The sequence below is a fragment of the Stenotrophomonas mori genome, assembly GCF_023556335.1.
In the GTDB taxonomy this organism is placed as follows: domain Bacteria; phylum Pseudomonadota; class Gammaproteobacteria; order Xanthomonadales; family Xanthomonadaceae; genus Stenotrophomonas; species Stenotrophomonas mori.
Genome location: NZ_JAIKTS010000001.1, coordinates 1 through 54,978, shown reverse-complemented (window position 1 = coordinate 54,978; position 54,978 = coordinate 1). Strand labels below are relative to the sequence as shown.

The following is a 54,978-nucleotide window of genomic DNA, read 5'->3' as shown; positions in this document are numbered from 1 at the left end:
TGGTGTACACGCCCGGCCGCCGGCCGCAGCTGGTCTACCACCAGCCGCACGACTACTGGCATGCGGTGCCGGCCGCGCCCAGCGGCTGGTGGGCCGGGCATTTCGACATCCAGATCATCCGCACACCGGAGGAAGCGCTGGTGCTGCTGCCGAAGGACCCGGCGCGCTGCGCGATCCTCGGCGAACCGCAGAGCGCGCTGGGCGGCTTCGTCCCCAACAATCCGCAGCCGGTCATCGATTACCTGGAGTACCAGCGCGCCTTCAAGACGCCCTACGAGATCGCGCTGATGCGCCAGGCGCAGGTGCACGCGGTGCGCGGCCACCGCGCCGCCGAGGCCGCGTTCCGCGCCGGCGCCAGCGAATTCGGCATCCACATGGCGTATTGCAGCGCGGTGGGCCAGGACAGCAACGACCTGCCCTACGGCAACATCGTCGCCCTCAACGAGCACGCGGCGGTGCTGCACTACACCGACCTGGAGCGGGTTGCGCCGCCGTCGCCGCGCAGCTTCCTGATCGATGCCGGCGCCTCGGCGCACGGCTATGCCAGCGACATCACCCGCACCTACGCCGCCGCCGGCCACGACGAGTTCCAGGCGCTGATCGACGCGGTGGACGCCGCGCAGCGGACGCTGTGCGCGGCGGTGCGCGGCGGCGTCGACTACCCCCAGCTGCACATCGATGCACACCTGGCGCTGATGGCCATCCTGAAGGACTTCGGGGTCATCACCGTGTCCCCGGAAGCGGCGCTGGCCACCGGCGTCAGCGCCGCGTTCTTCCCGCATGGCCTCGGCCACCTGATCGGCCTGCAGGTGCACGACGTGGCCGGTTTCGCCGCCAGCGACCAGGGCGGCCGCATCGAGCGCCCGGCCGGCCACCCCTACCTGCGCATGACCCGCGTGCTGGAGCCGGGCATGGTGGTCACCATCGAACCGGGCGTGTACTTCATCGACATGCTGCTGGACGAGGTGAAGCAGGCCGGCAATGCCGCCAGCGTGGACTGGGCGCGCGTGGACTTCTTCCGTCCCTACGGCGGCATCCGCATCGAGGACGAGGTGCTGTGCACCGACGGCGAGGCCGACAACCTCACCCGCCCGGTGTTCGCGGCGCAAGGCTGAGGGCCTCCAACCCCGCCCGCGCGGGCCTCCAGGCCCGGCCATGCGACACGGCCGGGCGTTCCCGTTGCGCGATGCCCGCCAGCCCGCTGGCCGAGTACGGCAATGCCGTCACGCGTGAGGGGGCCGTTGCCTTCGGCGGTTGACGTGCCCGGCGTCTTCCGCATCGGCACCGCGCGTGGATGCGTGCGGTGTCCGGCACGCCCGGGAGGTCGTCCCGGAAAATCCCGAGACCGGAGTGGCTCCCGCGCGCTCCGCGCGCAGGGGGCGTGCCTGCCGGTCCCGTCACTGCGGACGGGAAGCGTGCGACCGGAAACCCGGGAGCAGCCGCCGGACCAACCGCGCCCCCCCTCCGGACGCCACGGCGCGCCTCAGCGCGCGGCCATGAACGCCTCGATCTCCTCCGCGCTGCGCTCCAGCGCGCCGGTCAACACCCGGTGCCCGTCCGCGGTGATCAGCACATCGTCCTCGATGCGGATGCCGATGCCGCGCCAGCGCGGCTCCACGTCGCGCTCGTCCGCGGCGATGTACAGCCCCGGCTCGACGGTGAACACCATGCCCGGCTCCAGCAGCCGCGATTCGCCGGCGAGCTTGTAGTCGCCGACGTCATGCACGTCCAGGCCCAGCCAGTGCCCGGTCTTGTGCCGGTAGAAGCGCCTGTAGTGGCCTTCGATCAGGTTCTCCTCCAGGTCGCCCTGGAGTAGCCCCAGCCGCAGCAGGCCCTCGGTGAGCACCTCCACCGCGGCCAGGTGGCCTTCTTCATAGGCGATGCCCGGCTGCGCCTGCTCCAGCGCCGCCGCCTGCGCGGCCAGCACCAGGTCGTGCAGGGCCCGCTGCTCGGCGCTGAAGCGGCCGTCCACCGGGAACGTGCGGGTGATGTCGCTGGCATAGCCGCGGTATTCGGCGCCGGCATCGATCAGCACCAGATCGCCGGCGCGGCTGCCGCAGCTGTTGGCGCGGTAGTGCAGCACGCAGGCATTGGCGCCGGCACCGACGATGCTGTTGTAGGCCGGCCAGGCGTCGTGGCGGCGGAACTCGCACTCCAGCTCGGCCTGCAGGGCGTACTCGTGGATGCCGGGGCGCGCCGCACGCATCGCCGCACGGTGCGCGCGCACGCTGATGTCGGCGGCCTGCTGCATCAGCGCGATCTCCGCCGGCGACTTGAACAGCCGCTGCTCGTGCAGCAGGTGCCCCAGCTCCAGGAACTCGTGCGGCGGCTGCGCCCCATGGCGTGCCTGGTCGCGCACCCGGTTGACCCAGCCGATCAGCTTGAGGTCGAAGTCGGCGTCGCGGCCGAAGTGGTAGTAGACCCGGCGGCGGCCCTCGAGCAGCCCGGGCAGGATCTCGTCCAGGTCCTCGATCGGATAGGCGTCGTCCATGCCGTAGCGGGCCACCGCGCCCTCCTGGCCTTCGCGCGGGCCGTCCCAGGCCTCGCGCTCGGGGTCGCGCTCGCGGCAGAACAGGATCGCCTCGCCATGGCGGCGACCGGGAATCAGCACCAGCACCGCTTCCGGCTCCGGGAAGCCGCACAGGTACCAGAAGTCCGAATCCTGCCGGTAGGGATGGAAGGTGTCGTGGCTGCGCACCCGCTCCGGTGCCGCGGGCAGCACCAGGATCGCGTCCTCGCCGGCCATCTCCATCAACTGGCGGCGGCGGTGCGCGTATTCGGCCACGGCGATGCCGGTCAACGCCTGCATGGCCGGCTCAGTTCAGGCGCTGGCGGTGGCGCGCGCCCAGCACGCAGTCGCCATGCAGCAGCAGCACCGCCACGCGCACGAATTCCTCGATCTCGGCCAGCGCGTCCTCGTCCTCGTCGGCACTGTCGAACTGGTCGCTGGACGCCTGCGCCAGCCGCGCCAGGTCCTGCAGCGCCTCCTCGCCCTCCTCACTCAGCGACGGACGCGTGTCCGCGGCCAGGCCGAAACCGCCCAGGAACGCACGGCACCAGTCGAACAGCGCATCGGTACGCGCCTGCAGCGACGCGCCCGGCGCGGCCAGCACCAGCTCGAAGGCGAAGTCGCGGTCCTCCAGCTGCGCCACCACCGCCTGGCGCAGGCGGTCCAGGGCATCGCCGGGCGCCGGCGTGGGCAGGCTGTCGTCGGCCAGCACCCGCGCCGGCCAGGCCGCCACGTCGGCGCCGCCGGCGGCCAGCCAGCCACACAGGCCTCCATGGAGTTCGTTCGCGCTGGCGCCCAGCGCCAGCGTCCGGCTGGCCTGGAGGATGTCGTCGACGGCGGGGAGTTCGGTCATGGCACCAAGGGGTCTGCAAAGCGGGAAAGGCCCGCGCCGCGCGGCGCGCGGTGGCGGCTGCACAGTGTAGCAACGCCGCGGTGTGCACCATCTTGACCACCCCCGACGCCCATGCCTATCGTGCCGCTCATGGATTCCTTCGATCCCGTCGCCCAACTGCAGGCCCTGGCCTCCCGCATCGATGCGCTGCTCGAGCGCAACCGGCGCCTGGCCGAGGAGAACCGCAGCCTGCGCCAGCAGCAGGAACAGTTGATGGCCGAACGCGCGCAGCTGCTGAGCAAGAACGAACAGGCGCGCTCGCGGGTGGAAGCCATGATCACCCGCCTCAAGTCGCTGGAGCAGCACACGTGAGCCAGAACCAGCCGGTCAGCGTCCGCATCCTCGACCGCGAGTACACCGTCGGCGTGGAGCCGGACGAGCGCGAGAGCCTGGCCGCCGCCGCGCGCATGCTCGACACCCGCATGCGCGAGATCCGCGGCAGCAACCGCATGGCCGCGGTGGACCGGGTGGCGGTGCTGGCCGCGCTGAACCTGGCCCACGAGCTGCACCTGATGCGCGACGAGCTGGCGCGGCAGCAGCAGCAGTTCCAGAGCGCGATGAACGCGCTCAACCGGCGCCTGGACAGCGCGATCGACGACAGCCCCTGACCGGGCCGCATTCAGCGGCTGAACGGTCCGGTTTCCGGTGGACGCGGTGGCTGCCATGCGTGCGCAACAGGGCTATACTGGCGCCGCGTTCTCTGCCGTGGTCGACGGCGTGTGCAAACATTCGCCTTGTCCCTTAATGACGACCACGGGGGCGCGACGGTACCGGGTGTGCAGGTCCGCCTAGCAGCGGGAAGCCCGATGGTTCCCCAGCGTTCCCACTTGAACCCCGGGTTCAAGGTCGTTTCGCACGCATCGTCATGGCGGAGAATGCAGTTATTCCGGAACGGCGCCGCAAGGCGCCGTTCCTCCTTTCCCTTTTCCCATCGGGGTGAAGGCGTGTTGCTTGCGAACCATTGGTTCGCACACGCCTGAACGCCCGGCGCGCTGCGCCGGGCCGGGGCGCGGAGCGGGGTGGCGCGAAGCGCCGGATGTGGGTACGGGCAAAGCCTCGTGCAGGCTGACATCAAGAGGGCTTCGCCCCCGTCCCCTCTCCCAGCCCCTCTCCCGACGGGAGAGGGGCTGGCCTCCCGCATACTCACGCCCATGACTTACGACGACCGCCAGGACCTCCGCCAGCAACTGCGCCAGCGCCGCCGCGACATCGCCCCGGCCGCGCGCATCGCCGCCGCCGAGACCCTGGCCGCGCGCCTGCTCGCCCTGCCGTTCGCCGGGGTCGCCGGCCATGTCGCCGGTTACTGGGCGATGGACGGCGAGATCGCGCTGCACCGCTGGCAGATGCAGCTGCCGCCACGCCAGACCTACTGCCTGCCGGTGCTGCACGGCCGGCTGCTGCGCTTCGCGCCGTGGCAACCCGGGCAGCCGCTGGCCAACAACCGCTACGGCATCCCGGAACCGGACGTGGACCCGGCACAGGCGCTGCGCCCGGAGGAGATGGCGCTGGTGGTCGCCCCGCTGGTGGGCTTCGACGCACAGGGGCGGCGGCTGGGCATGGGAGGCGGCTGGTATGATCGCAGCTTCGCTTTCCGGCAGCGCCAGGCCGCGCCGCCGTGGCTGGTCGGGGTCGGTTTTTCCGTCCAGCAGGTCCCGTCGCTGCCCGCCCGCGACTGGGACGTGGCGGTCGACGCCCTCTGTACCGAGCTGGCCACTCTCCATCCGGAACCGTTGAATCCATGACCGCCCGCAAGCGCTACTGGCTGATGAAGTCCGAACCGGACGCCTTTTCCATCGACGACCTGCAGCGCGTCGGCACCGAACCCTGGAACGGCGTGCGCAACTACCAGGCGCGCAACTTCATGCGCGACGGCATGAAGGTCGGCGACGGCATCCTGTTCTACCACTCCAACACCAAGGTGCCGGGCATCGTCGGCACCGCCACGGTCGCCAGCGGCGCCTATCCGGACGATACCCAGTTCGACCCGGAATCGGACTACCACGACCCCAGGAGCACGCGCGAGGAACCGCGCTGGATGCTGGTGGACGTGGCCTTCGAGCGCAAGCTGGCGCAGGTGATCCCGCTGGAGGAGATCAAGCGCCATGCCGACGCGCTGGGTGAAGGCTTTCCGCTGACCGCCAAGGGCAACCGCCTGTCGGTGTTCCCGGTCACCGCCGCGCAGTGGAAGCAGTTGCTGGCGCTGGAAAAGAAGCCGCCGGCCTGACCTCCCGCTCCTCCGCAGGCGTGCCTGCGACCGCGAAGGGCGCGCTCCCGGGCAAGCCCGTTCGCGGCTGGAACCGCTCCCGCAGACAAACACATTCCTCCACCGTCACCGAGTCCACCATGTCCGAAGCCAAGCGCCTGGCCGCCGAAAAAGCCATCGAATACGTCCAGAAGGGAATGATCGTCGGGGTCGGCACCGGCTCCACCGTCGCCTACTTCATCGAGGCGCTGGCGCGCATCAAGGACCAGATCGAAGGCGCGGTCTCCAGCTCCGAGCAGAGCACCGCCCTGCTCAAGGGCCACGGCATCGAGGTGCTGGACCTGAACCACACCGGCGGGCTGTCGCTGTATGTGGACGGCGCCGACGAGTGCGACGGCAACAGGAACCTGATCAAGGGCGGCGGCGCCGCGCTGACCCGCGAGAAGATCATCGCCGAGGCCAGCAAGCAGTTCGTCTGCATCGTCGACCCGAGCAAGCAGGTCAAGGTGCTGGGCAGATTCCCGCTGCCGGTGGAGGTGATCCCGATGGCGCGCAGCCTGGTGGCGCGCGAGATCCTGGCCCTGACCGGCGGCCAGCCGGTATGGCGCGACGGCGTGGTCACCGACAACGGCAACCTGATCCTGGACGTGCACAACCTGTCCATCACCGATCCGGTGAAACTGGAGCAGCAGCTCAACCAGATCCCGGGCGTGGTCACTGTCGGCCTGTTCGCGCGCCGCCCGGCCGACGTGGTCATCGTCGGTGGCGAGCCGCCGCAGGTGCTGTAGGCCGCCGGCGCCAGGCCCCACGCGAAGCAGCAGGCCGCCCACGGGCGGCCGTTGCGTTTCCGGGCCGGCCGCTCAGCCCTGCAGCGACCACGCCGCGGCGGCGTCGGCATGCAGCGCGGTGGTGTCGAACAACGGCACAGGCGCATCCTCCGGCCCCACCAGCAAGGCAATCTCGGTGCAGCCCAGGATCACCGCCTGGGCGCCCCGCGCCACCAGCCCCGCGATCACCTCCCGGTAGACCTGGCGCGACGGCTCGCGGACCACGCCCCGGCACAGCTCTTCGTAGATGATCGCGTGCACCCGGGCGCGCTCCGCCTCCTCCGGCACCTGCACCGCCAGGCCATGGCGCGCCTGCAGCCGGGCGCGGTAGAACGCCTGTTCCATGGTGAAGCGCGTCCCCAGCAGCCCGACGTTCGAAAGGCCGGCGGCCTTGACCGCGGCCGCGGTGGGGTCGGCGATGTGCAGCAGCGGAATGGACACCGCCGCCTGCACCTGCTCGGCGACCTTGTGCATCGTGTTGGTGCAGATCACCAGGCCCTCGGCACCCGCGCCCTGCAGCGCCACCGCGGCCTGCGCCAGGAGCGCACCGGCCGCGTCCCAGTGGCCGGCCCGCTGCAGGCGCTCGACCGCGTCGAAGTCCACGCTGAACAGGATCAGCCGGGCCGAATGCAGCCCGCCCAGGCGTTCGCGGACCGCCTCGTTGATCCGGCGGTAGTAGGGCACGGTGGATTCCCAGCTCATCCCGCCGATCAGGCCCAGCGTCCTCATCGTCCGCACCCGCCGGCGCGGGCGGCCCGCGGCGCGCTCATCTGTCGGTCCGCGTCTGGGCCAGCGCCTTCACCAGTTCCCCGACCAGCTCGCGCTTGCGTGCCGGCAGGGCAAGGAAGGCATCGATCACCGCACGTTCGCGCGTGCCCACCGCATGCCACTCGGCCCGGGCCTCGGCCATGCGCCGGGTATCGCCATAGCGCAGCCCCTGCGGCTCGACCCCGAACAGTTCGGCCAGCACCCGCAGCTTGTCCTGCTCCGGGATCGAACGCCCGCCCAGCCACCGCGACGCGCTCTGGAAACTCACCGAGCGCCCGCTGTAGCGCGCGTTGAACAGGCGGAACAGCACCGCCGGCCGCGGCTCGTAGCCGGCCGCCATCATGGCCTGCGCCAGGCGTCGGGAGAATTCGAAGCGCTCGTCGCTCATGACAGCCAACGTTACGGACCGCGTTCATCGCGAAATCACCATTTACTTTCATTTACATCAACGAATTGCTTTCATTGCCCCCTGGACCCACGCGCTGCGCGGGCGCCGGCACGCGCGCCCCGCCAAGGAGGAGCCGTCATGGAGAGCGTTCCCGCCGCGACCGCGGCAACCGAGGAATCCGTCCGCAGCTACCTGGGCGTGGACTACCGCCGCCACTATGCGGCCCTGCTGCGGCAGCATCCGGCGCCACCGGACGCGATCGCCGAACTGTGCCTGTTCCGCTTCTGGCTCGCCTGCCGCGCCCACCTGCACGCGCACGGTGCGGAAACCGCCCGCCTGTCGCCGCGCCGGCTACCGGCGGACTGGCCCCTGCCGCGGCAGGTGGCCGGTTTCGATATCGCCTACCGCCTCGGCGCATGGTTCGAGCACCTGCTGGAAAGCCGCCTGGACCTGTACGACCGCTTCTTCCTGCATGGCCGCCAGGCCGACGACCCGCTCGGGCTGGACGCCGCCGCCCTGGCGCTCACCTGCCAGCTGTTCGTGCAGCCACCGGCACCGCTGCGGGCCGCGCTGCAGGCCGAGGCCCGCACGCTGTTCGCGCGGCTCGCCGCTGCCGGCAGGGCGGTGCCCGGCGCTTGACGGCGTGGCGCGCATCCGGGAAGGTTCGCAACGCCCTTCCCGCCTCCACGGAATCCCGCCATGTCCGCATTCCGCCGCGCCGCCGGCCTGCTCCTGCTGCTGTTGCTCAGCGGCTGCGCCAGCGCCGACGCCCGCCACTGGGTGGAACTGGCCGGCACCCGGTTCCAAGTGGAGCTGGCGCTGGACGACGCCACGCGCGCGCGCGGGCTGATGTTCCGCGACCACATGGACGCCGACCACGGCATGCTGTTCGTCCATGACACCGAAGCGCCGCAGGCGTACTGGATGAAGAACTGCAAGATCCCGCTGGACATCCTCTACTTCGACGACCAGCGGCGCCTGGTCGCCCAGCGCCGCGACACGCCGCCATGCTCGGCCGGCGATGCCTGCCCGCCCTACCCGAGCGGCCGCCCGGCGCGCTATGTGCTGGAACTCAATGCCGGGCAGGCCGCACGCATGGACCTGCGCGACGGTGCCGAACTGCGCTTCGGCCCGGGAATCCCCGACGGCAGGTAAAGCGCCGCGCGCCGGCGCCGGCCGCGCGGCTTGAACCGGCCGCTCCCCGCCACCAAGCTGAAGGCATGCCCCACACCTCTCTCACCCTGCCGCACTGGGACGACCTGGCCGGACTGGCCGACGAAGCCCTGCCGCTGCTGTCCACGGCGCTGCTGATCGCACGCGACGAGTACCCGGAGCTGGAGCCGGCCCGCTACGACCGCCTCCTGCAGGCCCATGCCGACCACCTGCGGGTGGAGGTGGAGGCGATCGCCGAGTGGCCGCTGAAGGTCGCCGCGATCAACCACCACCTGTTCAACGAGCTGGGCTACAGCGGCAACCACGACGCCTACTACGACCCGCGCAACAGCTACCTCAACGAAGTGGTCACGCGCCGGCTCGGCAACCCGATCTCGCTGGCGCTGGTGCAGATGGAGGTCTCGCGCCGGCTCGACCTGCCGCTGGAGGGGATTTCCTTCCCCGGCCATTTCCTGGTCCGGCTGCCGGTGGATGAAGGGGTGCTGGTCATGGACCCGTTCAACGGCGGCCGCCCGCTGGGCGTGGACGAACTGCGCGAACGCGCGCGCAGCAACCTCGGCGGCGAAACTCCCGACGACCAGGTGCTGGCGCAGATCCTCGACCCGGCGCCGCCGCGCGCGATCCTGATGCGCATCCTGCGCAACCTGCACGGGGTCTATGCCGAGCGCGAAGAATGGGACCGCGCCGCACGCAGCGCCGACCGCATCCTCAAGCTCGCGCCCGACCAGAACGACGCCCTGCGCGACCGCGGCCTGGCCTACCTGCACCTGGACCACCTGGCCGGCGCCCGCGCCGACCTGTCGCGCTACCTGCAGCGCGAACCGGACGCCAGCGACGCCGCCGAGGTCCGCGGGCAGCTGGTGGACATCGGCAGCGCGCGCGCGCCGCTGCACTGATCCACGCCGGCGCCAGGCGCCGGCGCTCACCCCGCCACGGCCGCCGGGCTCCTACAATGGCGGCATGGACACGCTGACCTTCCGCACCGCCACCGACGCCGACATTCCGGCCCTGATCGACCTGGTCACCCGCGCCTACCGCGGCGACGCCTCGCGCGCCGGCTGGACCACCGAGGCCGACATCCTCGACGGCGAGCGCATCGACGCGCAGAGCCTGCGCGTCCAGCTGGAACGCCCGCGCAGCGTGGTCCTGCTGGCCGAGCGCGCCGGCCGGCTGCTGGCCTGCTGCCATATCGCCGACGAGGACGGGCACGGCTACTTCGGCATGTTCGCGGTCAGCCCCACCGCGCAGGGCAGCGGCGTCGGCAAGCAGGTCATGCAGTACGCCGAGCGCCATGCCAGCGCCCAGTGGCGGCTGCCGAGCATGCGGATGACGGTGATCGACTGCCGCGACGAACTGATCGCCTTCTACGAGCGGCGCGGCTATGCCCGCACCGGGATCAAGAAACCGTTCCCCTACGGGGACGAGCGCTTCGGCATCCCCAAGCGCGACGACCTGCGCTTCGAAGTCCTGGAGAAGCCGCTGGAGGCCGTGGCATGAGCGCGGTCTGGACCTTCATCTGCAGCAGCGAGGAGCTGCTGCCCGGGGAAATGAAGACCGGGTTCGACGAGGTCACCGGTGCGCCGATCGTGGTGTTCAACCTCGACGGCGACCTGTATGCACTGGAGGACCAGTGCACGCACGAGGAGTTCGAGCTGTCCTCGGGCACCTTCGACCCGGCCGAGGGCAGCATCGAATGCGTCCTGCACGGCGCCCGCTTCGACGTCCGCGACGGCCGCGCCCTGTGCGCCCCGGCCTACACCGCGGTGCCGCGGTTCCCGATCAAGCGCGAGCACGGCGGCATCTGGTCGCGCGACGACCGCGACTGACACGCACGCCTCGCACGGCCGCGCGTGCCCGGCGCGCGGCGCAGCGGCATCCCCGGACACTGGCGCGCACGCCACCGCGGTTCCTGCCCGTCCACGGCAACGCCTGAGCGCCGGCCGCCCCTGCGGGACCGCACGCCCGCGGTTTCTGTCCCCCGCGTGCGGCCATCGCGCAGGCAGCACCGTCCTGGCCCGGCCGCTGGAGGCCGTGCACGGCCGGCCCTGCATTCCAGCATCGACCTCCCGCAACCGGCCGCAGGTCTCCCACCGCGCATGCCCGGCCGCCGCTGCCGCCCCCGTTCCCTCGCCTGCGCCCAGCGTCACCGGAACCGCGGCGGCCATCGCGACAATCAATATCGATTCTCGTTTGCAAGGGCTAATGAATCCCAACTACAATCCCGCGCCGTCGTCCACGCCCTGGGCGTCCATCGAGGAAATCCGTGCAGCGTCCGCCGCGCCCCGTGTCCCTGGTCTGCTCCGTGCACGGCACCACCGTGCGCCTGGCAGCCCTGTGGGTGCTGCTCCTGGTGTCGCTGCTGGCCACCTCCTGGCAGGTCGCGGGGATCGCCTCCGCCACCCAGGCCGTTGCGGCCGGCGGTGCCGCGCTGCTCGCGGAAGACCGCACCGGCAGCGGCGGCATGGTCGAGCGTGAGGACGTCACCTCGCCTTCCCGCTCCGAACGCACCCGCACCGCCCGCCGGGCCGCCGGCCCACGGCCGCCACGGCCGTCATTCCAGGCCGTCGTGCGCTCACCGGCCCTGCCCCGGCCGCTCCCGGCACCGCGCCGCCTGAGCGGACTCCGCCTGCAGCACGGTCAGGCGCCACCGGCGGCGTAACGCGCCCGCGTCGTGACCGGCTGCACCGCCGGCACGCCCTTTCCCTCCGTTTTCCACCGCACCGCCGCCGGCCCGCCAACGGCCGGCCGGGTGCCTGTCTGTCGTCATTTTTCCCGAGGTCTGCCATGGCCAAGCGCCACCATCGTCGTGCCCCCGTTTCCCGCCACCTGCTCGCCACCGCGGTGTTCGCCGCGTTGCCCGTCACCGCCCTCGCCAACGGCGGTGGCAACCCGACCACGCTGGACAAGGTGGTGGTCACCGCCAGCGGTTTCGAACAGAAGGTCACCGATGCGCCGGCCAGCATCTCGGTCATCACCCGCGAGGAGCTGGCCAAGCGTCCGTACATGACCCTGCTCGATGCGGTGCGTGAACTGGAAGGCGTGGACGTCGGCGAGACCCGCGACAAGACCGGCCAGGGCAGCATCTCCATGCGCGGCATGGGCTCGGACTACACCCTGATCCTGGTCAACGGCCGGCGCCAGAACAACCACGGCGACATCTACCCGAACAACTTCGGCGGCAACCAGTTCAACCACATCCCGCCGCTGGACGCGATCGAGCGCATCGAGGTGATCCGCGGCCCGGCGTCCACCCTGTACGGTGCCGACGCGATGGGCGGGGTGATCAACATCATCACCAAGCGCACGCTCGACCGCTGGCACGGCTCGGCCACGCTGGCACGCACCGTCGAGAGCAACAGCGAGTTCGGCGACGACACCACCGCCGACCTGTTCGTCACCGGCCCGCTGCTGCCGGGCGTGCTGAACCTCAGCGCGCGCGCCAGCTGGTACGACCGCAAGGCCTCCAATCCGACGTACTCGCCGGTCACCGATCCGGCCGGCGTCGAGCACAACCGCGCGCTGGGCTTCGGCGGCGGCGGCAAGACCGTGGACAACACCAACAAGGCCGGCGGCCTCAGCCTGGCCTGGACGCCGACCGATGCGCAGACCCTCACCCTGGACTACGACACCTCGCGCCAGGAGTACGACAACGCGATCAAGATCAACGACCAGGGCGTGGAGGAGTACCCGGTCGGCACCGTGGACAACATCAACAGCATCTGGCGCGGCAATGCCGGCCCCTGCATCAGCCTCGGCACCTGCACCCGCGCCGATCCGCGGGTGGGCTACGGCCCGCGCCAGGCGTTCACCCGCGATGCGTGGTCGCTGACCCACGAGGGCAACTGGGCATTCGGCAACAGCGCCGTCTCGCTGTCGCACGTGGCCACCAACAACGACGGCCGCACCATGCCGTTCACCGTCGCCGAGCGCCGCGAACTGCTGCAGATGCTCAACGGCACCGGTGCCTACGCCGGGCTGGACGAGGCCCAGCGCCGCGCCGCGGCCGAGCAGGCATTCCTGCCCCGCGCCAAGCGCACGCTGGAAAGCGCGCAGTACACCCTGGACGCGAAGATCGACCTCCCGTTCCAGGCCGCCGGCGAGCACGTCGCGGTGTTCGGCACCCAGGTGATCCGCGGCGAACTGACCGACGGCGTGTTCGGCATGGAGGCCGGCACGCCCGGGCGCAGGCAGGAGCACAACATGTACTCGCTGTTCGCCGAGGACACCTGGACCGTGCTCGCGCCGCTGGCCATCACCTACGGCCTGCGCTACGACAACCACGACGTGTTCGGGGACCACCTGAGCCCGCGCCTGTACGGCGTGTACACCGTCAACGCGCGCTGGACGGTCAAGGGCGGCGTCAGCACCGGTTTCAAGACCCCCAAGACCACCCAGCTGTACGACGGCGTCACCGGCTTCGGCGGCCAGGGCACCTCGCCGATGTTCGGCAATCCCGACCTGAAGCCGGAGACCAGCACCAGCACCGAGCTGGCGGTCTACTGGCAGCATCCGGACGGGCACGCCTTCAACGCCACCCTGTTCCACAACGCCTTCGACGACAAGATCTCCTCCCAGCCGTGCGGCGCCGGGCTGGCCCTGGACTGCACCAGCACCGGCGAGTACGCGGAGCTGGGCTATGCCACCAGCAGCAAGACGGTGAACATCGACGAGGTGGTGATCCAGGGGGCCGAGGTGGCCGGCCGCTGGGCGATCAGCGACGCGTTCGACCTGCGCGCCAACTACACCTACACCGACAGCGAGCAGAAGAGCGGCGCCCGCAAGGGCCTGCCGCTGGGCAACAGCGCCAAGCACATGGCCAACGCCACCTTCAACTGGCGTGCCAGCGAACGCTTCAACCTGTTCCTCAGCGGCGAAGCGCGCTCCAAGCGCTTCAACGATGTCAGCACGGTCACCGGCCAGCCGCTGTACTACCGCAACTACACCGTGTTCCACCTGGGCGCGTCCTTCGAGGCCACCGAGTGGCTGACCGTGCACGCGCGCATCAACAACCTGTTCGACCGCGACTTCACCACCTACCGCACCGTGTTCACCGACCTGGACGGTGACGGCGCCTATGCCGACGGCGGCAACGAAGTGCTGTATTTCGACGACTACAACAACAAGGACAAGGCACGCAGTTTCTGGTTGAGCTTCAACGCCCGCTTCTGAGCGGATGGCGGAGCCGGTGCCCGCACCGCCGGGCACCGGCGTCACCGCGCGCGACGCCCCCCGGGGCGTCGCCGGCGGTCGGCATGCCGGCAGGCCTCCATACAAATTGCGAATCATTCTCATCAATGATCTAATCCCGGCTCTTCCCGGCCCCCCTTCCCCATCGCCCACTCTCCGTGTCCGCCGAACGTTCCTCCACCGATCTCGTCCAGCAGCAGGCCAGCCGCGGCTTCTGGCTGCGCACGCTGCACCAGTGGCACTGGATCAGTTCGGCGCTGTGCCTGGTCGGCATGCTGCTGTTCGCCGCCAGCGGCATCACCCTCAACCACGCCGCGAAGATCGAGGCCACGCCGGACGTCACCAACCACCAGCTGGAGCTGCCGGCGCCGCTGCGCCAGGCCCTGGCCGCGCAGCCGCAGGACGGCAACGCACCGCTGCCGGCCAAGGTCGCCGACTGGTTGTCGCGCGAGCTGGACGTGGCCATCGGCCGGCGCGTGGCCGAGTGGTCGCCCGAGGAGGTCTACCTGTCCATGCCCGGCCCCGGCAACGATGCCTGGCTGAGCATCGACCGCGCGACCGGCGCGGTCGAGTTCGAGAAGACCCGGCGGGGCTGGGTCTCCTATTTCAACGACCTGCACAAGGGCCGCAACGCCGGCCCCGGCTGGGGCTGGTTCATCGACCTGTTCGCGGTGGCCTGCCTGGTGTTCTGCATCACCGGCCTGTTCCTGCTGCACCTGCATGCCCGCCAGCGGCGCATGACCTGGCCGCTGGTCGGCCTGGGCCTGCTGATCCCGCTGCTGATCGTCCTGCTCCTCATCCACTGAACCTGCTTCCGCACGGAGTCGCACCATGCGCGTCACCCTGACCATCGCCCTGAGCGGCCTGCTCGCCACCGCACCCGCGGCCTATGCCGCCAGCCTGGACGTCCAGGTCGAGATTCCCAAGCTCAACGTCGCCGAGTACCACCGCCCCTACGTGGCCGTGTGGATCGAGGACGCCACCCAGAAGTCGGCCGCCAACCTGTCGGTGTGGTACCAGCAGACCGCCAATGCCGAAGGCCACGGCACCAAGTGGCTGCCGGACCTGCGCCAGTGGTGGCGCAAGAGCGGGCGCGAACTGCAGATGCCGGTGGATGGCGTGACCGGCCCGACCCGCCCGGTCGGCCGCCACACGCTGAGCTTCGCCGACAACCAGGCGCCGCTGCGCGACCTGCCGCCCGGCCAGTACGCGCTGGTGGTGGAAGCGGTACGCGAAGTCGGCGGCCGCGAACTGCTGAAGATCCCCTTCACCTGGCCGGCCCGCGCCGCACAGGACGGGCGCGCCGAAGGCGCGTCCGAACTAGGCAGCGTCGCCCTGTCGATCAAACCCTGACCCCACGCCACGTCACCAGCCGGAGTCCATCGATGAAACATCGCCTGATCCTCGCCGCCGCGCTCGCCGCCGCATTGCCGTTCACCGCCGCCGCGCACAAGGCCTGGCTGCAACCGTCGCAGACCGTGATCGCCGGCAATGCTCCGTGGATCACCGTGGACGCCGCGGTGTCCAACGACCTGTTCTATTTCAATCATGTGCCGCTGCGCGTGGACAACCTGGTCATCACCGCACCGGACGGCAGCCACGTGCAGCCGCAGAACGTGGCCACCGGCAAGTACCGCAGCGTGTTCGACGTCGAACTGGCGCAGCAAGGCACCTACCGCCTGGCCAACGTCAACGCCGGGCTCTCGGCCAGCTGGCAGGAACAGGGCAAGCCGCGCCGCTGGCGCGGTGACGCCGCGGCCTTCGCCAGGGAGGTCCCGAAGGACGCGCCGGGCCTGAAGGTGTCCGAGTCGCTCGGCCGGGTGGAGACCTTCGTCACCAACGGCAGCCCCAGCGACACCGCGCTGCGCCCGACCGGCAAGGGCATCGAGCTGGTGGCCCTGGGCCATCCGAACGACCTGTTCGCCGGCGAGCAGGCCCGTTTCCGCCTGCTCGTCGACGGCAAGCCGCAGGCCGGGCTGGAGGTGGAGATCGTGCGCGGCGGCACCCGTTACCGCAACGCCCAGGACGAGATCAAGACCACCACCGATGCCCAGGGCGAGTTCGCCGTGACCTGGCCGGAAGCGGGCATGTACTGGCTGGAAACCGGCAGCGAGGACCAGCAGCTTTCGCTGCCGCAGGCCGACGTGCGCCGCCTCAGCTACGTCGCCACCCTGGAAGTCCTGCCGCAGTAAACCCGCGGGCGCGGGCGGCACCGCTGCCGCCCCGCCCCGTCCACGGGCCGGCCCGCCCCGGTGCCGGCCCGCTGTTCCCGATTCTTCCGCCTCCGTTCAATGTCCCTCTCTTCCGACATCGCCACGCTCGGTGGCCACAGCATGGGCACGCGCTGGAGCGTGCGTCTGGTGGCCGCGCCCGACCGCGACCTGCACCGCCTGCACGCCGGCATCCAGGGCGAGCTGGACCGGGTGGTCGCGCAGATGAGCACCTGGGAGGCGGACAGCGACATCAGCCGCTACAACCGTGCCGGCGCCGGCCACTGGCAGCCGCTGCCCGATGATTTCTGGCAGGTGCTGGCCGCCGCCTGCAGCATCGCCCGGCAGAGCGGCGGCGCCTTCGATCCCAGCCTCGGCCCGCTGGTCGCCCTGTGGGGATTCGGCGCCCATGCCGGGGTGCAACAGGTGCCCGACACCGCCCAGCGCGACCAGGCCGGCGGCCACTGCGGCTGGCACCGCCTGCAGCTGGACCCGGAAGCCCGCGCGGTGCTGCAGCCCGGCGGCCTGCAGCTGGACCTGTCCGCCATCGCCAAAGGCTACGGCGTGGACGTGGTCAGCCGCTGGCTGCGCGATGCCGGCGTGAGCGCGGCGCTGGTGGAGGTCGGCGGCGAGCTGCACGGCTACGGCCGCAAGCCCGACGGCCAGCCCTGGCGGGTGCTGGTCGAATCGGCCCCGGAGGACACCGCCGACGCCGCGCATCCGCCCCGGGTGCTGGCGCTGGACGATCTGGCCGTGGCCACCTCCGGCGACCGCTGGCACCGCTACGAACGCGACGGGCGGCGCTACAGCCATACCCTGGATCCGCGCACGCTGGCGCCGGTCGCCCAGGCGGCCGCCGCGGTGACGGTGATCGCCCGCGAGGCGATGCAGGCCGATGCCTGGGCCACCGCACTGACGGTGATGGGAGCCGTCGAAGGCCTCGCCTTCGCCGGTCACCACGGCCTGGCCGCGCGCTTCCTGGCACGCCGCGGCGAAGCCCTGGAGGAAACCATGACCCCCGCTTTCCAGCAGTACCTGGACGCCGCCGGCCAATGACCCTGTCACGCCCGTCGCCCGCCCTGCTCGGCAACCTCGGCGTGCTGGCCCTGCTGGCGCTTGCCGCCGCCGCACTGCTGCGCCTGCACCTGGGCGAGGACTGGTGGCTGGCGGCGCCGCGCCCGGACCGCGGCTGGGGTGCGCTGGCCGCACTGGCGCTGTATGCCGGCGCCTGCCTGGCGCTGTGGTGGCGCGTGCGCCCGGCGCGCGAAGACAGTGCCGCCGGCGATACGCCTCCGGTGCTGGTGGTCTGGGCCAGCCAGACCGGCTTTGCCCAGCAGTTGGCCGAACGCAGCGCACAGGCCCTGCGCGCGGCCGGCCACCGCACCCGCCTGCGCGCCCTCGACCAGCTCGACGCCCCGCTGCTCGACGGCAGCCAGCGGGCGCTGTTCATCGCCAGCACCACCGGCGAAGGCGACCCGCCGGACCACGCCCTGGCCTTCCTGGCACGGGTGATGCACTCAGCGCGGGCCTTGCCGCACCTGCGCTATGCCGTCCTGGCCCTGGGCGACAGCGGCTATGCGCGCTACTGCGCCTTCGGCAGGCAGTTGGACGACTGGCTGCGCGCCTGCCAGGCGCAGCCGCTGTTCGACCGTGTGGAGGTCGACAATGCCGACCCCGCGGCCCTGCGTCATTGGCAGCAGCTGCTGGGCCAGTTCGCCGGCGAAGGCGCCGCGGCCACCGACTGGAGCCTGCCCGACTACCAGCCCTGGCGACTGCATGCACGGCAGCGGCTCAACCCCGGCAGCGCCGGCGGCCCGGTGTTCCACCTGGCGCTGCAACCGCCCGCAGACGGCGCCTGCAACTGGCAGGCCGGCGACATCGCCGAGATCGGCCCGCGCCAGTCCGCTGCCGCGGTCGGCGCCTGGATGCAGGCCCACCGCCTGCCCGAATCCACCCGGCTCGCCGACGGCCGCGCGCTGAGCGAGCTGCTCGCACGTTCCCACCTGCCCGAGCGCTTCGACGGCGGCGACCCGGCACAGCTGGCGCAGAGCCTCGCGCCACTGCCGCACCGCGAATACTCCATCGCCTCGATGCCCGGCGAAGGCAGCCTGCAGCTGATGCTGCGCCGCCAGCAACACCCGGACGGCAGCCCCGGCCTGGCCAGCGGCTGGCTGTGCGACCACGCCGACATCGGCGCGAGCATCGACCTGCGCCTGCGCAGCAACCCCAACTTCCACCCGCCGGCCACCACCGCCCCCTTGCTGCTGATCGGCAACGGCACCGGCATCGCCGGGCTGCGCGCGCACCTGCGCGCCCGCATCGACGCCGGAGCGCGGCGCAACTGGCTGCTGTTCGGCGAACGCAACGCCGCCCATGACTTCCACTTCGGCGACGAACTGGAGCAGTGGCGGCACGACGGGTGGATCACCCACCTCGACACGGTCTTCAGCCGCGATGGCGGCGCCCACCGCTATGTGCAGGACGCCCTGGCCGCACACGGTGCCCGCCTGCGCGACTGGGTGGCCCAGGGCGCGACGATCCTGGTCTGCGGCAGCCTGCAGGGCATGGCCCCGGCGGTGGACGCGGTGATCATCGACGCCCTCGGCAAGGACGCCCACGACGCCCTGCGGATCGCCGGCCGCTACCGCCGCGACGTCTACTGACGCCCCCACCGTCGATGCCCCCCTGGCCTTCCGCCCATGGTGCGAGGCCCCGCCGGGCGTAACCGCACCGACCTGCCCGGCCCACGCGCCGGCCAGCTTCGACGGCGGCACCCTCGGGACGGCCACAGCGGAGCGCGGCTCCGCTCTACACCACAGTGCCGGCAACCGGCCACGGTTCCCGGCAACCGGCGGCACCGACCCGCCCCTGTCGCGCTGGCCCGCCCGGCGGGCCGTACCGACCTGCCCGGCCCACGCGCCGGCCAGCTTCGATGGCGGCATCCTCGGGACGGCCACAGCGGAGCGCGGCTCCGCGCTACACGACAGTGCCGGCAACCGGCCACGGTTCCCGGCACCCCGCGGCACCGACCCGCCCCTGTAGCGCCGGGCCCCGCCCGGCGGGCCGTACCGACCTGCCCGGTCCACGTGCCGGCCGGCTTCGACGGCGGCATCCGCGGGACGGCCGCAGCGGAGCGCGGCTCCGCGCTACACGACAGTGCCGGCAACCGGCCACGGTTCCCGGCACCCCGCGGCACCGACCCGCCCCTGTAGCGCCGGGCCCCGCCCGGCGGGCCGTACCGACCTGCCCGGCCGGCTCTTGCATGCGGTGCTCCGCGCTCCGATGAGCCGGGGTCCGCGGGCATGGCAGGTCCGTGGCGGGGGAAAGGTACCGCTACCGCACGTCGGCCGGGGTCACCCGGATCGCCAGCAGTTCGCCGCCGCCCTGCAGCAGGAACCGTCGGCGCGCACCGGCCCCCAGCCAGGCGGTGTCGCCGGCCGCCAGCGGGGGCAGTACGTCGTCCTCGAACGCCGCCTGCCCGGCAAGCAGGTGGATCGCCCAGGCGGCCTGCGGCTCGCTGAAGAACAGCAGGCTGCCGACCAGCGGCCGATGCAGCAGCTCGGCGGCCAGGCGGTCGCGCCGCCACATCAGGTTGAAGTCCTGGGTGGCGCCATCCACCAGTTCGCCGTCGACCGCCTCTTCGCCCGCGAAACGCAACCGCTGGTAGGGCGGCACCAGGGTGGTGCAGCGGCCATCGGCAAAGCGCAGCCGCAGGCCCTCGCCCTGGAGCAGCACCAGCTCGCGCTCGACGCCCGGGAAGGCGGAAAACGCGGCGTCCTGTTCGATCTCGGCGATGGACAGGCGCAGCTGCCATTCGCCCTGCGCGGGCAGGCGCAGGATTTCACGGGTCCAGCCCAGGCCGTTGCGCCAGCGCTCGCGCTGGTACCGGGCCGAGGGAATGACGTGGGAAGGGGTACTCAGGGCATCCATGCGCGCATGATGCCATCGCCGTGCGCAGCCGGCGGCTTCCGGCGACCGCGACGGCCACCGCCGCGCTGCCTGCGCCGGCGGCCGTGGCAGCGCTCAGCGCGGCAGTGCCAGGTGCCCGGCGCTCAGCGGTGCGCCGGCACGCGGCCGCGTCTGCAGCACGGCATCGTCGGGCAGCGGCGTGCCCTCGTCCAGGCGCGCCTGCACGCGGTCCAGCGCGGCATACACGTAGGGCAGCAGGGGCAGGTAACGCGCGGCGTAGTCGGGCAGGCCGAGGAAACCGTCGAAGTGCTGCACGTTGCGCACCTGCCAGTAGCGCACCTCGCGCCCGGCCGCCTGGGCCGCGGTCACGTAGGGCGTACTGCTGAACGCCGGCGGGATCAGGCCGTCGTCGCTGCCATGCACCACCATCACCGGCAGGCCCGCGCGCGGCAGGCCGGTGCGGGTGGCCTGGATGCCGGCCTGCACGCGGCGGGCCGCCGCGTCCTGTCCCTCCCACAGCCCGCGCAGGCACTTCAGGCCGGCGTAGGTCAGGTCGGGCAGCTGCAGCCTGCTGTCGAGCAGGCCGACGCCGGCGCCCGGCGGGATGCCGCCGCCGTCGGCGATCCACGCCGCGCGCTCGGCGGCGGTGGCCGGACGGGGCGAGAAGTCCGGGTTCTGCGCGGCGAAACCGTAGCCGCAGGGGTGCTCACCCACCCCGTAGCGCCCATAGGCCGAGGCATAGGCCACGGCGACCGCGCGCCACAGGTCGAACCCGGTGGACAGCGCGCCGGCACGCAGCGCGGCGTCGGTCCAGCCCTTGTCCAGCATCCGTTCGTAGGCGGCCCTGGCCTGCGCCGCCGGCGTGGCGCCGCCGATGACCCCTTCCGTCGCCAGGCTCGCGCAGCGCACGAGTGCACCGGCCTGCAGCGCCGCGGTCAGCGGCGGTTGCGGCAGGTCGGTCATGTGCAGCTGCGCGCAGGGCATCAGCAGCGCGGCCTCGGTGGCGTAGTCGTACAGCGCGCGCGCACCGGGGCCATCGGACAGCACGCTGGGCTCGCCGGCGACCACCGCGTCCAGCCAGTCGCCCTCCAGCGCGGCCGCCTGCAGGACCGCGCCACCGCCATTGGAGATGCCCACGGCGATGATCCGGGTGTTGTCGAAGGTGAACGGCGCCGCCTGCGGGAATGCCTGGTCCAGCGCCAGCAGCGCGTACTCGGCGGCCTGCTTCACATGCCGGCCCCAGTCGGCTTCGGGGTTGTCCTTGGAATGGGCGTGCTTGAACGCGACCCCGCTGGCGTTGACCGGCGCATCGGGCACGAAGGCCAGGTCGTCGACCTCGCCCAGCGCGCCGACCATGCCGTTGGCCCGCACCCCGCTCAGGGTGTCCAGGTCGAAATAGTCGCTGCCGGCGCCCTTGTCGGTATAGACCACCGCGCAGCCCTTCGGCAGGCCCCAGGCGGCGGCCACCGACACCGCGCCGTAGACGCCGCGCGAACCGGAGGCCGGCGCCACCAGCACGCAGCGCTTGCCGGTATCGAAAGCATCCGGCACCTGCGCCAGCACGCGGTGCGGCTGGTGGGCGCCCGGCAGGCGCGCGTAGGCCGCGTACTCGCGCCCCGGCACGGGCGCGAGCGTGCCGAACAGCTCGCCGTAGCCGCCGCCCGGGGCAAGGTCGGCGATCCCGCGCCAGCTGCCCCACAGTGCACGCCGGCGCAGCTCCTCCAGGGTCGGCGCGGACGGATCGGCGAAGCCCGGCGGCACCGGGCTGCGCAGCCCCGCCTGGCCGAGGCCCGCGGTCAGCAGGTCGTCGGTGCCGCGGTGTTCGCTGCGCAGTTCGTGGCTGAACATGGAAGGCTCCGTGGACGTGGATGCCGGTCCGCCGGCACACGCAGCCAGGCCGAGTCCGACGATGAGGCCGCAGGCGGCGCGCAGGAGGCAAGCATTCATGCGGCCACCCTAGCAGAGCCCGGCGGGCGGCCCATCGTACTTTCGTACCACGCCGCGCTTGCATCCGGACTGCTACGTTCGGCAGCCTTTCCCCACCTGTCCCACGGAGTTCCCCATGGAGCGCTTCCTGCACGGCCGCACCGCACTGGTGACCGGCAGTACATCCGGCATCGGCCTGGCCATCGCCCGGGCACTGGCCGCGGCCGGCGCGCGGGTGGCGATCAACGGCCTGGGCACCGCCGCGCAGATCGACGCCGCGCTCGCCAGCGTCGCCGCGGCCGGTGGCGAGGCCCGCCACGTCGACGCCGACCTGCGCGACCCCGGTGCGATCGCCGCGATGATGGCCACGGTCCAGGACGCGGGCGCGCTCGACGTGCTGGTCAACTGCGCCGGCATCCAGCACGCCGCGCCGCTGGCCGAACAGCCGGCCTCGCGCTGGGACGACATCCTCGCCATCAACCTCAGCGCCGCTTTCCACACCATGCAGCAGGCCCTGCCGGGCATGGCCGCGCGCGGCTACGGGCGGGTGGTGAACATCGCCTCGGTGCATGGGCTGGTGGCGTCCAGGGACAAGGCTCCCTACGTGGCCAGCAAGTTCGGCCTCGTCGGCCTGAGCAAGGTCGCGGCGCTCGAATACGCGGCCGCCGGCAGCCGCGACACGGGGGGCGTCACCGTCAACTGCGTGTGCCCGGGCTGGGTGGAGACGCCGCTGATCGAGCCGCAGATCCAGGCCCACCGCAACGGTGGCGACCGCGACAAGGGCGTGCGCGCCCTGCTGGAGGAGAAGCAGCCCAGCCTGCGCATGTCGCTGCCGGAGGACATCGCCGCGATGGTGGTGTGGCTGTGCCGGCCGGAGGCCCACAACCTCACCGGGACGGCGCTGCCGATGGACGGCGGCTGGACCGCGCAGTAGCCGCCGCGGCGGCCACGCGGTTGCTTTTGCGGCCACGGCTGCCTTTACTCGGCCTTGCCGTTCCTCCACCCGCCCGGGGCCCCTCGCCATGCCCAGCCTGCTGATCGCCGACGACCACCCGCTGTTCCGCGCCGCACTGCGCCAGGCCGCGGGCGATGCCGTGGCCGGCCTGCAGGTACAGGAGGCCGAGTCGCTGGAGGGCGTGCTCGCCGCCCTGGACGCGGCACCGGACACCGACCTGATCCTGCTCGACCTGCACATGCCCGGCAACCACGGCCTGGCCGGGCTGGCGGCGATCCGCGCCCAGCACCCGGGAGTGGCGGTGATCGTGGTCTCGGCCAACGACGACCCGCGCGTGGTGCGGCGCGCGCTCGACCACGGCGCCGCCGGCTACCTGCCCAAGAGCTCGGGCCTGGACGAACTGCGCGACGCGATCCGCAGCGTGATGGCCTGCGAGCAATGGCTGCCGGCGTCGCTGCGTGCGGCGGTGGCCCGTGCACAGTCCTCGCGCCACGACAGCGAACTGGCCGCGCGTCTGGCCAGCCTGTCACCGCAGCAGTTCCGGGTGCTGGCGCTGGTCGCCGAAGGCCTGCTCAACAAGCAGATCGCCGACCGCCTGGAGGTGCAGGAACGCACGGTCAAGGCGCACCTGTCGGCGATCTTCGAGCGTCTGGGCGTGCGCAACCGCACCCAGGCCAGCGTGGTGCTGCGCGAGCTGGAGCTCAGTGATCCCGCCCGCCAGGCGCTGTAGGCGCGCCGCGGGCCACGAGAGCATCCTGCGCCCCGGTTCCTCGCCCGGCTCCGGGGCGTGGAACCACCCTCCACCGCGCTGCTCACTCCCCGGGCCGCGCCGCACCGCGCATCGGGCGTTTCCTGTCGATGCGCCCGTACAGCAGCATGCCGGCCAGCATCGCCGGCACGAACAGCCCGGCCTCGGTTGCGCGGACTCCCAGGCCCACCAGTGCCGGCCCCGGGCAGTAGCCGGCCAGCCCCCAGCCGATGCCGAACAGTGCCGCTCCCCCCAGCAGCCGCGCATCGAGACGGCGCACCTCCGACAGCTGGAAGCCCGGCGCCAGCAGCGGCGCGGGCCGGCGCAGCACGACGCGGAACGCCAGCAGGGTGGTGCCCACCGCACCGCCCAGCACGAACAGCAGGCTGGGGTCGAAGTCGCCGGCCACATCCAGGAACCCGAGGATGCGCTGCGGGTCGGTCATGCCGGACACCGCCAGCCCGAGCCCGAACAGGGCGCCGGCCAGCAGCGCCGCCAGGGAGACGCGCCAGGAGGTCATGCCGCATGCCTCACGACATAGGTGGTCGCGATCGCGGTGGCCATGAACACCACCACCGCCACCAGGGACCGCAGCGACAACCGCCCCAGGCCACAGACACCATGGCCGCTGGTGCAGCCGTTGCCCATGCGCGTGCCGATCCCGACCAGCAGCCCGGCGATCACCAGCAGCACCGGCGGGAACCCCTGCCGCGGCGGCGGCGCGCCCGGCATCCACGCCAGCCATGCCGCCCCGGCCGCCACCAGCCCCAGCAGGAACGCCAGCCGCCAGGCGAGTTCGCCCCGCTGCGGCCGCAACACCCCGCCGAGGATGCCGCTGATGCCGGCGATGCGTCCGGTCAGCGCCAGCAGCAGCGTCGCGGCCACGCCGATCAGCACGCCCCCGGCCAGGGCGCTGCCGGCGGCGCCCGTCACGGGGCCTCCATCCGGTCCAGCGGCAGCCGCAGGTAGCGGACGCCGTTGGCATCGGGATCCGGCAGGCGGCCCCCGCGGATGTTGACCTGCAGCGCCGGCAGGATCAGCCGTGGCACCGGCAGGGTCGCGTCGCGCTCCTGGCGCATCCGCACGAAGGCCGCCTCGTCGGCGCCGTCCTGCAGGTGCGGGTTGTCGGCGACCTGCTCGTCGATGCGGGTCTGCGGCCGTGCCTCGCGCCGGTCGCCCGGGTAGTCGTGGCACAGGTACAGGCGGGTGTCCTGCGGCAGCGCCAGGATCGCCTGGATCGAGGCGAACAGCCGGTGCGCGTCGCCGCCGGGGAAATCGGTGCGCGCGGTCCCGGTGTCGGTCGCGAACAGGGTGTCGCCGATGAACGCGGCGTCACCGACCAGGTAGGTCAGGCTGTCGTCGGTATGCCCCGGGGTGGCGATCACCCGCGCTTCCAGCGTGCCGATGCGGAAGCGGTCGCCGTCGACGAACAGGCGGTCGAACTGGCGGCCGTCGGCCACGAACTCGTCGCCGAGCCCGAACAGCGCCTTGAAGCGCGCCTGCACCTGGACGATGCCGCGCCCGATCGCCACCGGTGCCCGCAGGATGTCGGCCAGGTAGCCGGCCGCACTGAGGTGGTCGGCGTGCGCGTGGGTCTCCAGGATCCATTCCACCGCCAGCTGCCGTTCGCGCACGAAGGCCAGCAGCGCGTCGGCCGACGCGGTGCCGATGCGGGCCGCGGCCGGCGCGTAGTCCAGCACCGGGTCGATGATCGCCGCGGCACCGCCGACCTCGTCGTACACGACGTAGCTGAAGGTCCCGGTGTCCTTGTCGTGGAAGGCTTCGACCCGGGGGGAAGGCAGGGAAGTCGGGGGCATGGGGAGGACCGTTTTGTAATTTAGGTTTTTCTAAACTAAACTCTCCGCTCCGCGACCACAAGCCCCCGCCCCCGTCCGCCATGAACGCGTCCGACCTGGATACCGAGCAGATGCAGGCCCATGCCGAGCAGGCCGCGCAGCTGCTGAAATCGCTCGCCCACCCGGCGCGCCTGCGGGTGCTCTGCCGGCTGGTGGAGGGCGAGGCGTCGGTCGGCGAACTGCAGGCCGGCGTCGGCCTGTCGATGTCGGCGCTGTCCCAGCACCTGGCGCTGATGCGCGAGGCCGGGCTGGTCGCGACCCGGCGCGAAGCGCAGAGCATCTTCTACACGCTCGCCGACAGCCCCGCGCTGGGGGTGATGCGGGCGCTGCACGACGCCTACTGCGGCACCCACCGGCACTGACCCGGCACTGCCGGAACAGACACGTTCAGGGCGCTGGCGCCAGCGTGCGCGCGGCCAGCAGCCGGTCCAGCACCGATTTCAGCGCCAGTGGCCGCACCGGCTTGTGCAGCAGGGTCAGCCCCCGCTCCAGCACCTGGCGGCGCGTGGCCAGGCTGTCGTCGGCACTGAGGATCAGCGTCGGCCGCGCGCCGAAGCGCGCCCCCAGCCGCGCGTGCAGGGCGCTCCCGGTATCGCCGTCGTCCAGGTTGTAGTCGAACAGCCACAGGGCCGCCGGCGCGGCCTGCATCGCCGCCGCCGCCGCGGTGCCGTCGGCCGCTTCCGCCACCTCGTAGCCCCAGCCGCGCAGCAGCGCCGCGAGCCCGGCCAGGGCCGCCGGATCGTTGTCCACCACCAGCACCCGCAGGACCGCCGGCGGCGGCTCCACGCCCTGTGCCACCGGTCCGGCCGCCGGCGGCGGTGCCGTGGCACCGGCCAGCGCCACCGAGAACACCGTGCCGCACCCCGGCTGGCTGCGCAGCCGCAGCGGCGCGTCCAGCAGCCCGGCGATGCGGTCGGCGATCGCCAGCCCCAGGCCCAGGCCCTGTCCACCGCTGTCCGCACCGCGGCGGAACTCCTCGAAGATGCGCTGCTGGTCCTCCCGCGCGATGCCCGGGCCGGTGTCGTGCACCTCGATGCGCAACCGCCCGCCGGCCCGGCGCACCCCCAGCAGCACACCGCCGCGCGCGGTATAGCGCACCGCATTGGCCAGGAAGTTCTGCAGCACCCGGCGCAGCAGCTGCGGATCGCTGTGCGCCCACGCCCGGGTCGGCACGTAGTGGAACGCCAGCCCGCGCGCCGCCGCCAGCGCGCGGAATTCCGAGGCCAGCGGGTCCAGCACCTCGGCCAGCGGCATGGCCCGCGGCTGCGGCACCAGTCCGCCGGCCTCCAGCCGCGACATGTCGAACAGCCCGGTCAACAGCTGCGCGGTCGAATCCAGCGCGCCGCGGATCTGCGCCACCGCCTGCTGCTGCGGGGGCGCCTGCACCTGCTGCGCCAGGCTGTCGGTGAACAGGTGCGCGGCGTGCAGCGGCTGCAGCAGGTCATGGCCGATGGCGGCCAGGAAGCGGCTCTTGGCGTCGTTGGCGCGCTCGGCCTCGCGCTTGGCCGCTTCCAGCAGCGCGGTGCGCTCGCACACGCGCTGCTCCAGGGTCTCGTTGCTGCGCATCAGCGCCTGTTCGGTACGGCGGAACGCGGTGACGTCGGTGAAGGTGGCGACGAAGCCGCCGCCGGGCATCGGGTTGCCGCGGATCTCGACGATCCGCCCGTCGGGGAACACCCGTTCGGTGAGATGCCCGGTGCCCGCGCGCATGAACGCCAGCCGCCGGTCGACCGCACGCTCGTCGCTGCCGCGCTGCGGCAGCGCCTGCAGCGCCCAGCGGGTCAGGTCGACGATCGGCCGCCCCACCTGCAGCAGCGCATCGGGGAAGCCGAACAGCTGGGCATAGGGGCGGTTCCAGGCGACCAGCCGCTGGTCGCGATCGATCACGCTGATGCCCTGGCTCATGTTCTGCAGCGCCGCCTGCAGCACCTGCTGGTTGAAGCGCAGGTCCTGCGAGGCCTCGCTGACGATCGCCGCGACGGTGGCCAGGTCGCCGCGCTCACGGCGCGCCGCGTCCAGCAGCAGCCGCGAGGAGGCCGTGCCCAGCACCGCCGACAGCTCGCGCTCGACGCCGGCCTCGATCGCCGCCGGCACCGGCCCCTGGCGCGGCGCTCCGGCAAGCAGGCGCTGCACCTTCTCCCAGGGCAGGAAGCGGCGCCCGGCATCGCGCAGGGCCTGCGCATCGAGCCGGCGACGGGCATGGTCGGGCGCATCGCGGCGTCCGGCCATGGCCAGCAGCGTCGCCAGCGTGCCGACGAACAGGCTGGCCCCGACCGCACGTCCCAGCGGGCTCCAGCCGGTCAGGCCGAACAGCGCCTCTGGTGCCAGCCAGCGCCAGCCGAACGGCCCGGCCAGCACCCATCCCGGTACCCGTCCGCCCTCCTCCAGCAGCGTCGGCAGCAGCAGCACCCAGGCCCAGGTGAGGAAACCGGCCAGCACACCGACGATCGCCGCGCGCGGCGGTGTCTGCGGGCGCCAGATCGCGAAGCCGAGCACCGGCACCAGCGTGGCCATCGCCGAGAACGAGATCGCACCGATGTCGGCCAGCACGTTGCCACCGCCGATCAGCCGGCTGTAGGCCCAGGCCAGCAGCATGATCACGCAGATGCCGGCCCGCCGCAGCCACACCAGTTCGCGGCGGTGGTCGCCGCCGGCACGCGCCCAGGTGCTGCGCAGCAGGCCCGGCGCGAACCAGTGGTTGCCGATCATCAGGCTCAGCGTCAGGGTGCTGACCACCACCATGCCGGTCGCCGCACTGAGTCCGCCAAGGAAGGCGAACAGCGCGACCCCGGTGTGCCCGGCCGAGAACGGCAGCGCCAGCGTGTACAGATCGCTGGGCACGCTGTCGCCGAGCAGCACGCCGCCGGCGCGGGCCAGCGGCAGGATCGGCAGCGCGATCAGCAGCAGGTACAGCGGGAACAGCCAGCGCGAGGTGCGGATGTCGGCCGGATCGCGGCATTCGACCACCCCGACATGGAACTGGTGCGGCAGCAGGAACATCGCCAGCGCGCCGAGCAGCACCAGCGGCATGAAGCCCCCGGGCGGAGCCGCCGGCAGCGAAGCCGGCGGCGTGGACGCCACCGGCTCCAGGCCGAACCAGACGAACACCCCCAGCGCCAGCATCGCCCCCAGCTTGAACAGGGACTCGGCGGCCATCGCCAGCACCAGGCCCCGGTTGTGCTCGGAGACGTCGGCGCGGCGCGCGCCGAACAGCACCGCGAACAACGCCATCGCCAGCGCCACGTACAGCGCGCTGTCGCGCCAGGGCGCCGCATCCTGCACGGCCCCGGACGCCCCCCGGGTCAGCATGCCGAAGCTCATCGCCACCGCCTTGAGCTGCAGCGCGATGTACGGAATCAGGCCGAGCGCGGCGACCAGGGTCACCGTCGCCGCCAGCCACGCATCACGACCCAGGCGCGCGGCGATCAGGTCGGCCAGCGAGGTGGCGTTGGTCTCGCGCGCCAGCCGCACCAGGCGCACCATCACGCCGATGCCCAGCACGTAGAACAGGATCGCGCCGACGAAGGTCGGCGGCAGCGGCCAGCCGTAGCGCGCCGCCTGGGTCACCGTGCCGTAGAACGTCCACGAAGTGCAGTGCACCGCCAACGACAGCGCATAGACATGCCGCCAGTGCCGGGCGAGCACCGCCGGCCGGCGCTCGCCGTACAGCGCCACGCCGAACATCAGCACCAGCCAGGCGACCCCGGCCAGCACCACGGTCACCAAGCTCAACATGCGGACGCGTTCCCCGTGTGCATGGCGCGCAGGATACGGCGCGCCACCGGCGAAAAGGAGCCGTAGCCGCCACCGGCCCTGGAAACCACACCCCGCCGCCTGGACACCCCATCCGCCTCCGTTGCACCCGTGCCGCAGCCCGCAGGCCCCTGTAGCGCCGGGCCCTGCCCGGCGGGGGCCCGGCCGACCTGCCCGGTCCGCGCACCGGCCAGCGTCGACGGCGGCATCCGCGGAACGGCCACAGCGGAGCGCGGCTCCGCTCTACACGGCATTTCCCGCAGCTGGCCACGGCGCCATTGGAATCCCGCAACCCTCACCTCCCCTGTAGCGCCGGGCCGTGCCCGGCGGGGCCTTGCCGACCTGCCTGGTGCGCGCACCGGCCAGCGTCGACGGCGGCATCCGCGGGAAGGCCACAGCGGAGCGGGGCTCCGCTCTACAGGGCATTTCCCGCAACCGGCCACGGCGCCATTGGAATCCCGCAACCCCCACCTCCCCTGTAGCGCCGGGCCCCGCCCGGCGGGGCCTTGCCGACCTGCCTGGTGCGCGCACCTGCCAGCGTCGACGGCGGCATCCGTGGGACGGCCACAGCGGAGCAGGGCTCCGCTCTACAGGACATTTCCCGCAGCCGGCCACGGCGCCATTGGAATCCCGCAACCCTCACCTCCCCTGTAGCGCCGGGCCCCGCCCGGCGGGGCCTTGCCGACGCGTCCGCCGTTTTGGGTAGCGGCCTCACCGGGAAAGCCACCGCGGAGCGGGGCTCCGCTCTACACGCTCTCTCTGACGGCCGGCCATGGCGTGTCGGAAGCCTGTACGCGCGACGCTGCGCCGGGCCTTTCCCGGTGGCGCCGGGCACCGCCCGGCACCACCGCGCCGACGATCGCTGCCGCCGGCGGCGTGGGCGGGATATCCCGCCCGGCCCCGCAGGCACTTCAGAAGTTGTAGCGCAGCGATACGTAGCCGTTGCGCGGCAGGCCGTAGTAGGCGGTCTGGATGTTGCCGACGCTGGCGAACTCCTGGCCTTCGGTCTTGTACTGCTTGTCGGTCAGGTTGCGCACGCCGGCGCGTACCTGCCAGACCAGCTGCGGCGAGTCCCACACGCCATAGAGTCCGACCAGGGTATAGGCGTCCTGGCTCAGCACCGCGCGGTTGTCCACGCTCAACCAGGTCTTGCCGCGGTAGGAAACGTCGCCGCCGAAGGTCAGGCTGCCGTGGTCGCCCAGCGCGACCACGTGCTGCAGGGCCACGCGCGCGGTCCAGTCCGGCGAGAACGGCACATGGTCGTGGCTCACATCCGGGTCGAAGCCCGGATAGGAAGGATCCAGCCGGAAATCCTCGAACCGGTCGTACTTGGCGTCCATCCAGCCGAGCTGGGCGCTCAGCGTGGTGGCCTCGCCCAGCAGCGCACTGCCTTCCAGTTCGATGCCCTTGATGTTGAGCTTGGCCGCGTTCAACACCGGGAACGTGCCCACGTCCTGGGAGACCCGCGCCTGGAAATCGCTGTAGTTGCTGTAGAACGCCGCGGCGCTGCCGCGGAAGCGGTGGTCGGCGGAGCTGCCCTTCAGGCCCAGCTCGTAGGTCCATACGTATTCCGGATCGAACTTGGCGTGCTGGGTGTCGTACACGCTGTTGGCGCGGCCGTTGAAACCGCCGGACTTGAAGCCGCGGTTGGCCGACAGGTAGCCCATCAGGTTGTCACCGAAGGCCTTCTGCAGGCTGAGCGAGGGCGTCACCGCGGTCCACGAGGCCTTGGCGGCGAAGGCGACAGTCTCGTCCAGCGCGGTCATCGGCGCGCCCCAGAAGGTACTGGTGGAGCGTTCGTAGTCCTTCTTGTCCTTGGTCCAGCGCACCCCGGCGGCCACCGTCCAGCTCGGCGCGAACTCCCAGTTGAGGTGGGCGAAGGCGGCGGTGGAGGTGGTCCGCAGGTCGTCGTCGATGGTGCGCAGGAAGGGAATGGGCGTGCCCAGCAGCGCGAACAGGTCGTCGGCGTAGGCCTCCTGGTAGGACGGCACGTTCTCCTGCATGTAGTACGCGCCGAAGGTGGCATGCAGGCTGGAGCCGTTGTCGTAGTGCAGCTGGAACTCCTGGCTCTTCTGGTTCTGGTCCAGCGCGACCAGCACATCGCCCAGTTCGTACTCGGAGGCGTCGATGTCGATGAAGGAGCGGGTCTTGAGCTTGCGGTAGGCGCTGATGCTCTTCAGCGTCCACTGCCCGTCGATGTCCCAGTCCATCGCCAGCGCCGCGCCGGAGTGCCGCAGGTACTGGCCCTGGCCGTCCTTGAACGAGGTGCGGACGCGGCGGTCCCACTTGCCGGTCTCGGCCGGCTTGAGCACCACCGTGCCCAGCGCCAGGTCGGTCTGGCGCAGGTCGGCCATCGGCCGGCCCATGGTCAGCGCCGCATCCTGCCGGGTGGTATCCAGCGACAGGGTGGCGCGGAAATTGTCGGCCGGGTTGAAGGCCAGCTTGACGCGCAGCGCCCCGGTGTCGTCGTCGTTGTAGCGCTTGCCGGTGCCGGCGTCCCTGACATGGCCGTCGTTGGTGATCTTGGCGCCGGCGATGCTTCCGGCCACGGTATCGCTGAGCTGGCCCGAGGCGTAGACGCGGCCTTCCAAGCGGCCGTAGTCGCCGGCGGTGAGCTCCACCGCGCCGCCCTGGTTGTCGAACGGATCCTTGGTGGTCAGCTTGATCGCACCGCCCGTGGAGTTCTTGCCGTACAGCGTGCCCTGCGGGCCGCGCAGCACTTCCAGCTGCTGGATGTCGAACAGCGAGAACAGCGCGCCGTTGATGCGCGAGTAGTAGACGTCGTCCACGTACATGCCCACGCCGGGGTCGAAGGTCTGCAGGGCGTCGGGCTGGCCGATGCCGCGGATGGCGACGTTGACGCTGTTGGCCGAGCCGCGGCCCTGGGCGATGTTCATGTTCGGCACCGCGCCCTGCAGGCCTTCCACGGTCGCGGCCTGCAGGTCCTTGAGCTGCTCCTCGCCGAAGGCCGACACCGCCACCGGCACGTCCTGGATGGACTCGGCGCGGCGGCGTGCGGTCACGGTGACCTCGTCCAGCTGCGTGGCCTGCGGCGTGGCGGTCGGAGCCGCCGGCTGCCGGGCCTGGGCGAACACGGCCGGGGCCAGCAACGCACAGCCCACGGCCATGCACAGATACTTGCGCTTCATTGGTCTCCCTCCTCCCGGGCATGACACGACGGCACACGGATGCCGCCCATGCTGCGCACGGTAGCGGCCGGCCGGGCCGCGGCGCATCGTCCGTTCGTACAGTGGGCCGCGCCGGGACCGCTGCGGATACTGCCCGGCATCGTGTCTGCCCCGGGGAGCCGTGGATGTCGTTTCTGATCGTGTTGGCGGCACTGTGCTTCCTGATGTTCGTGGCCTACCGCGGCTACAGCGTGATCCTGTTCGCCCCGGTGGCGGCGCTCGGTGCGGTGCTGTTGACCGACCCGTCCCTGGTGCAGCCGATGTTCACCGGCCTGTTCATGGACAAGATGGTCGGCTTCCTGAAGCTGTATTTCCCGGTGTTCCTGCTGGGCGCGGTGTTCGGCAAGCTGATCGAGATCTCCGGCTTTTCCCGGTCGATCGTGAGCGCGACCATCCGGCTGGTCGGTGCGCAGCGGGCGATGCTGTCCATCGTGCTGGTCTGCGCCCTGCTGACCTATGGCGGGGTGTCGCTGTTCGTGGTGGTGTTCGCGGTCTACCCGTTCGCCGCCGAGCTGTTCCGCCAGAGCGACATCCCCAAGCGCTTGATTCCCGGCACCATCGCGCTGGGCGCCTTCACCTTCACCATGGACGCGCTGCCGGGCACGCCGCAGATCCAGAACATCATCCCGACCGCGTTCTTCGGCACCACCGGCTGGGCCGCACCGTGGCTGGGCGTGATCGGCACCGCGGTGATCCTGATCCTGGGCATGAGCTACCTGGAGTGGCGTCGCCGGGTCGCCATCGCCAAGGGCGAGGGCTATTCCGGCACCCACGAGGAACTGCGCAACGAACCCGAACCGTTCCAGGGCGAGCGCCTCGCGCATCCGCTGGTGGCGGTGCTGCCGCTGCTGCTGGTGGGTGTGGCCAATTTCCTGTTCACCCGCTGGATTCCGGGGTTCTACGGCGAAAGCCAGGCGTTCGTGCCGGCGGTGATCGGTAACCCGGCGCCGGTGGTGCAGGAAGTCTCCAAGGTCGCCGCCATCTGGGCGGTACAGGGCGCGCTGCTGCTGGGCATCCTCAGCGTGATCGCCTTCGCCTGGAAGCCGGTGGTGGCCGCGTTCGCCGAGGGCACCAGATCGGCCATCGGCGGCGCCATGCTGGCCTCGATGAACACCGCCTCGGAATACGGCTTCGGTGCGGTGATCGCCGCCCTGCCCGGCTTCCTGGTGGTGGCCAACGCCCTGGGGTCGATTCCCAACCCGCTGGTCAACGAAGCCATCTCGGTCACCGCCATGGCCGGCATCACCGGTTCGGCCTCGGGCGGCATGAGCATCGCGCTGGCGGCGATGGCCGACAGCTTCATCGCCAACGCGCAGGCCGCCGGCATCCCGATGGACGTGCTGCACCGCGTGGCGGCGATGGCGTCCGGCGGCATGGACACGCTGCCGCACAACGGCGCGGTCATCACCGTGCTGGCGGTCACCGGCCTCACCCATCGCCAGTCCTACAAGGACATCTTCGCGATCACCCTGATCAAGACCCTGGCGGTGTTCGCGATCATCGCCGTGTACTACGCCACCGGCCTGGTCTGAGACCGGCGCAGGCCTCCGTCGGCGATGCCGGCCGGCGGCCGGCCCCGCCGACGGCGCAGAGGCCCCGGACCGCCCCCGGCACGCGGGTCGTCCGGAGGCGCGGAGCGCCGGGAGCGGACAGAGGGTCCACGGACCAGGCCGGCCCCGGCCCACCGGCAGGTGCGTCAGGCATGCCGGCGAGCGCGCCTGCCCGGACCGGGGCAGGGCCTGCGCCGCACAGGCTCAAGGCACAGGGCAGGGAACAACCCGCACCGACCGCGCGGGCCACCGCCAGGCAGGCGCGGCAATGCCGGGCCGCCGCTCAGCGCGCGGCCAGTTGCCCGCAGTGGCCTTCCAGCAGCCGCGAGTGCTGCAGCCAGTCCGGATCGGGGAAGTAGGCGAACACCAGGGTGCCGTCGCGCAGGCTGTCGATCAGCGGCCGGGCCACCGCCGGCCGCACCGCCGGGCAGCCCAGGCTGCGTCCCAGACGCCCCTGCAGGCGGGCGGCGACCGGGTTCACGTAGGGCGCGCCATGGATCACGATGGCGCGCTCGCGGGCCTGGTCGTTGTAGCCGGGCTCGAGCCCGCGCAGGCGCAGCGAGTAGCCGTTGCCGCCGCGGTAGGTCTCCTGGGCGACGAACGCGCCCAGACTGGACATGTAGCTGCCCTCGCGGTTGGAGAAGGTGCGGGTGAGGTTCTCGCCGCTGTTGCGGCCATGCGCCACCCATTCCTCGAACAGCAGCGTGTGCCGCGCCAGGTCGAACACCCACAGGCGCGGCTCGGTCGAGGGCCGCGAATAGTCGATCACGCCCAGCCGCAGCGGGTCCACGCCGGGTTCGCGGCGCTGCAGGGCGCAGGACATCGCGCGCGCCGCCAGCGCCAGCACCTTGCGGTCGGCCGCCGGTGCCGCCGCTGCCAGCCGCTCGACCAGCGGCGCTGCCTCCTCGGCCACCGGCGCGGCCCGCGGGGTGAGCGGCAGGAGCAGCAAACAGGGCAACAGCAGGCAGGCGCGGAACGGGAACTTCATGGCGGGCGGACTCAGGGGACGGCGGCGGGCGGCTCGGACTCCAGCAGCGGCTGCAGGTCCGCCCCGGCCTCGGCCGGGCGGACCGCCGGCAGGCGGGTGACCAGCAGGGTGGTGCCCGGCACCAGCACATCGTACAGGCGGCGGGCGAAATCGGCCGGCAGCTGCACCGGCAGCGTCGGCTGCTCCAGCAGGTCCGGCATCCCGACACCGGACTCGCCGAGCAGCGGATAGGCGGTCCAGCGGTGGCGGCGGCGCTGCGGATCCAGCGGACTGGGCCGGTCATCCATTTCCTGCCCCATCACGAACAGCGTGGTGCCGTCCAGCGCCGGCAGGCCGTCCAGGCCGATCGGCGATTCGGCGATCGGCACACCGTCGCGCAGCACGTAGATACGGCGGTCATGCAGGCTGACCAGGATGCCCACCTGCCCCTGCGGCGACAGGCTGTCGTCCCAGTACGGCTCCGGTGCCTCCGGCAGCGGCGCCAGCGGCGCGCCGCGCGCACTGACCGGGGCCAGCACCGCCGGGTACACCAGGGTCATGGGCGAGCTCTTGGCATCGGCGACCACCACGGTGTCGCCACGGCGGGTCTCGGCGAACAGCTTCTGCGCGAAGGCCTGGGGCAGGCGCACGCAGCCGTGCGAGGCCGGATAACCGGGCAGGGACCCGCCATGCAGGGCGATGCCGTCCCAGGTCAGCCGCTGCATGTAGGGCATCGGCGCGTTGTTGTAGAGGTTCGAGCGGTGATCCTTGTTCTTCTGCAGGATCGTGAAGACACCCGTCGGCGTCTCATGCCTGGGCTTGCCCGAGCTGATGGTGGTCATGCCGATGGCGATGCCGTTGCGGTAGGCGTAGGCGCGCTGCTCGTCCAGGCTGACCACCAGCACGATCGGGCCGGCCGGCGATATTTCCGGGTGCCAGAGGTACTGCCCCGGCCTCAGCGCCAGCGGATCGCCGTCCGCCGATGCCGGTTGCGCCGCGAGCGGCACCGCCATCGCCAGCGCCAGGCCGCCCAGCATCGCCAGGACACGCCCTCTCCAGCCCTTCCTGTTTCCAGCCATCGCCACGTCCACGCGGGGGGAGCCCCAGCGTAGCGCACGTCCGCGCCGGCCCGCAGCCGGGCGCCACCGTCCCCGGGGCGTCGGCGGTCACCGGCCGGCCTGCGTCCGGCCCGGTTGCGGCCGCCCCCGCAGCGCCGGGACCCGGGGAATGCGGCAGCGGCGCCTGTCGCGGACCTGCCCGCCGGGGCCTGGAGCCTGGGCCACGGGCACCGCCACGGTGCCGGGAGGCACGGGATGCGCCCCCGCACAGACCCTATCCACGGCGGGGGAAGCGCCCCAAAAAAGTTCGCCCGGCTGCACGTCACTGTGCAACACCGGGCGAGTTCACATCCCTGTAGGCATCCTGCCTCTCCCCAGCCTCCTGGCCCTTCCGGGGTACTCCGCGTGACCGTCATCCAGACAGTGCACGTATTGCCATGTCCTGCCGTCAGCGCCGCTCGATCGCGGGCTCCGCGGCCGTCCCGGCTTCCCTGGCGGCGCTGGTGGCACCAGCCCCCACACCGATCAGGTCGCGATTCCGTTCGACGGTCTTCAACCCGATGCCCTTGACCAGCGCCAGTTCATCGACGCTCTTGAAGGGACCGTTGGCCTGCCGGTAATCGACGATCGCCTGCGCCTTGGCGGCGCCGACGTTCACCAGCACCTGGTCCAGTTCCGTGGCGGTGGCGGTGTTGATGTCGACCTTGTCGGCGGCAAGCGCCGGCCCGTTCAACACCATCGCCAGGACCAGTGACCTCAGCATCACGGTGAAAAGCTTCATCGCTGCAACTCCTTGTGGCTTGGACTGGAATGCCGGCATCCCCGCCGGCCAGACCAGTGTTCCGCGCCACATGAACGCAGCCTATCCGCGACGCCGCCAAGCCGCAGCCGGCAGACCACCCGATTCTTTGTAGGAAAAATCCTACAAAGCGGAGCGCGTAGAATGGCCCGATTCCACTTTTGCAACCGGAGTTCCCGAATGGACAGCGCCAAGCTCGGCCAATTCCTCAACGACAAGTGGGACAGCGACATCGTCCCGCAGCTGGTCGACTACATCCGCATCCCCAACAAGTCGCCGATGTTCGATGCGGACTGGGTCGCCAACGGCTACATGGAGCAGGCGGTCACGTTGATGGAGGACTGGGCGCGGGCGCAGGCGATTCCCGGCCTGCAGGTCGAGGTGGTGCGCCTGGAGGGCCGCACGCCGCTGATCCTGCTCGAGATCCCGGCCACCGGCCCGGAAACCGGCGAGGACACCGTGCTGCTGTACGGGCACCTGGACAAGCAGCCGGAGATGACTGGCTGGGACGACGACCTCGGCCCCTGGAAGCCGGTGCTGCGTGGGGACAAGCTGTACGGCCGCGGCGGCGCCGACGACGGCTACGCCATCTTCGGCTCGCTGGCCGCGGTGCTGGCGCTGCAGGAGCAGGGGCTGCCGCACGCCCGCTGCGTGGTGCTGATCGAGGCCTGCGAGGAGTCCGGCTCCTACGACCTGCCGGCCTATGTGGACCACCTGGCCGAGCGCATCGGGCAGCCGTCGCTGGTGGTGTGCCTGGATTCGGGCTGCGCCAACTACGACCAGCTGTGGTGCACCACCTCGCTGCGCGGAATGGTCGGCGGCAACTTCACCGTCAAGGTGCTGGAGGAAGGCGTGCACTCCGGCGACGCCTCCGGCGTAGTGCCCTCCAGCTTCCGCCTGCTGCGCCAGCTGCTGTCGCGGATCGAGGACGAGGACAGCGGCCGCATCCTGCTCGACGGCCTGCACGCGGACATCCCCGCCGAGCGCCGCGAACAGGCCCAGCGCGCCGCCGAGGTCGTCGACACCGCGGTGTTCGACAAGTTCCCGATGGTCCAGGGCCTGGTGCCGATGGACGAGGACCTCACCGAGCTGGTGCTCAACCGCACCTGGCGCCCCGCGCTGTCGGTGACCGGCATCGGCGGCATGCCGGCGCTGGCTTCGGCCGGCAACGTGCTGCGCCCGGAAACCGCGGTGAAGCTGTCGCTGCGGCTGCCGCCGACCGCCGACGGCAAGACCTGCGGGGAACTGCTGAAGGAAGCGCTGCTGCGTGATCCGCCGAACGGCGCCCAGGTCACCCTGGAGCTGGAGAAGTCCTCCACCGGCTGGAACGCGCCGGCGATGGCGCCGTGGCTGGAGAAATCCATCGACGACGCCAGCCAGGCCTTCTTCGGCAAGCCGGCGATGTACATGGGCGAAGGCGGCTCGATCCCGTTCATGGGCATGCTCGGCGAGAAGTTCCCGGGTGCGCAGTTCATGATCACCGGGGTGCTCGGCCCGCATTCCAACGCCCACGGCCCCAACGAGTTCCTGCACATTCCGATGGGCAAGCGGGTGACCGCCTGCGTCTCCAAGGTGCTGCTCGACCACCATGCCGCCAGCCTGCGCGGCGAGACCAGCGGTTCGCCGGTGGCCGCCGACAGCGGCACCCGCCACGGCGACCACGGCTGCTGCTGAGCCGGGCCATGACGCGCGCAGCCCGGCCTTGCTAGGCTGCGCTTTTCCCGAGGGGCGTACGCATGGGCGGACTGTTTGGAAGCGACAGCTGGCTGTACATCATCCTGGTCGGCTTCGTGGTCGGCCTGCTGGGGCGCTTTTTCATGCCCGGCAACAACCGCATGGGCTGCCTGCTGACCATCGTGCTCGGCATCGCCGGCGCGGTGTTCGCCGGCTGGTTCGGCCGCGAGATGGGCTGGTATGCCGCCGGCCAGCCGGCCGGCTTCCTCGCGGCCATCGTCGGCGCGGTCGCCCTGCTCGCACTGCTGCGGCTGGTCAGCGGCAGGCGCTGACGGCCCACCGCGCACCTTCCACCCGCCGCGTCCAGCGCGGCGCCGGCGCCCGCGTGGCGCACCTGCGAGCACGTTCGACCTGAATTTGATGACTCCGGATACCTCCCTCCTGCCGCAGCGCGCGCGGCAACGGTTGCAGTGGGCCCGCGCCCGGCTGGGCGACGCTACCGCCGGCATCGAGCGCGCATCGGTGGATGCCGGGCTGCGCAGCTACTGGCGCGTCACCGGCCGCCAGGACAGCCACATCGTCATGGATGCCCCTCCCGGGCTGGAGGATCCGCGGCCATGGCTGCGCATGCGCACGCTGCTGCTGGAGCATGGACTGCGGGTGCCGGCCGTGCTCGCGCAGGACCTGGACGCCGGTTTCCTGCTGCTGGAGGACCTCGGCGCGCTGACCCTGGCGCGGCTGCTGGATGCCGACAATGCCGACGACTGGTTCGAGCGCGCCATGGGACAGCTGCTGCGCCTGCAGGCGATTCCGGTGCCGGAGGGCTTCGGGTGCTTCGACGAGGCGCTGCTGCAGCGCGACGCCGGCCTGTTCGACACCTGGTTCCTGCAGCGCCACCTGGGCCTGGTGCTGGACGCGGCCGAAGCCGATGAGCTGCAGCAGGCACAGCGGTGGCTGATGGCCAACGCTTTGGGGCAGGCGCAGTTGATGGCCCACCGCGATTTCATGCCGCGCAACCTGATGCCCGCCGCCGACACCGAGGGCTGCATCGGCCCTGCGGTGCTGGACTTCCAGGACCTGGTGCGCGGACCGGTGGCCTACGATCCGGTCAGCCTGTTCAAGGACGCCTTCCTGAGCTGGCCGCTGCAGCGGGTGGACGGCTGGCTGGCGCGCTACCACGAACGTGCCCTGGCCGCCGGCCTGCCGGTCCCCGACCGCGCCACCTTCCTGCGCGATGCCGACTGGATGGGCGTGCAGCGGCACCTGAAGATCCTCGGCATCTTCGCCCGGCTGCACTACCGCGACGGCAAGAGCCACTACCTGGACGATGCACCGCGCTTCATCGCCTACCTGGACGAAGTGCTGCCCCGCCACCGCCCGCTGTCCGGCCTGCACGCCCTGCTGGAACGGCGGATCAAGCCGGCCCTGGCCGAACGGACCGGTCGATGAAGGCCCTGGTCTTCGCCGCCGGACTGGGCGAGCGCATGCGCCCGCTCACCGAGCACACCCCGAAGCCGCTGCTGCGGGCCGGCGGCAAGCCGCTGATCGCCTGGCACCTGGAGCGGCTGGCCGCAGCCGGAGTGCGCGACGTGGTGGTCAACACCTCCTGGCTGGCCCCGCAGTTCCCCGCCACGCTGGGCGACGGCAGCCGCTGGAACCTGCGCCTGCACTATGCCTACGAGGGCCCCACTCCGCTGGAAACCGGCGGCGGCATGCTCAACGCCCTGCCCCTGCTCGGGGAAGCGCCGTTCCTGGTGGTCAACGGCGACATCTGGACCGACTTCGACTTCGCCAGCCTGCCGCGCGAACCGCAGGGCGAAGCGCACCTGGTGCTGGTGGACAACCCGCCCCAGCACCCGCAGGGCGACTACCGCCTCGATGCCCACGGCCGGCTGCACCATGACCGTCATGGCCCGTGCCTGACCTATGCCGGCATCGGCATCTACCGCCCCTCGCTGCTCGCCGCCTGGCGCGAAGTGATCGGCGAGCCCCCGCGCGGCGACCACGACCGTCCCCGCTTCAGCGTGGTTCCCCTGCAGAAGCACCATATGGCGCAGGGCCGCATCAGCGGCCAGCACTACCGCGGCCACTGGACCGACGTCGGAACCCCGCAGCGCCTGCAGGCCCTGGAAACCACCCTGCGCGACCGCCTGTAGCCGCCGTCGCAGGCCACCGTCCCGCAGCGGGGCGTGGCCCCGCTCTACCTCGAGAACCTCAGGCCCTGTAGCGCCGGGCCATGCCCGGCGGAGACGTTACCGGCACTGCCACAGCGGGGCGGGGCCCCGCTCTACCTCGAGAGCCTCAGGCCCTGTAGCGCCGGGCCATGTCCGGCGGAGGCGTTACCGGCAATGCCGCAGCGGGGCGGGGCCCCGCTCTACCTCTCGAGAACCTCAGACCCTGTAGCGCCGGGCCATGCCCGGCGGAGGCGTTACCGGCAATGCCACAGCGGGGCGGGGCCCCGCTCTATCTCTCGAGAACCTCAGGCCCTGTAGCGCCGGGCCATGCCCGGCGGGGCGTTATCGGCAATGCCACAGCGGGGCGGGGCCCCGCTCTACCTCGAGAATCTCAGGGCCTGCAGCGCCGGGCCATGCCCGGCGGGGCGTTACCGGCAATGCCACAGCGGGGCGGGGCCCCGCTCTACAGGGGCCCCCCGCGCACTGTGGCGGCGGGCCGGCGCTACCGGCTGCCACGGCGGGGCGTAGCCCCGCCCTGCAGGGAAGATCCGGTGTCTTGTGGCGCGGAAGCGCTCAGGACAGGTCCAGCACCTTGCGCAGGAACGGTACGGTGACCCGCCGTTTGGCCGCCAGCGATTCGCGGTCGAGGCGTTCCAGCAATGCGAGCAGGCCGGCGAGGTCGCGTTCGGCGTGGGTCAGCAGCCAGTCGATGGCGGCTTCGTCCAATGCCAGTCCGCGCCGCGCGGCGCGTGCGCGCAGTACCGCGCCGCGGCCGGCATCGTCCAGCGCCGCCAGCACGATGCGCCCGCACTGCGCCAACCGCGAGCGCAGGTCGGGCAGCACCAGGCCCAGGGCGTCGGGCGCGAGGGTGGCGGTGTACAGCAGGGTCACCCCGGCCGCGCGCGCGCGGTTGTGGAACTCGAACAGCGCGACCTCGTCCGCACGCTGGCCGGCGATGGCGTCCAGGCCGTCCAGCGCGACCAGCCCGCGCCCCTCCAGGGCCTCCAGCGCGTCGCCCATGCGGCCTGCCGCGGCCTGCAGCGGCAGGTAGGCGGCGCTGCGCCCGGCCTGCTCGGCGGCGGCGCAGGCGGCCAGTGCCAGGTGGGTCTTGCCGCTGCCGGCCGGGCCGGCCAGGTAGATCCAATCCTGCCCGGCGGCGGTGGCGGCGGCACGCAGCTGTGCCAGGGCGCCTTCGGGCGCACCGATGAAACTGTCCAATCGCTGGTCCGGCGGATAGCGCAGGGCCAGCGGCAACTGCGGCACGCTCACTTCGGTTCGATGTCCTTGAGGGCGCTGCCGCCGGCCTCGCTGGCCGGCCGCAGTACGATGGAACGCGCATGGCCGGCGTACAGTTCGCTCTGCCGGTAACGCTCATGGGCATAGCGCAGCAGTACGTTGATCACCGCCGCCGCCGGCAGTGCCAGCAGCATGCCCAGGAAACCGAACAGCTGGCCGCCGGCCATCACCGCGAAGATCACCGCCACCGGATGCAGCCCGATCTTGTCGCCGACGATGCGCGGGGTGAGCACGTAGCTCTCCAGCAGCTGGCCGATGGTGAACACCACGCCGATCAGCAGCAGCAGCTTCAGGTCCAGCCCCTGGGCCTGCACCAGTGCCGCCGCCAGCGCCAGCAGCACCCCGCTGGTGGCGCCCAGGTAGGGAATGAAGCTGATCAGCCCGGCGATCAGGCCGATCAGCAGCCCGAGGTTCAGGCCGGCCAGCGTGAGCCCGGCCGCGTAGACCACGCCCAGGGCCACCATGACCGCGATCTGGCCGCGGATGAAGGCGGCCAGCACCGCATCCGATTCGCGTGCCAGGCGCCCCACCGTCTCCACGTGGTTGCGCGGGATCAACGACGCCACCCGCTCCACCAGCCGGTCCCAGTCGCGCAGGAAGTAGTAGGTCAGGATCGGCAGCAGCGCCAGGTTCACCACCCAGGCGACCATCGCGAAGCCGGAGCGCGACACGAAGCCGAACAGCGTGGTCGCCGCGCCACCGGCCTGCTGCCAGTGCGCGCGCACCCACTCGACCAGCCGCTCCGGCGCCAGCCAGCCGAGGATCTCCACGCCGGTGCGCTGCTCGATCCACGGCAGCGCGGTGCCCATCAGCCACTCCTGGGCCTGCGGCAGCGCCGCGGCCAGGGTGAGGATCTGGCGCTGGATCATCGGCACCAGGATCAGCAGCGCCACCGCCAGCAGCAGGATCATCATCACGAACACCAGGACCACCGAGGTGTTGCGCGAGCAGCCGCGCGCCTCCAGCCGGTCCACCAGCGGGTCGCCCAGCCAGGCCAGCATCAGGGCGATGACGAACGGGGTCAGGATCGGCGCCAGCAGGCCCATCACCCACAGTCCGAAGGCACTGAGCACCACCCACTTCAGGCGCCGCAGGAACAGCGCGATCTCCGCCTCGGAGGAGCGGTTCATCGCAGCCGGTACTCGGCGGTGGGCGGAAGCGGTTCGTCGTCCAGCAGCGGCATCGCCGGCTCGAACGCGGCACTGCCACCCAGCATCCGGTTCAGTCCCTGCAGGCCGGTGATCAGCTCCAGGTCCAGCTCCAGCCGGTCGCCGGACGCCTGCACCGGCACGATCGAGCGGACCACCGCCAGCGACTGCAGGGTGGCGGCCACGCGCAGGTAGTCGTCGGCGCTGCGCAGGCCGGTGATGGCCACCCGGTAGACGCCGGCCGGGCCGGCCTCGGGCACCTTGGCATAGCGTTTGACCAGCGCCTCGGCGGCACCGTCGGCACCACCGGCCATGGCCCGCCGGGCATCGCTGTCGCGGGTGCTCCAGCGCCCCAGTTCGCGGCCGTCGTCGACGAACACCCAGTCGGCCATCCAGCCGCCGCCGCTGGCGCGGTACAGCTTGCCGACCAGCTGCATCGGCGGCGCGTAGCGCGAGGATGCCCGGGCAATGGCGGCGGTGTCCTGGCGCCAGATCGCGCCCACCAGGGCCTGCTCGGCGGCGCCCCCGCCGGGCAGGCCGAGACGGAAACCGCGCTCGACCGCACGGTCCAGCAGTGGCCGCGCCGCGTTGGCCTGCTGCACGCCGACCAGGCGCGGGCCGCTGCCGTCGTCGATCGCCATCCACACCACCGGCTTGGGCCGCGGCTGCGGCCACACCGGCAGGCCCAGCGCCGCCACCAGCCCGTCCACGTCGTCCTGGCGGAACCGGGCCACCAGCAGGGTCCGGAAGCTCGGCGCGCCGGTCGCCGACACGCTCTGGTCCTGGCGGTAGTCGTAGCTTTCCACCATGTCGCGGGCACCGCGCAGCGCCTGCGCCACGCCGGGGCGGGTCATGGCGCTGCGGTCGCCGGACAGCTTGCCCAGCACCGCGCCCAGGGCCCGCGACAGCGCGCCGTTGCGGTCGGCATCGCTCTGGCTGTTGACCGGCACCTCGGCCTGGTAGGGGTTCTGCGCGCTGGCGAGGTCGCCCTCGGTGCGCACGCCGGACTGCGCGGACGCAAGCGGCGCGGACAGGCCCAACGCCAGAAACAGGAAGAAAGCCAGGCTGCGACGCATTGAGGGGTCCATTGCTCGACGGTTCCGGGGGAATTGTTGCGCGAATGCGGCCTGGGCGCCAACGTGGCCTGTTAAAATCGCCCGTTGACCCCGCCAGTGCAGCCGACCGTGACCAGTTCCCCGACTTCCAGCAACTCTCCCCTGACCTACCGTGATGCCGGTGTGGACATCGACGCGGGCAACGCGCTCGTCGAGCGCATCAAGCCGCTGGTCAAGCGCAGCTTCCGCCCGGAAGTGATGGGCGGGCTGGGCGGCTTCGGCGCGCTGTTCGACCTGTCCGGGAAGTACCGGGAGCCGGTGCTGGTGTCCGGTACCGACGGTGTCGGCACCAAGCTCAAGCTGGCCCAGCAGCTGGGCCGCCATGACACCATCGGCATCGACCTGGTGGCGATGTGCGTCAACGACGTGCTGGTGCAGGGCGCCGAGCCGCTGTTCTTCCTGGACTACTTCGCCACCGGCAAGCTCGACATCGATACCGCCGCGGCGGTGGTGGGCGGCATCGCCAACGGCTGCACCGAGGCCGGCTGCGCGCTGATCGGCGGCGAGACCGCGGAAATGCCCGACATGTACGCGCCCGGCGAGTACGACCTGGCGGGCTTCACCGTGGCGGCGGTGGAGAAGAGCGCGCTGAAGGACGGCTCGGGCGTGCGCCAGGGCGACGTGCTGATCGGCATCGCCTCGTCCGGGCCGCACTCCAACGGCTACTCGCTGGTGCGCCGCATCTACGACCGCGCCGGCCAGCCCGCCGACCAGGTGCTGGAGGACGGGGTGGCGCTGGTGGATGCGCTGATGGCCCCGACCCGGCTGTACGTCAAGCCGATCCTGTCGCTGCTCAAACAGCATGGCGACGCCATCCATGGCATGGCCCACATCACCGGCGGCGGCCTGACCGAGAACATCGTCCGCGTGGTTCCCGACGGCCTGGGCGTGGACATCGACGCCCGCAGCTGGCCGCTGCCGCCGGTGTTCCAGTGGCTGCAGCGCGAAGGCAACGTCGCCGACAGCGAGATGTGGCGCACCTTCAACTGCGGCATCGGCTTCGTGCTGCTGGTGCCGGCCGACCAGGCCGGCGCCATCGGCGGCGCGCTGGACGCGCTGGAGCTGGCGCACTGGCGGATCGGCGAAGTGGTGCCGGCCGATGGCGACGCGCGCGTCCGCATCGGCTGATCCCTTCCCCCGCGAGACCCGCGCATGACTACCGTCCCCCCTCCCGCTCCGGCTCCGGCTGCTGCCGGCACGGACGACGCCGCGCAGCTGCGCCTGCTGTCGATCTTCCATTACGTGGTGGCGGCGCTGACCGGCCTGTTCTCGTTGTTCCCGGTGCTGCACCTGGTGATGGGGCTGGCCATGGTCAGCGGCCGGATGCCGTCGTCCTCCGGGGGCCCGGAACTGGAACCGCAGCTGGTCGGCTGGATCTTCGTCGTGTTCGCCGCCGTGGCCATCACCCTCGGCCTGGCGCTGGCCGCCAGCATCGCCTATGCCGGGCGCTGCCTGGCCCGCCGCCGGCGCCACACCCTGTGCCTGGTCGTGGCCGGCCTGTCCTGCCTGCTGATGCCCTTCGGCACCGTGCTGGGGGTCTTCACCCTGGTGGTGCTGCTGCGGCCGTCGGTCAAGGCGGCCTTCGCTTGAGCCGCCCGCCCGTCCCGTCGTCCGCCGCCACCGGGCCCGCGGCGCGGAGGCCGGCCGCCGGCGTCAAGATCGTCGCCTATGCGGCGGTCATCGCGGTGTTCGCGCTGACCTGGATCGCGCCGTTGTGGCCGCTGGAGCAGGCCCTGCACAGCAGCTTGACGGTGGCCGGGCTGGCCGCGCTGTGGTGGGTGGACCGGCGCTGGCCGCTGGACGCACCGGCCTTCGCCGCGGTCTGCGGGTTCCTTGCGCTGCATTGCATCGGCGCCCGCTGGCTCTATTCCAACGTGCCCTACGACGCCTGGCTGCATTCGCTGGCCGGCTGGTCGCCGGAGGCCGCCTTCGGCTGGCGGCGCAACCATTTCGACCGCCTCGTCCACCTGCTCTACGGCATCTGCTTCACTCCGGCGCTGGCGCAGCTGGCGCGGCATGCCTGGCCGGCGCTGCGTGGCGCCCACGCCGCCGCCCTGGCGGTGATGGCGGTGATGTGCTCCAGCCTGGTCTATGAATGGCTGGAATGGGGCATCGCACTGGCCCTGTCCCCGGAGGCCGCCGAAGCCTACAACGGCCAGCAGGGCGACATCTGGGACGCGCATGCCGACATGCTGCTGGCAACGCTCGGCAGCCTGCTGGCCGCGCCGCTTGCGGCGCGGAGCCGGCGATGAGCGCCCTGCCCCGCATCGCGGTGCTGGCCTCCGGCCGCGGCAGCAACCTGCAGTGCCTGCTCGACGGCATCGCCGGGGGCCGGCTGCAGGCACAGGTCGTCGGGGTGTTCTCCGACCGTCCCGGTGCCGCGGCGCTGGAGAAGGTGCCGCCGGCACAACGCTGGGCGCACGCGCCACGCGATGCCGGCAGCCGCGAGGCCTTCGATGCCGCGCTCGGCGACGCCGTCGCCGCGTGCGCGCCGGACTGGGTCGTATGTGCCGGCTACATGCGCATCCTCGGCGCCGGTTTCGTGCAGCGCTTCGAGCGGCGGCTGGTCAACATCCATCCCTCGCTGCTGCCGCTGCACAAGGGCCTGCATACCCATGCCCGGGCGCTCGAGGCCGGCGACGCCGAGCACGGCGCGAGCGTGCATTTCGTGGTCCCGGAACTGGATGCCGGGGCGGTGATCGCCCAGGCACGGGTGCCGGTGCTGGCCGGAGACACGCCCGACACCCTGGCCGCACGGGTGCTGGCGGTCGAACACCCGCTGCTGCTGGCGACCCTGCGGCTGCTGGTCGCCGGGCGCGTGACTGAACAGGCAGGCACGGTGCTGCTCGATGGTCAGTCCCTGTTTAGTCCACTGCGCCTAGATTCCCACGGAACCCTGAACGCCTGATCCGCACATGCCGCTGATGCGTGGGCTGGCATGATCCTTCCTCCCCTCCCGGCCGCCCGAGCATGATCACCGCCCTCCTCAGACCCATCGCGCTGGCCAGCCTGCTGGCCACGCTGCCGGCCTCCGCCCAGGATGCGCCGACCGTGGCGGCACCGGCCGTGCCCGCGGCCGACGGCGGCATGCCGCCGCCACCGCAATGGGACCCGCCACCGCTGGAGCCGTTCGTCGCCACCTACCAGGCCTTCTACAAGGGGCGGGAGGCCGGCGACGCCACCCTGCGCGTGACCCACGAGCAGGGCAGCCGCTGGCAGGTGGACATGGCGGTGCGTGGCCGGCGCGGGTTCGCCGGCATCCTCGGCCTGAACCTCGAACAGAGCACGGTCTTCGACAACCAGGAAACGGTGTACGTGCCGCTGAGCCAGAGCACGGTGAAGAAGGCCCTGTTCCTCGGCAAGAAGGTCACCGGCACCTACAACTGGCAGGAGCATGTGGCACAGTGGCAGGGCGACCTGAAGAAGGACCGCCGGCGCCCCATCGCCCTGCAGCGCGGTGACCAGAGCGCACTGCTGCTCAACCTGTCGCTGATGCGCGACGCCCGGCCGGGGCAGCCCCTGCGCTACCGCTTCGTCGACGTCGGCCGGGTGCGGCAGTACGAGTACCAGGCCGCCGACGCCACCGAGATCGTCCAGGCCGGCGATCTCAGCTACGACGCCCTGCGCGTCTACCGCACCAACGGCGGCAACGACGAGACCATCCTGTGGATCGCCAACGGCGTGCCGACCCCGGTACGCATCCTGCAGCGGGAAGACGGCGAGGACGCCATCGACCTGCGCCTGATCGAATATCAAGGAGCCTGAGCATGAAGACCTTCCTGCGCCCCCTGGTCCTGGCCGCGGCCGCCCTGGCCAGCCTCCCCGCCCTGGCGGTCGAGCCCTTCAGCGCCGATTACCAGGCCAGCTACATGGGCCTGCAGGCCAACGGCGTGATGACCCTGGCCGCGGAGAACGACGGCAGGTGGCGCTACAGCCTCCAGGTCAAGAACCAGCTCGCGGAACTGAGCCAGAGCACGCTGTTCGAGGAACACGAAGGCGGCCTGCGGCCGTTGAGCAGCCACGATGCCTCGGTGGTGCCGTTCAAGCGCCGCACGGTGGACGCGCGCTATGACTGGAACAGCAACCAGGCCACCTGGAGCGGCGACGTCAAGCCCGACCGGCGCGGACCGGTGGCACTGCGCAGCGGCGACATGGACGGCCTGCTGATCAACCTCGCCATCGCCCGCGATGTCGCCGACGGCAAGCCGCTGCGCTACCGGATGGTCGACGGCGGCCGGGTCAAGTCGCTGGCCTACCGGGTCATCGGCAAGGAGAACATGACCGTGGACGGCCGCACCGTGGAGGCGACCAAGGTCGCACGCACCGACGGCGACAAGGAGCAGATCGCCTGGATCGTCGCGGACATGCCGGTGCCGGTGCGGCTGCTGCAGCGCGAACGCGGCAAGGACGCACTGGACCTGACCATCAAGTCGCTGCACTGAAGCGGCCGGGCAACTCGCCCGACCCGCTCCGCCGCGCCCATGCCCCGGGTGGAGACGGCGGCGGAGGTCCGGACCACGGGGACCTCATGCCGCCCCTGCATGCAGCCTTCCGGGCCTTTTCCCGGGACGCCCGGGAAAACAAGAAGGCCGCCCCGAAGGGCGGCCTTTTTGTTGCGCCGTATGGCAGCCGGTCTTACTTGACCAGCTTGGCGATGGCCGCGCCCAGGTCGCCCGGCGAGCGGACGGTGACAACACCGGCAGCTTCCATCGCGGCGAACTTGCCTTCCGCCGTACCCTTGCCGCCCGAGGCGATCGCACCGGCGTGGCCCATGCGCTTGCCGGCCGGAGCCGACGCACCGGCGATGAAACCGACGACCGGCTTCTTCACGTGGTTCTTGATGTACTCGGCGCCGGCTTCCTCGGCGTCGCCGCCGATTTCGCCGACCATGATGATGCCTTCGGTCTGCGGGTCTTCGTTGAACAGCTTCAGGCAGTCGACGAAGTTCAGGCCGTTGATCGGGTCACCACCGATGCCGATGCAGGTGGACTGGCCCAGGCCGACTTCGGTGGTCTGCTTGACCGCTTCATAGGTCAGGGTGCCCGAACGCGACACGATGCCGATCTTGCCCGGCTGGTGGATGTGGCCCGGCATGATGCCGATCTTGCACTCGCCCGGGGTGATGACGCCCGGGCAGTTCGGCCCGATCAGCACGGTGTCCGGATGCGAACGGGTCAGCACGTTCTTGACGCGCAGCATGTCCAGCACCGGGATGCCCTCGGTGATGCAGACGATGACCTCGATGCCGGCGGCCGCGGCTTCCAGGATCGCGTCGGCGGCGTACGGCGGCGGCACGTAGATGACCGAAGCGTTGGCGCCGGTGCTCTGCACGGCGTCGGCCACGGTGTTGAAGACCGGCAGGTCGATGTGGGTGGTGCCCCCCTTGCCCGGGGTCACGCCGCCAACAACCTGGGTGCCGTACTCGATCATCTGGGTGGCGTGGAAGGTGCCCTGCTGGCCGGTGAAGCCCTGCACGATCACCTTGGTGTTCTTGTTAATCAAAACAGACATGGGAATTCCTTGGTGTCGGATCAGGCAGCGTTCTTGACAGCTTCAACGATCTTCTTGGCGCCATCGTTGATGTTGTCAGCCGGGATGATGGCCATGCCGCTGTCGCGCAGCAGCTGCTTGCCTTCTTCCACGTTGGTGCCTTCCAGGCGCACCACGACCGGCACCTTGACGCCCACTTCCTTCACGGCGGCGATGATGCCTTCGGCAATCATGTCGCAGCGGACGATGCCGCCGAAGATGTTGACGAAGATGCCTTCAACCTTGTCCGAGGACAGGATCAGCTTGAACGCTTCGATGACGCGCTGTTTGTTGGCACCGCCGCCCACGTCCAGGAAGTTCGCCGGCTCGCCGCCGTTGAGCTTGATGACGTCCATGGTGGCCATGGCCAGGCCGGCGCCGTTCACCATGCAGCCGATGTTGCCGTCCATGGTGACGTAGTTGATGTCCAGCTCCGAAGCGATCACTTCGGTCGGATCTTCCTGGGTCTTGTCGCGCATGGCGACCAGGGCCTTCTGGCGGAACGCGGCGTTGTCGTCGCTGTCGAACTTGCCGTCCAGCGCGTACAGGTTGCCGTCGTCCAGGATGGCCAGCGGGTTGATTTCAACCAGGGCCAGGTCCTTTTCGTTGAACAGGCGGTACAGGTTCACCATGATGCTGGCGAACTGGCCGGCCTGCTTGGCGGTCAGGCCCAGCTTGAAGCCGAAATCACGGCCGTGGTAACCCTGCACGCCTTCGACGAAGTCGACGTTCAGCGAGTGGATCAGCTCCGGGGTTTCAGCCGCGACCTGCTCGATCTCCACGCCGCCTTCCGAAGAAGCGATGTAGGTGATGGTCTTGGTGCCACGGTCGACCAGCACCGACAGGTACAGCTCCTTGACGATCTCGCCGGCGGTGGTCACCAGCACCAGGTTCACCGGCAGCTCGACGCCAGCGGTCTGGTAGGTGGCCATCTTGGTGCCGAGCATCTTGGCCGCAGCGGCCTTCACGTCGTCGGTGGTCTTGCAGAACTTGACGCCGCCAGCCTTGCCGCGGCCGCCAGCGTGGATCTGCGCCTTGACCATCCAGGGGCCCTGGCCCAGGGAGTTGGCAGCGGCAACCGCTTCGTCCGGGGTCGCAGCGACCTTGCCGGCCGGGACCGGGATGCCGTACTCGGCAAGCAGTTGTTTTGACTGGTATTCGTGGAAATTCATGCGTCACCGTGGGAAGGGGAACAACCGCCAGCGGCCGACAGGGCCATCGAATGGCTTTCCTGGACGCCGGGCGGGCCCGCCATTGTCGCCGACCGCGCCGCGTGGCGCAAAGAATCCGGCCCCGCGGCGGCCCTGCGCAGCCCGCCGCCGGACCCGCAGAGCACGCCACGGCGGGGCTCGCGGGGGCCGGAGCCGGCGTGCCCGGCCCCTATACTGCCGCCTGCCGCCCACCGACGGAGCCCGTACGCGTGCCCCACAGCCCCTCGCTGATCGACCGCATCGAATCGATACCGCGGCGCGAACTGTATTTCTTCGCGCTGTACCGGGTGCTGATCGCCAGCCTGATCGCGGCCCTGGTGTTCAGCCCGCTGAGCGCGCTGATGAGCGAGGCCCACCACCCGCCGCTGGCCCGCGCCGTCTCGCTCGGCTACTTACCGGTCGCGCTGGGCCTGCTGGCCTGGGGGCGCGACGAACGCTGGTTGCGGCCGCTGGTGTTCTGGGGGGCGATGGTCGACATCCTCGCCGCTACGCTGCTGACTCACGCCCTGCCCGGCGCCAGTGCCGGGATCTCGATGTCGCTGCTGTTCAACATCTCCGCGGCGGCCACGATGCTGCCGCTGTCGCGCGGCCTGCTGGCCGCACTGGCCGCCAGCGTCGCCACCGTCGTCGAATTCGCCTGGCGCGAGCTGGAGGCTGGCCCGGACACCCGCTCCGCGGCCGAGCTGGCCATGTTCATCACCAGCTACCTGGCACTGGCCTGGATCAGCCACCAGGTCGGCAGCCGCGCCCGCCGCAACCAGCAGCTGGCCGAGCGCCGCGGCGCCGAGGTCGCCAACCTGTTCGAGGTCAATGAACTGATCATCCGCCGCCTGCGCACCGGCGTCCTGCTGGTGGATGGCGACGGCCGCATCGTCCTGGCCAACGAAGCCGCCGCCGCGCTGCTCGAGGGCGGTGATGGCGACGGCGGTCTCGCCAGCGGCGACCTCCCCCTGGCGCAGGTGGCGCCGGAACTGGAACGACGGCTGCAGCGCTGGCGCAACGGCTGGGCCGGCGAGGAGCTGCCCCTGCGGCTGGCCGATGGCCAGGCCGAGGTGCAGCCACGCTTCGCACGCCTGTTCGCCAACAGCGACCAGGCCCTGCTGTTCCTGGACGACACCAGCGTGGTCTCGCGCCGCGCCGAGTCCCTGACCCTGTCCACGCTCGGGCGCTTCTCGGCGAGCCTGGCCCACGAGATCCGCAACCCGCTGGCGGCGATCAACTACGCCACCCAGCTGCTGAAGGAGTCCAGCGACCTCGGCCCGGACGACCAGCGGCTGCTGCAGATCATCCACCAGCAGTGCCAGCGCACCAACGGCATCGTCGAGAGCGTGCTGGCACTGGCCCGGCGCGAACGCGCCACCCCCGAGAACCTGGACCTGGCCAGCTTCGTGCGCCGCTTCGTGCTGGACTACCAGCAGACCCTTTCGGCCGAGACCGACGACGTGCGCTGCCTGGCGGACGCCTCCTCGGTGCCGGCGGTGATGGATCCCCGCCACCTGCACCAGGTGCTGACCGCACTGGTGCACAACGCGCTCAAGTACGGGCGCGACGGCGACGCGCCGGCACGGGTGCGGATCGAGGTGTCCAGCGCCGGCCGCCATGCCCGCATCGACGTCATCGACCAGGGGCCCGGCATTCCCGGGGCCGCCGCGGCGCAGCTGTTCCGCCCCTTCTTCACCACCTCCGAGCACGGCACCGGGCTGGGGCTGTACATCGCCGGCGAGCTGTGCCGCGCCAACCAGGCCCGGCTGGAGCATGTGCCGGCCGAGCGCGGCGCGCATTTTCGTATCGTCATGGCCGCCCCGCACGGCGCGCTGGCACCGGCCTGAGCCGCGCCATGCAGCGCCTGCGGTGTCCCGCGGACACGCCATCGGGCCAATGACGGGACATTCCGGACACGGTGCCGGAACGGTCGCCGCGGGGTGACGATCCGTGACCGACTCGGCTATCGTTCCGGACATGAATGTGACGCATAGCGCACTGGTCGTCGACGACGAACGGGATATCCGCGAACTGCTGGTCCTCACCCTGGGGCGGATGGGCCTGCGGACCAGCACCGCGGCCAACCTCGGGGAAGCCCGCGAGCTGCTGGCCCGCGACCGCTTCGACCTGTGCCTGACCGACATGCGCCTGCCCGACGGCAACGGCATCGACCTGGTAGCCGAGATCGTCCGCGACCATCCGCGTACCCCGGTGGCGATGATCACCGCGTTCGGCAGCATCGACCTGGCGGTGGAGGCGCTGAAGGCCGGCGCCTTCGACTTCGTCAGCAAGCCGGTGGACATCGACGTGCTGCGCGGCATGGTCCGGCATGCGCTGCAGCTCAACCACGGCGCGCCCGGTGCGGACCCGGCGGCGCCGGAACGCGCCTCGCGCCTGCTTGGCGACTCGCCGGCCATGGGGGAACTGCGCACCACCATCGCCAAGGTCGCGCGCAGCCAGGCGCCGATCTACATCCTCGGCGAATCCGGCGTCGGCAAGGAGCTGGTGGCGCGCACCATCCACGACCAGGGCGCGCGCGCCGCCGGCCCTTTCATCCCCGTCAACTGCGGCGCCATTCCCGGCGAGCTGATGGAAAGCGAATTCTTCGGCCACAGGAAGGGCAGCTTCACCGGCGCGCATGCCGACAAGCCCGGGCTGTTCCAGGCCGCGCAGGGCGGCACCCTGTTCCTGGACGAGGTGGCCGAGCTGCCGTTGCAGATGCAGGTCAAGCTGCTGCGTGCGATCCAGGAGAAGTCGGTGCGCCCGGTCGGCTCGGCCACCGAGGTGCCGGTGGACGTGCGCATCCTCTCGGCGACCCACAAGGACCTGGCGGCGCTGGTGAACGATGGCCGTTTCCGCCACGACCTGTACTACCGCATCAACGTGATCGAACTGCGGGTGCCGCCACTGCGCGAGCGCCGCGGCGACCTGCCGCAGCTGGCCGCGGCGATCCTCGAACGGCTCGCGCGCGCGCAGCAGGCACCGCCGCCGCCGCTGTCGCCCAGCGCCCTCGACGCACTCGCCGGCCACGCCTTCCCCGGCAACGTGCGCGAGCTGGAGAACATCCTCGAACGCGCGCTGGCGCTGTTCGATGGCGACAGCATCGACGCCCACGACCTGGGCCTGCCCGCCGCGTCCAGCGAGGTGCTGGTGGCCAGTGCTGCCAGCACAGGCGAGGACGCCGGCGACGGGAGCGAGGCCGGGACCGCCGCGCTGCCCTCCTACATCGAACAGCTCGAGCGCGCCGCCATCCAGAAAGCCCTGGAAGAGAACCGCTGGAACCGCACCCGGACCGCGGCGCAGCTGGGCATCACCTTCCGCGCCCTGCGCTACAAGCTGAAGAAGCTGGGCATGGAATAGGCGGCCGCGGGCGCCCCGCGCCCGCGATCAACCCGCCGCGTCCAGCCAGGCGGCGACCGCCACGGCATCGAACGGCCATTCCAGCTCCTGGCCGGCCGCACCGCGCAGCACCGGGACCCGCACGCCATAGCGCGCTTCCAGGGCCGCATCGCCGTCGATGAACACGCTTTCGAACTCGGGCAGCCGCGCCTGCGCCAGCACCGCCAACGCCTGGTCGCACAGATGGCAGTCGTCGCGCTGGTACAGGATCAAGGCCATGGCGGCTCCTCGCGGATCGGATGCTGCGCTGCGGGCAAGGCCGCCGGCAGCGACACCGTAGAATAGCCCGTCCCCGAAACACGCTGCGAAGCCACACGCATGTCCGTCAGTACGTTCGACCTGTTCAAGATCGGCATCGGCCCGAGTTCCTCGCACACGGTGGGCCCGATGCGCGCGGCCGAGCGCTTCGTCCACCGCTGGCTGCTCGATCCGGGCAGGCTCCAGGACGTGGTGCGCTTCCGCGCCGAGGTGTTCGGCTCGCTGGCCCTGACCGGACGCGGCCACGGCACCGACACCGCCGTGCTGCTCGGCCTGGAGGGCCACCGCCCCAACCTGATCGATCCGGACATCATTCCCGACACCCT

The 54,978-nt window shown here is 71.5% G+C and carries 55 protein-coding genes and 1 other RNA gene (1 of these 56 only partly in view); 36 read left to right on the top strand and 20 right to left on the bottom strand.

Annotated features, from left to right (window positions below):
* Nucleotides 1-1,115: the 3' portion of a Xaa-Pro dipeptidase gene (gene pepQ, locus K5L01_RS00280; protein ID WP_250060865.1), read on the top strand. Its footprint begins 214 nt before the window's first position; only the last 1,115 of its 1,329 coding nucleotides appear in the window; its start codon lies beyond the left edge, outside the window; it ends in the stop codon at nt 1,113-1,115.
* Between the two features lie 368 nt (nt 1,116-1,483).
* Here the strand turns inward: pepQ and pepP are convergent, their stop codons facing one another.
* Entirely contained in the window at nt 1,484-2,809 is a 1,326-nt protein-coding gene (pepP, locus tag K5L01_RS00275; RefSeq protein ID WP_250060864.1) for a Xaa-Pro aminopeptidase, read from the bottom strand.
* 7 nt (nt 2,810-2,816) lie between these two features.
* Nucleotides 2,817-3,362 carry a YecA/YgfB family protein gene (locus K5L01_RS00270; protein ID WP_250060863.1) on the bottom strand — a complete coding sequence of 182 codons (546 nt, stop codon included), beginning with the start codon at nt 3,360-3,362 and terminating at the stop codon, nt 2,817-2,819.
* Between the two features lie 129 nt (nt 3,363-3,491).
* Here K5L01_RS00270 and K5L01_RS00265 point away from each other — a divergent pair, with 129 nt between their 5' ends.
* The 6 genes from K5L01_RS00265 (at nt 3,492) to rpiA (ending at nt 6,392) form a co-directional block, all read left to right on the top strand.
* Nucleotides 3,492-3,713, top strand: coding sequence for a TIGR02449 family protein (locus K5L01_RS00265; RefSeq protein ID WP_250060862.1), 222 nt, complete (start codon nt 3,492-3,494; stop codon nt 3,711-3,713).
* Entirely contained in the window at nt 3,710-4,009 is a 300-nt protein-coding gene (locus K5L01_RS00260) for a cell division protein ZapA (RefSeq protein ID WP_250060860.1), read from the top strand. Before K5L01_RS00265 ends, K5L01_RS00260 begins: the two co-directional genes overlap by 4 nt.
* 86 nt (nt 4,010-4,095) lie before the next feature.
* A non-coding RNA gene (gene ssrS / locus K5L01_RS00255) (6S RNA) lies at nt 4,096-4,280 on the top strand.
* A gap of 272 nt (nt 4,281-4,552) precedes the next feature.
* Nucleotides 4,553-5,143, top strand: coding sequence for a 5-formyltetrahydrofolate cyclo-ligase (locus K5L01_RS00250; protein WP_250060859.1), 591 nt, complete (start codon nt 4,553-4,555; stop codon nt 5,141-5,143).
* Nucleotides 5,140-5,625, top strand: coding sequence for an EVE domain-containing protein (locus K5L01_RS00245; protein ID WP_250060857.1), 486 nt, complete (start codon nt 5,140-5,142; stop codon nt 5,623-5,625). The genes K5L01_RS00250 and K5L01_RS00245 overlap by 4 nt, the downstream gene beginning before the upstream one ends.
* A 119-nt stretch (nt 5,626-5,744) precedes the next feature.
* Nucleotides 5,745-6,392, top strand: coding sequence for a ribose-5-phosphate isomerase RpiA (rpiA, locus tag K5L01_RS00240; RefSeq protein WP_153191896.1), 648 nt, complete (start codon nt 5,745-5,747; stop codon nt 6,390-6,392).
* A gap of 72 nt (nt 6,393-6,464) precedes the next feature.
* Here rpiA and K5L01_RS00235 read toward each other — a convergent pair whose 3' ends face one another.
* Together K5L01_RS00235 and K5L01_RS00230 are read right to left on the bottom strand one after the other, a co-directional pair.
* Nucleotides 6,465-7,160 carry an aspartate/glutamate racemase family protein gene (locus K5L01_RS00235; RefSeq protein ID WP_250060855.1) on the bottom strand — a complete coding sequence of 232 codons (696 nt, stop codon included), beginning with the start codon at nt 7,158-7,160 and terminating at the stop codon, nt 6,465-6,467.
* A 37-nt stretch (nt 7,161-7,197) separates the two neighbouring features.
* Complete coding sequence (locus tag K5L01_RS00230) at nt 7,198-7,587, bottom strand: hypothetical protein (RefSeq protein ID WP_250060853.1); 390 nt, start codon at nt 7,585-7,587, stop codon at nt 7,198-7,200.
* Between the two features lie 138 nt (nt 7,588-7,725).
* On the opposite strand from K5L01_RS00230, the gene K5L01_RS00225 reads away from it, so the two are divergent.
* The 12 genes from K5L01_RS00225 (at nt 7,726) to K5L01_RS00170 (ending at nt 18,820) form a co-directional block, all read left to right on the top strand.
* Nucleotides 7,726-8,226, top strand: a complete 501-nt coding sequence (locus K5L01_RS00225) for a hypothetical protein (protein WP_250060851.1) — start codon at nt 7,726-7,728, stop codon at nt 8,224-8,226.
* A gap of 60 nt (nt 8,227-8,286) precedes the next feature.
* Entirely contained in the window at nt 8,287-8,742 is a 456-nt protein-coding gene (locus K5L01_RS00220) for a DUF192 domain-containing protein (protein ID WP_250060849.1), read from the top strand.
* Nucleotides 8,743-8,807: 65 nt separating this feature from the next.
* The gene (locus K5L01_RS00215; RefSeq protein ID WP_250060847.1) at nt 8,808-9,656 is read left to right on the top strand and encodes a SirB1 family protein; all 849 of its coding nucleotides are present in this window, start codon (nt 8,808-8,810) and stop codon (nt 9,654-9,656) included.
* Nucleotides 9,657-9,720: 64 nt separating this feature from the next.
* Nucleotides 9,721-10,257, top strand: coding sequence for a GNAT family N-acetyltransferase (locus K5L01_RS00210; RefSeq protein WP_250060845.1), 537 nt, complete (start codon nt 9,721-9,723; stop codon nt 10,255-10,257).
* Nucleotides 10,254-10,586: a non-heme iron oxygenase ferredoxin subunit gene (locus K5L01_RS00205; protein ID WP_250060843.1), complete on the top strand. Its 333-nt coding sequence runs from the start codon at nt 10,254-10,256 to the stop codon at nt 10,584-10,586. Before K5L01_RS00210 ends, K5L01_RS00205 begins: the two co-directional genes overlap by 4 nt.
* Before the next feature lie 476 nt (nt 10,587-11,062).
* The gene (locus tag K5L01_RS00200; protein WP_250060841.1) at nt 11,063-11,419 is read left to right on the top strand and encodes a hypothetical protein; all 357 of its coding nucleotides are present in this window, start codon (nt 11,063-11,065) and stop codon (nt 11,417-11,419) included.
* A gap of 125 nt (nt 11,420-11,544) precedes the next feature.
* The gene (locus K5L01_RS00195; protein WP_250060840.1) at nt 11,545-13,929 is read left to right on the top strand and encodes a TonB-dependent receptor domain-containing protein; all 2,385 of its coding nucleotides are present in this window, start codon (nt 11,545-11,547) and stop codon (nt 13,927-13,929) included.
* A 176-nt stretch (nt 13,930-14,105) separates the two neighbouring features.
* Nucleotides 14,106-14,753, top strand: a complete 648-nt coding sequence (locus K5L01_RS00190; RefSeq protein WP_250060839.1) for a PepSY-associated TM helix domain-containing protein — start codon at nt 14,106-14,108, stop codon at nt 14,751-14,753.
* A 25-nt stretch (nt 14,754-14,778) separates the two neighbouring features.
* Nucleotides 14,779-15,300: a DUF2271 domain-containing protein gene (locus K5L01_RS00185; protein WP_250060838.1), complete on the top strand. Its 522-nt coding sequence runs from the start codon at nt 14,779-14,781 to the stop codon at nt 15,298-15,300.
* 32 nt (nt 15,301-15,332) lie between these two features.
* A complete protein-coding gene (locus K5L01_RS00180; RefSeq protein WP_250060837.1) occupies nt 15,333-16,139 on the top strand; it encodes a DUF4198 domain-containing protein in 807 nt (268 codons plus the stop codon).
* A gap of 99 nt (nt 16,140-16,238) precedes the next feature.
* Nucleotides 16,239-17,213, top strand: coding sequence for an FAD:protein FMN transferase (locus K5L01_RS00175; RefSeq protein ID WP_250060836.1), 975 nt, complete (start codon nt 16,239-16,241; stop codon nt 17,211-17,213).
* A complete protein-coding gene (locus tag K5L01_RS00170; RefSeq protein WP_250060835.1) occupies nt 17,210-18,820 on the top strand; it encodes a sulfite reductase subunit alpha in 1,611 nt (536 codons plus the stop codon). Before K5L01_RS00175 ends, K5L01_RS00170 begins: the two co-directional genes overlap by 4 nt.
* 670 nt (nt 18,821-19,490) lie before the next feature.
* On the opposite strand, the gene K5L01_RS00165 is transcribed toward K5L01_RS00170, so the two are convergent.
* Entirely contained in the window at nt 19,491-20,087 is a 597-nt protein-coding gene (locus tag K5L01_RS00165; RefSeq protein WP_250060834.1) for a HutD/Ves family protein, read from the bottom strand.
* Nucleotides 20,088-20,180: 93 nt separating this feature from the next.
* Nucleotides 20,181-22,013: a 3-hydroxybutyrate oligomer hydrolase family protein gene (locus tag K5L01_RS00160; RefSeq protein WP_272494017.1), complete on the bottom strand. Its 1,833-nt coding sequence runs from the start codon at nt 22,011-22,013 to the stop codon at nt 20,181-20,183.
* 115 nt (nt 22,014-22,128) lie between these two features.
* Between K5L01_RS00160 and K5L01_RS00155 the strand changes: the two genes are divergently transcribed.
* Both K5L01_RS00155 and K5L01_RS00150 read left to right on the top strand, forming a co-directional pair.
* Complete coding sequence (locus tag K5L01_RS00155; RefSeq protein WP_250060830.1) at nt 22,129-22,926, top strand: 3-hydroxybutyrate dehydrogenase; 798 nt, start codon at nt 22,129-22,131, stop codon at nt 22,924-22,926.
* Between the two features lie 88 nt (nt 22,927-23,014).
* Complete coding sequence (locus tag K5L01_RS00150; protein ID WP_250060828.1) at nt 23,015-23,677, top strand: response regulator transcription factor; 663 nt, start codon at nt 23,015-23,017, stop codon at nt 23,675-23,677.
* Nucleotides 23,678-23,759: 82 nt separating this feature from the next.
* Here K5L01_RS00150 and K5L01_RS00145 read toward each other — a convergent pair whose 3' ends face one another.
* From K5L01_RS00145 to K5L01_RS00135, 3 genes are read right to left on the bottom strand one after another with little or no spacing between them, the layout of a single operon-like run.
* The gene (locus K5L01_RS00145; protein WP_250060826.1) at nt 23,760-24,215 is read right to left on the bottom strand and encodes a DUF6691 family protein; all 456 of its coding nucleotides are present in this window, start codon (nt 24,213-24,215) and stop codon (nt 23,760-23,762) included.
* Nucleotides 24,212-24,628, bottom strand: coding sequence for a YeeE/YedE family protein (locus tag K5L01_RS00140; RefSeq protein ID WP_250060824.1), 417 nt, complete (start codon nt 24,626-24,628; stop codon nt 24,212-24,214). The genes K5L01_RS00145 and K5L01_RS00140 overlap by 4 nt, the downstream gene beginning before the upstream one ends.
* A complete protein-coding gene (locus tag K5L01_RS00135; protein WP_250060821.1) occupies nt 24,625-25,512 on the bottom strand; it encodes an MBL fold metallo-hydrolase in 888 nt (295 codons plus the stop codon). The genes K5L01_RS00140 and K5L01_RS00135 overlap by 4 nt, the downstream gene beginning before the upstream one ends.
* An 80-nt stretch (nt 25,513-25,592) precedes the next feature.
* Here K5L01_RS00135 and K5L01_RS00130 point away from each other — a divergent pair, with 80 nt between their 5' ends.
* Complete coding sequence (locus K5L01_RS00130) at nt 25,593-25,913, top strand: ArsR/SmtB family transcription factor (RefSeq protein WP_250060819.1); 321 nt, start codon at nt 25,593-25,595, stop codon at nt 25,911-25,913.
* 25 nt (nt 25,914-25,938) lie between these two features.
* On the opposite strand, the gene K5L01_RS00125 is transcribed toward K5L01_RS00130, so the two are convergent.
* Together K5L01_RS00125 and K5L01_RS00120 are read right to left on the bottom strand one after the other, a co-directional pair.
* Nucleotides 25,939-29,286, bottom strand: coding sequence for a hybrid sensor histidine kinase/response regulator (locus K5L01_RS00125; protein WP_250060817.1), 3,348 nt, complete (start codon nt 29,284-29,286; stop codon nt 25,939-25,941).
* A gap of 929 nt (nt 29,287-30,215) precedes the next feature.
* Nucleotides 30,216-32,453 (bottom strand): TonB-dependent receptor, encoded by a 2,238-nt coding sequence (locus K5L01_RS00120; protein WP_250060815.1) that lies wholly within the window; start codon nt 32,451-32,453, stop codon nt 30,216-30,218.
* A 164-nt stretch (nt 32,454-32,617) separates the two neighbouring features.
* On the opposite strand from K5L01_RS00120, the gene K5L01_RS00115 reads away from it, so the two are divergent.
* A complete protein-coding gene (locus K5L01_RS00115) occupies nt 32,618-34,024 on the top strand; it encodes a GntP family permease (protein WP_250060813.1) in 1,407 nt (468 codons plus the stop codon).
* 301 nt (nt 34,025-34,325) lie between these two features.
* Here K5L01_RS00115 and K5L01_RS00110 read toward each other — a convergent pair whose 3' ends face one another.
* From K5L01_RS00110 to K5L01_RS00100, 3 genes are all read right to left on the bottom strand, one after another.
* The gene (locus K5L01_RS00110) at nt 34,326-35,030 is read right to left on the bottom strand and encodes a murein L,D-transpeptidase catalytic domain family protein (RefSeq protein ID WP_336254067.1); all 705 of its coding nucleotides are present in this window, start codon (nt 35,028-35,030) and stop codon (nt 34,326-34,328) included.
* A gap of 11 nt (nt 35,031-35,041) precedes the next feature.
* Nucleotides 35,042-36,088: a L,D-transpeptidase gene (locus K5L01_RS00105; RefSeq protein WP_425603802.1), complete on the bottom strand. Its 1,047-nt coding sequence runs from the start codon at nt 36,086-36,088 to the stop codon at nt 35,042-35,044.
* Between the two features lie 427 nt (nt 36,089-36,515).
* Nucleotides 36,516-36,920 carry a ComEA family DNA-binding protein gene (locus K5L01_RS00100; RefSeq protein WP_250060811.1) on the bottom strand — a complete coding sequence of 135 codons (405 nt, stop codon included), beginning with the start codon at nt 36,918-36,920 and terminating at the stop codon, nt 36,516-36,518.
* A 126-nt stretch (nt 36,921-37,046) separates the two neighbouring features.
* On the opposite strand from K5L01_RS00100, the gene K5L01_RS00095 reads away from it, so the two are divergent.
* The 4 genes from K5L01_RS00095 to murU all read left to right on the top strand — a co-directional run bounded on the left by K5L01_RS00095 (nt 37,047) and on the right by murU (nt 40,696).
* Nucleotides 37,047-38,540: a M20 family metallopeptidase gene (locus K5L01_RS00095; RefSeq protein WP_250060809.1), complete on the top strand. Its 1,494-nt coding sequence runs from the start codon at nt 37,047-37,049 to the stop codon at nt 38,538-38,540.
* A gap of 62 nt (nt 38,541-38,602) precedes the next feature.
* Complete coding sequence (locus K5L01_RS00090) at nt 38,603-38,872, top strand: GlsB/YeaQ/YmgE family stress response membrane protein (protein WP_250060807.1); 270 nt, start codon at nt 38,603-38,605, stop codon at nt 38,870-38,872.
* Between the two features lie 88 nt (nt 38,873-38,960).
* Nucleotides 38,961-39,989 carry an aminoglycoside phosphotransferase family protein gene (locus tag K5L01_RS00085; RefSeq protein WP_250060805.1) on the top strand — a complete coding sequence of 343 codons (1,029 nt, stop codon included), beginning with the start codon at nt 38,961-38,963 and terminating at the stop codon, nt 39,987-39,989.
* The gene (gene murU / locus K5L01_RS00080; protein ID WP_250060803.1) at nt 39,986-40,696 is read left to right on the top strand and encodes an N-acetylmuramate alpha-1-phosphate uridylyltransferase MurU; all 711 of its coding nucleotides are present in this window, start codon (nt 39,986-39,988) and stop codon (nt 40,694-40,696) included. The genes K5L01_RS00085 and murU overlap by 4 nt, the downstream gene beginning before the upstream one ends.
* A gap of 591 nt (nt 40,697-41,287) precedes the next feature.
* Here the strand turns inward: murU and hda are convergent.
* From hda to K5L01_RS00065, 3 genes are read right to left on the bottom strand one after another with little or no spacing between them, the layout of a single operon-like run.
* A complete protein-coding gene (gene hda, locus K5L01_RS00075; RefSeq protein ID WP_250060801.1) occupies nt 41,288-41,983 on the bottom strand; it encodes a DnaA regulatory inactivator Hda in 696 nt (231 codons plus the stop codon).
* Nucleotides 41,980-43,140, bottom strand: coding sequence for an AI-2E family transporter (locus tag K5L01_RS00070; protein ID WP_250060799.1), 1,161 nt, complete (start codon nt 43,138-43,140; stop codon nt 41,980-41,982). The genes hda and K5L01_RS00070 overlap by 4 nt, the downstream gene beginning before the upstream one ends.
* Entirely contained in the window at nt 43,137-44,234 is a 1,098-nt protein-coding gene (locus tag K5L01_RS00065; RefSeq protein WP_250060797.1) for a DUF2066 domain-containing protein, read from the bottom strand. Before K5L01_RS00065 ends, K5L01_RS00070 begins: the two co-directional genes overlap by 4 nt.
* 141 nt (nt 44,235-44,375) lie before the next feature.
* Here K5L01_RS00065 and purM point away from each other — a divergent pair, with 141 nt between their 5' ends.
* The 6 genes from purM (at nt 44,376) to K5L01_RS00035 (ending at nt 48,715) form a co-directional block, all read left to right on the top strand.
* On the top strand, nt 44,376-45,401 hold the full coding sequence (gene purM, locus K5L01_RS00060) for a phosphoribosylformylglycinamidine cyclo-ligase (protein ID WP_272494056.1): 1,026 nt from the start codon (nt 44,376-44,378) through the stop codon (nt 45,399-45,401).
* Nucleotides 45,402-45,425: 24 nt separating this feature from the next.
* On the top strand, nt 45,426-45,863 hold the full coding sequence (locus K5L01_RS00055) for a hypothetical protein (protein WP_250060793.1): 438 nt from the start codon (nt 45,426-45,428) through the stop codon (nt 45,861-45,863).
* On the top strand, nt 45,860-46,525 hold the full coding sequence (locus K5L01_RS00050) for a DUF2238 domain-containing protein (protein WP_425603801.1): 666 nt from the start codon (nt 45,860-45,862) through the stop codon (nt 46,523-46,525). Before K5L01_RS00055 ends, K5L01_RS00050 begins: the two co-directional genes overlap by 4 nt.
* Nucleotides 46,522-47,181 (top strand): phosphoribosylglycinamide formyltransferase, encoded by a 660-nt coding sequence (gene purN, locus K5L01_RS00045; RefSeq protein ID WP_250060791.1) that lies wholly within the window; start codon nt 46,522-46,524, stop codon nt 47,179-47,181. The genes K5L01_RS00050 and purN overlap by 4 nt, the downstream gene beginning before the upstream one ends.
* Nucleotides 47,182-47,243: 62 nt before the next feature.
* Nucleotides 47,244-48,038 carry a DUF3108 domain-containing protein gene (locus K5L01_RS00040; RefSeq protein WP_250060789.1) on the top strand — a complete coding sequence of 265 codons (795 nt, stop codon included), beginning with the start codon at nt 47,244-47,246 and terminating at the stop codon, nt 48,036-48,038.
* Between the two features lie 2 nt (nt 48,039-48,040).
* Entirely contained in the window at nt 48,041-48,715 is a 675-nt protein-coding gene (locus K5L01_RS00035) for a DUF3108 domain-containing protein (protein ID WP_250060787.1), read from the top strand.
* A 193-nt stretch (nt 48,716-48,908) separates the two neighbouring features.
* Here the strand turns inward: K5L01_RS00035 and sucD are convergent, their stop codons facing one another.
* Entirely contained in the window at nt 48,909-49,784 is an 876-nt protein-coding gene (gene sucD, locus K5L01_RS00030) for a succinate--CoA ligase subunit alpha (RefSeq protein WP_250060785.1), read from the bottom strand.
* 20 nt (nt 49,785-49,804) lie between these two features.
* Entirely contained in the window at nt 49,805-50,974 is a 1,170-nt protein-coding gene (gene sucC / locus K5L01_RS00025) for an ADP-forming succinate--CoA ligase subunit beta (protein ID WP_004154430.1), read from the bottom strand.
* Between the two features lie 248 nt (nt 50,975-51,222).
* Here sucC and K5L01_RS00020 point away from each other — a divergent pair, with 248 nt between their 5' ends.
* Nucleotides 51,223-52,842 carry a sensor histidine kinase gene (locus K5L01_RS00020; protein WP_250060783.1) on the top strand — a complete coding sequence of 540 codons (1,620 nt, stop codon included), beginning with the start codon at nt 51,223-51,225 and terminating at the stop codon, nt 52,840-52,842.
* Nucleotides 52,843-52,972: 130 nt separating this feature from the next.
* The gene (locus tag K5L01_RS00015) at nt 52,973-54,355 is read left to right on the top strand and encodes a sigma-54-dependent transcriptional regulator (protein WP_250060781.1); all 1,383 of its coding nucleotides are present in this window, start codon (nt 52,973-52,975) and stop codon (nt 54,353-54,355) included.
* A gap of 27 nt (nt 54,356-54,382) precedes the next feature.
* Here the strand turns inward: K5L01_RS00015 and K5L01_RS00010 are convergent, their stop codons facing one another.
* Nucleotides 54,383-54,613 (bottom strand): glutaredoxin family protein, encoded by a 231-nt coding sequence (locus K5L01_RS00010; RefSeq protein ID WP_250060779.1) that lies wholly within the window; start codon nt 54,611-54,613, stop codon nt 54,383-54,385.
* Nucleotides 54,614-54,712: 99 nt separating this feature from the next.
* Here K5L01_RS00010 and K5L01_RS00005 point away from each other — a divergent pair.
* Nucleotides 54,713-54,978 (top strand): serine dehydratase beta chain (locus K5L01_RS00005; RefSeq protein WP_272494007.1); only part of this gene is annotated, 266 nt, incomplete at its 3' end.

Bases quoted from the DNA above. Each gene is read 5' to 3' on its own strand.
- pepP (WP_250060864.1), bottom strand. From the start codon at position 2,809: ATGCAGGCGTTGACCGGCATCGCCGTGGCCGAATACGCGCACCGCCGC.
- K5L01_RS00270 (WP_250060863.1), bottom strand. From the start codon at position 3,362: ATGACCGAACTCCCCGCCGTCGACGACATCCTCCAGGCCAGCCGGACG.
- K5L01_RS00265 (WP_250060862.1), top strand. From the start codon at position 3,492: ATGGATTCCTTCGATCCCGTCGCCCAACTGCAGGCCCTGGCCTCCCGC.
- K5L01_RS00250 (WP_250060859.1), top strand. From the start codon at position 4,553: ATGACTTACGACGACCGCCAGGACCTCCGCCAGCAACTGCGCCAGCGC.
- K5L01_RS00245 (WP_250060857.1), top strand. From the start codon at position 5,140: ATGACCGCCCGCAAGCGCTACTGGCTGATGAAGTCCGAACCGGACGCC.
- rpiA (WP_153191896.1), top strand. From the start codon at position 5,745: ATGTCCGAAGCCAAGCGCCTGGCCGCCGAAAAAGCCATCGAATACGTC.
- K5L01_RS00235 (WP_250060855.1), bottom strand. From the start codon at position 7,160: ATGAGGACGCTGGGCCTGATCGGCGGGATGAGCTGGGAATCCACCGTG.
- K5L01_RS00230 (WP_250060853.1), bottom strand. From the start codon at position 7,587: ATGAGCGACGAGCGCTTCGAATTCTCCCGACGCCTGGCGCAGGCCATG.
- K5L01_RS00225 (WP_250060851.1), top strand. From the start codon at position 7,726: ATGGAGAGCGTTCCCGCCGCGACCGCGGCAACCGAGGAATCCGTCCGC.
- K5L01_RS00220 (WP_250060849.1), top strand. From the start codon at position 8,287: ATGTCCGCATTCCGCCGCGCCGCCGGCCTGCTCCTGCTGCTGTTGCTC.
- K5L01_RS00215 (WP_250060847.1), top strand. From the start codon at position 8,808: ATGCCCCACACCTCTCTCACCCTGCCGCACTGGGACGACCTGGCCGGA.
- K5L01_RS00210 (WP_250060845.1), top strand. From the start codon at position 9,721: ATGGACACGCTGACCTTCCGCACCGCCACCGACGCCGACATTCCGGCC.
- K5L01_RS00205 (WP_250060843.1), top strand. From the start codon at position 10,254: ATGAGCGCGGTCTGGACCTTCATCTGCAGCAGCGAGGAGCTGCTGCCC.
- K5L01_RS00195 (WP_250060840.1), top strand. From the start codon at position 11,545: ATGGCCAAGCGCCACCATCGTCGTGCCCCCGTTTCCCGCCACCTGCTC.
- K5L01_RS00185 (WP_250060838.1), top strand. From the start codon at position 14,779: ATGCGCGTCACCCTGACCATCGCCCTGAGCGGCCTGCTCGCCACCGCA.
- K5L01_RS00180 (WP_250060837.1), top strand. From the start codon at position 15,333: ATGAAACATCGCCTGATCCTCGCCGCCGCGCTCGCCGCCGCATTGCCG.
- K5L01_RS00175 (WP_250060836.1), top strand. From the start codon at position 16,239: ATGTCCCTCTCTTCCGACATCGCCACGCTCGGTGGCCACAGCATGGGC.
- K5L01_RS00170 (WP_250060835.1), top strand. From the start codon at position 17,210: ATGACCCTGTCACGCCCGTCGCCCGCCCTGCTCGGCAACCTCGGCGTG.
- K5L01_RS00165 (WP_250060834.1), bottom strand. From the start codon at position 20,087: ATGGATGCCCTGAGTACCCCTTCCCACGTCATTCCCTCGGCCCGGTAC.
- K5L01_RS00160 (WP_272494017.1), bottom strand. From the start codon at position 22,013: ATGAATGCTTGCCTCCTGCGCGCCGCCTGCGGCCTCATCGTCGGACTC.
- K5L01_RS00155 (WP_250060830.1), top strand. From the start codon at position 22,129: ATGGAGCGCTTCCTGCACGGCCGCACCGCACTGGTGACCGGCAGTACA.
- K5L01_RS00150 (WP_250060828.1), top strand. From the start codon at position 23,015: ATGCCCAGCCTGCTGATCGCCGACGACCACCCGCTGTTCCGCGCCGCA.
- K5L01_RS00145 (WP_250060826.1), bottom strand. From the start codon at position 24,215: ATGACCTCCTGGCGCGTCTCCCTGGCGGCGCTGCTGGCCGGCGCCCTG.
- K5L01_RS00135 (WP_250060821.1), bottom strand. From the start codon at position 25,512: ATGCCCCCGACTTCCCTGCCTTCCCCCCGGGTCGAAGCCTTCCACGAC.
- K5L01_RS00130 (WP_250060819.1), top strand. From the start codon at position 25,593: ATGAACGCGTCCGACCTGGATACCGAGCAGATGCAGGCCCATGCCGAG.
- K5L01_RS00125 (WP_250060817.1), bottom strand. From the start codon at position 29,286: ATGTTGAGCTTGGTGACCGTGGTGCTGGCCGGGGTCGCCTGGCTGGTG.
- K5L01_RS00120 (WP_250060815.1), bottom strand. From the start codon at position 32,453: ATGAAGCGCAAGTATCTGTGCATGGCCGTGGGCTGTGCGTTGCTGGCC.
- K5L01_RS00115 (WP_250060813.1), top strand. From the start codon at position 32,618: ATGTCGTTTCTGATCGTGTTGGCGGCACTGTGCTTCCTGATGTTCGTG.
- K5L01_RS00110 (WP_336254067.1), bottom strand. From the start codon at position 35,030: ATGAAGTTCCCGTTCCGCGCCTGCCTGCTGTTGCCCTGTTTGCTGCTC.
- K5L01_RS00105 (WP_425603802.1), bottom strand. From the start codon at position 36,088: ATGGCTGGAAACAGGAAGGGCTGGAGAGGGCGTGTCCTGGCGATGCTG.
- K5L01_RS00100 (WP_250060811.1), bottom strand. From the start codon at position 36,920: ATGTGGCGCGGAACACTGGTCTGGCCGGCGGGGATGCCGGCATTCCAG.
- K5L01_RS00095 (WP_250060809.1), top strand. From the start codon at position 37,047: ATGGACAGCGCCAAGCTCGGCCAATTCCTCAACGACAAGTGGGACAGC.
- K5L01_RS00090 (WP_250060807.1), top strand. From the start codon at position 38,603: ATGGGCGGACTGTTTGGAAGCGACAGCTGGCTGTACATCATCCTGGTC.
- K5L01_RS00085 (WP_250060805.1), top strand. From the start codon at position 38,961: ATGACTCCGGATACCTCCCTCCTGCCGCAGCGCGCGCGGCAACGGTTG.
- murU (WP_250060803.1), top strand. From the start codon at position 39,986: ATGAAGGCCCTGGTCTTCGCCGCCGGACTGGGCGAGCGCATGCGCCCG.
- K5L01_RS00070 (WP_250060799.1), bottom strand. From the start codon at position 43,140: ATGAACCGCTCCTCCGAGGCGGAGATCGCGCTGTTCCTGCGGCGCCTG.
- K5L01_RS00065 (WP_250060797.1), bottom strand. From the start codon at position 44,234: ATGCGTCGCAGCCTGGCTTTCTTCCTGTTTCTGGCGTTGGGCCTGTCC.
- K5L01_RS00055 (WP_250060793.1), top strand. From the start codon at position 45,426: ATGACTACCGTCCCCCCTCCCGCTCCGGCTCCGGCTGCTGCCGGCACG.
- purN (WP_250060791.1), top strand. From the start codon at position 46,522: ATGAGCGCCCTGCCCCGCATCGCGGTGCTGGCCTCCGGCCGCGGCAGC.
- K5L01_RS00040 (WP_250060789.1), top strand. From the start codon at position 47,244: ATGATCACCGCCCTCCTCAGACCCATCGCGCTGGCCAGCCTGCTGGCC.
- K5L01_RS00035 (WP_250060787.1), top strand. From the start codon at position 48,041: ATGAAGACCTTCCTGCGCCCCCTGGTCCTGGCCGCGGCCGCCCTGGCC.
- sucD (WP_250060785.1), bottom strand. From the start codon at position 49,784: ATGTCTGTTTTGATTAACAAGAACACCAAGGTGATCGTGCAGGGCTTC.
- sucC (WP_004154430.1), bottom strand. From the start codon at position 50,974: ATGAATTTCCACGAATACCAGTCAAAACAACTGCTTGCCGAGTACGGC.
- K5L01_RS00015 (WP_250060781.1), top strand. From the start codon at position 52,973: ATGAATGTGACGCATAGCGCACTGGTCGTCGACGACGAACGGGATATC.
- K5L01_RS00010 (WP_250060779.1), bottom strand. From the start codon at position 54,613: ATGGCCTTGATCCTGTACCAGCGCGACGACTGCCATCTGTGCGACCAG.